General features: G+C 42.4%; 48 protein-coding genes and 7 tRNA genes. 10 read left to right on the forward strand and 45 right to left on the reverse strand.

Annotated features, from left to right (window positions below):
• Positions 1 to 24: 24 nt before the first annotated feature.
• A complete protein-coding gene (locus ACQRBN_RS12505; protein ID WP_427739335.1) occupies positions 25 to 267 on the forward strand; it encodes a TIGR03905 family TSCPD domain-containing protein in 243 nt (80 codons plus the stop codon).
• Between the two features lie 377 nt (positions 268 to 644).
• Here the strand turns inward: ACQRBN_RS12505 and ACQRBN_RS12510 are convergent, their stop codons facing one another.
• Both ACQRBN_RS12510 and ACQRBN_RS12515 read right to left on the reverse strand, forming a co-directional pair.
• Positions 645 to 1,127, reverse strand: coding sequence for a hypothetical protein (locus ACQRBN_RS12510; protein ID WP_427739336.1), 483 nt, complete (start codon positions 1,125 to 1,127; stop codon positions 645 to 647).
• Positions 1,128 to 1,202: 75 nt separating this feature from the next.
• The gene (locus ACQRBN_RS12515) at positions 1,203 to 2,063 is read right to left on the reverse strand and encodes a DUF4367 domain-containing protein (protein WP_427739337.1); all 861 of its coding nucleotides are present in this window, start codon (positions 2,061 to 2,063) and stop codon (positions 1,203 to 1,205) included.
• Between the two features lie 435 nt (positions 2,064 to 2,498).
• Between ACQRBN_RS12515 and ACQRBN_RS12520 the strand changes: the two genes are divergently transcribed.
• Positions 2,499 to 3,566, forward strand: a complete 1,068-nt coding sequence (locus ACQRBN_RS12520; RefSeq protein ID WP_427739338.1) for an undecaprenyldiphospho-muramoylpentapeptide beta-N-acetylglucosaminyltransferase — start codon at positions 2,499 to 2,501, stop codon at positions 3,564 to 3,566.
• Positions 3,567 to 3,636: 70 nt separating this feature from the next.
• Here ACQRBN_RS12520 and ACQRBN_RS12525 read toward each other — a convergent pair whose 3' ends face one another.
• Together ACQRBN_RS12525 and ACQRBN_RS12530 are read right to left on the reverse strand one after the other, a co-directional pair.
• Positions 3,637 to 4,197: an RNA polymerase sigma factor gene (locus tag ACQRBN_RS12525; RefSeq protein WP_427739339.1), complete on the reverse strand. Its 561-nt coding sequence runs from the start codon at positions 4,195 to 4,197 to the stop codon at positions 3,637 to 3,639.
• 23 nt (positions 4,198 to 4,220) lie between these two features.
• Positions 4,221 to 4,628, reverse strand: a complete 408-nt coding sequence (locus ACQRBN_RS12530; RefSeq protein ID WP_427739340.1) for an HIT family protein — start codon at positions 4,626 to 4,628, stop codon at positions 4,221 to 4,223.
• An 88-nt stretch (positions 4,629 to 4,716) separates the two neighbouring features.
• Here ACQRBN_RS12530 and ACQRBN_RS12535 point away from each other — a divergent pair, with 88 nt between their 5' ends.
• Positions 4,717 to 5,475: a sensor histidine kinase gene (locus tag ACQRBN_RS12535; protein ID WP_427739341.1), complete on the forward strand. Its 759-nt coding sequence runs from the start codon at positions 4,717 to 4,719 to the stop codon at positions 5,473 to 5,475.
• On the opposite strand, the gene ACQRBN_RS12540 is transcribed toward ACQRBN_RS12535, so the two are convergent.
• From ACQRBN_RS12540 to ACQRBN_RS12600, 13 genes are all read right to left on the reverse strand, one after another.
• On the reverse strand, positions 5,416 to 6,030 hold the full coding sequence (locus ACQRBN_RS12540; RefSeq protein WP_427739342.1) for a rhomboid family intramembrane serine protease: 615 nt from the start codon (positions 6,028 to 6,030) through the stop codon (positions 5,416 to 5,418). The two genes, ACQRBN_RS12535 and ACQRBN_RS12540, sit on opposite strands and share 60 nt — an antisense overlap.
• A 77-nt stretch (positions 6,031 to 6,107) precedes the next feature.
• The gene (locus ACQRBN_RS12545; RefSeq protein ID WP_427739343.1) at positions 6,108 to 6,296 is read right to left on the reverse strand and encodes a hypothetical protein; all 189 of its coding nucleotides are present in this window, start codon (positions 6,294 to 6,296) and stop codon (positions 6,108 to 6,110) included.
• Between the two features lie 164 nt (positions 6,297 to 6,460).
• Positions 6,461 to 7,195, reverse strand: coding sequence for a DUF6382 domain-containing protein (locus tag ACQRBN_RS12550; protein WP_427739344.1), 735 nt, complete (start codon positions 7,193 to 7,195; stop codon positions 6,461 to 6,463).
• 33 nt (positions 7,196 to 7,228) lie between these two features.
• Complete coding sequence (locus ACQRBN_RS12555) at positions 7,229 to 7,639, reverse strand: TadE family protein (RefSeq protein ID WP_427739345.1); 411 nt, start codon at positions 7,637 to 7,639, stop codon at positions 7,229 to 7,231.
• The gene (locus tag ACQRBN_RS12560) at positions 7,636 to 8,073 is read right to left on the reverse strand and encodes a prepilin peptidase (protein ID WP_427739346.1); all 438 of its coding nucleotides are present in this window, start codon (positions 8,071 to 8,073) and stop codon (positions 7,636 to 7,638) included. The genes ACQRBN_RS12555 and ACQRBN_RS12560 overlap by 4 nt, the downstream gene beginning before the upstream one ends.
• Positions 8,061 to 8,867: a pilus assembly protein gene (locus ACQRBN_RS12565; RefSeq protein ID WP_427739347.1), complete on the reverse strand. Its 807-nt coding sequence runs from the start codon at positions 8,865 to 8,867 to the stop codon at positions 8,061 to 8,063. The genes ACQRBN_RS12560 and ACQRBN_RS12565 overlap by 13 nt, the downstream gene beginning before the upstream one ends.
• A gap of 106 nt (positions 8,868 to 8,973) precedes the next feature.
• Positions 8,974 to 10,347: a DUF5702 domain-containing protein gene (locus ACQRBN_RS12570; protein ID WP_427739348.1), complete on the reverse strand. Its 1,374-nt coding sequence runs from the start codon at positions 10,345 to 10,347 to the stop codon at positions 8,974 to 8,976.
• 5 nt (positions 10,348 to 10,352) lie between these two features.
• Positions 10,353 to 10,529 carry a Flp1 family type IVb pilin gene (locus ACQRBN_RS12575; protein WP_427739349.1) on the reverse strand — a complete coding sequence of 59 codons (177 nt, stop codon included), beginning with the start codon at positions 10,527 to 10,529 and terminating at the stop codon, positions 10,353 to 10,355.
• A 76-nt stretch (positions 10,530 to 10,605) separates the two neighbouring features.
• On the reverse strand, positions 10,606 to 11,877 hold the full coding sequence (locus tag ACQRBN_RS12580; RefSeq protein WP_427739350.1) for a type II secretion system F family protein: 1,272 nt from the start codon (positions 11,875 to 11,877) through the stop codon (positions 10,606 to 10,608).
• A complete protein-coding gene (locus ACQRBN_RS12585; protein ID WP_427739351.1) occupies positions 11,814 to 12,569 on the reverse strand; it encodes a type II secretion system F family protein in 756 nt (251 codons plus the stop codon). The genes ACQRBN_RS12580 and ACQRBN_RS12585 overlap by 64 nt, the downstream gene beginning before the upstream one ends.
• On the reverse strand, positions 12,496 to 13,728 hold the full coding sequence (locus tag ACQRBN_RS12590) for a CpaF family protein (RefSeq protein ID WP_427739352.1): 1,233 nt from the start codon (positions 13,726 to 13,728) through the stop codon (positions 12,496 to 12,498). Before ACQRBN_RS12590 ends, ACQRBN_RS12585 begins: the two co-directional genes overlap by 74 nt.
• Positions 13,725 to 14,642, reverse strand: coding sequence for a hypothetical protein (locus tag ACQRBN_RS12595; protein WP_427739353.1), 918 nt, complete (start codon positions 14,640 to 14,642; stop codon positions 13,725 to 13,727). The genes ACQRBN_RS12590 and ACQRBN_RS12595 overlap by 4 nt, the downstream gene beginning before the upstream one ends.
• A gap of 234 nt (positions 14,643 to 14,876) precedes the next feature.
• Positions 14,877 to 15,122 (reverse strand): pro-sigmaK processing inhibitor BofA family protein, encoded by a 246-nt coding sequence (locus tag ACQRBN_RS12600; protein ID WP_427739354.1) that lies wholly within the window; start codon positions 15,120 to 15,122, stop codon positions 14,877 to 14,879.
• Between the two features lie 84 nt (positions 15,123 to 15,206).
• Here ACQRBN_RS12600 and ACQRBN_RS12605 point away from each other — a divergent pair, with 84 nt between their 5' ends.
• On the forward strand, positions 15,207 to 15,446 hold the full coding sequence (locus tag ACQRBN_RS12605) for a YaaL family protein (RefSeq protein ID WP_427739355.1): 240 nt from the start codon (positions 15,207 to 15,209) through the stop codon (positions 15,444 to 15,446).
• Positions 15,447 to 15,578: 132 nt separating this feature from the next.
• Here the strand turns inward: ACQRBN_RS12605 and ACQRBN_RS12610 are convergent, their stop codons facing one another.
• The 6 genes from ACQRBN_RS12610 to ACQRBN_RS12635 all read right to left on the reverse strand — a co-directional run bounded on the left by ACQRBN_RS12610 (position 15,579) and on the right by ACQRBN_RS12635 (position 21,388).
• Positions 15,579 to 16,067, reverse strand: coding sequence for a deoxycytidylate deaminase (locus ACQRBN_RS12610; RefSeq protein ID WP_427739356.1), 489 nt, complete (start codon positions 16,065 to 16,067; stop codon positions 15,579 to 15,581).
• 30 nt (positions 16,068 to 16,097) lie between these two features.
• Complete coding sequence (gene upp / locus ACQRBN_RS12615) at positions 16,098 to 16,727, reverse strand: uracil phosphoribosyltransferase (RefSeq protein ID WP_427739357.1); 630 nt, start codon at positions 16,725 to 16,727, stop codon at positions 16,098 to 16,100.
• A 32-nt stretch (positions 16,728 to 16,759) separates the two neighbouring features.
• The gene (locus ACQRBN_RS12620; RefSeq protein ID WP_427739358.1) at positions 16,760 to 17,818 is read right to left on the reverse strand and encodes an L-threonylcarbamoyladenylate synthase; all 1,059 of its coding nucleotides are present in this window, start codon (positions 17,816 to 17,818) and stop codon (positions 16,760 to 16,762) included.
• Positions 17,819 to 18,150: 332 nt separating this feature from the next.
• Positions 18,151 to 18,831: an N-acetylmuramoyl-L-alanine amidase family protein gene (locus ACQRBN_RS12625; RefSeq protein WP_427739359.1), complete on the reverse strand. Its 681-nt coding sequence runs from the start codon at positions 18,829 to 18,831 to the stop codon at positions 18,151 to 18,153.
• Between the two features lie 64 nt (positions 18,832 to 18,895).
• On the reverse strand, positions 18,896 to 21,070 hold the full coding sequence (locus tag ACQRBN_RS12630; protein WP_427739360.1) for a glycosyl hydrolase family 18 protein: 2,175 nt from the start codon (positions 21,068 to 21,070) through the stop codon (positions 18,896 to 18,898).
• Positions 21,071 to 21,172: 102 nt separating this feature from the next.
• The gene (locus tag ACQRBN_RS12635; RefSeq protein ID WP_427739361.1) at positions 21,173 to 21,388 is read right to left on the reverse strand and encodes a hypothetical protein; all 216 of its coding nucleotides are present in this window, start codon (positions 21,386 to 21,388) and stop codon (positions 21,173 to 21,175) included.
• Between the two features lie 477 nt (positions 21,389 to 21,865).
• Between ACQRBN_RS12635 and ACQRBN_RS12640 the strand changes: the two genes are divergently transcribed.
• Positions 21,866 to 22,603, forward strand: coding sequence for an adaptor protein MecA (locus ACQRBN_RS12640; protein ID WP_427739362.1), 738 nt, complete (start codon positions 21,866 to 21,868; stop codon positions 22,601 to 22,603).
• Positions 22,604 to 22,670: 67 nt separating this feature from the next.
• Here ACQRBN_RS12640 and ACQRBN_RS12645 read toward each other — a convergent pair whose 3' ends face one another.
• On the reverse strand, positions 22,671 to 22,895 hold the full coding sequence (locus ACQRBN_RS12645; RefSeq protein WP_427739384.1) for a DUF1858 domain-containing protein: 225 nt from the start codon (positions 22,893 to 22,895) through the stop codon (positions 22,671 to 22,673).
• Positions 22,896 to 23,321: 426 nt separating this feature from the next.
• Positions 23,322 to 24,224, reverse strand: coding sequence for an NlpC/P60 family protein (locus ACQRBN_RS12650; RefSeq protein WP_427739363.1), 903 nt, complete (start codon positions 24,222 to 24,224; stop codon positions 23,322 to 23,324).
• Between the two features lie 271 nt (positions 24,225 to 24,495).
• On the opposite strand from ACQRBN_RS12650, the gene ACQRBN_RS12655 reads away from it, so the two are divergent.
• From ACQRBN_RS12655 to rbr, 3 genes are all read left to right on the forward strand, one after another.
• Positions 24,496 to 24,909 carry a Fur family transcriptional regulator gene (locus ACQRBN_RS12655; RefSeq protein WP_427739364.1) on the forward strand — a complete coding sequence of 138 codons (414 nt, stop codon included), beginning with the start codon at positions 24,496 to 24,498 and terminating at the stop codon, positions 24,907 to 24,909.
• 97 nt (positions 24,910 to 25,006) lie between these two features.
• Complete coding sequence (locus ACQRBN_RS12660; protein WP_427739365.1) at positions 25,007 to 25,549, forward strand: NADH peroxidase; 543 nt, start codon at positions 25,007 to 25,009, stop codon at positions 25,547 to 25,549.
• Between the two features lie 108 nt (positions 25,550 to 25,657).
• A complete protein-coding gene (gene rbr / locus ACQRBN_RS12665; RefSeq protein WP_427739366.1) occupies positions 25,658 to 26,194 on the forward strand; it encodes a rubrerythrin in 537 nt (178 codons plus the stop codon).
• Positions 26,195 to 26,349: 155 nt separating this feature from the next.
• Here rbr and ACQRBN_RS12670 read toward each other — a convergent pair whose 3' ends face one another.
• From ACQRBN_RS12670 to ACQRBN_RS12685, 4 genes are all read right to left on the reverse strand, one after another.
• Positions 26,350 to 27,510 (reverse strand): AI-2E family transporter, encoded by a 1,161-nt coding sequence (locus ACQRBN_RS12670; RefSeq protein WP_427739367.1) that lies wholly within the window; start codon positions 27,508 to 27,510, stop codon positions 26,350 to 26,352.
• A gap of 118 nt (positions 27,511 to 27,628) precedes the next feature.
• Positions 27,629 to 30,205, reverse strand: coding sequence for a cation-translocating P-type ATPase (locus ACQRBN_RS12675; protein WP_427739368.1), 2,577 nt, complete (start codon positions 30,203 to 30,205; stop codon positions 27,629 to 27,631).
• A gap of 245 nt (positions 30,206 to 30,450) precedes the next feature.
• Positions 30,451 to 31,287 (reverse strand): hypothetical protein, encoded by an 837-nt coding sequence (locus ACQRBN_RS12680; RefSeq protein WP_427739369.1) that lies wholly within the window; start codon positions 31,285 to 31,287, stop codon positions 30,451 to 30,453.
• A gap of 301 nt (positions 31,288 to 31,588) precedes the next feature.
• Positions 31,589 to 32,527 carry a LysR family transcriptional regulator gene (locus tag ACQRBN_RS12685; RefSeq protein WP_427739370.1) on the reverse strand — a complete coding sequence of 313 codons (939 nt, stop codon included), beginning with the start codon at positions 32,525 to 32,527 and terminating at the stop codon, positions 31,589 to 31,591.
• A 191-nt stretch (positions 32,528 to 32,718) separates the two neighbouring features.
• Here ACQRBN_RS12685 and ACQRBN_RS12690 point away from each other — a divergent pair, with 191 nt between their 5' ends.
• Positions 32,719 to 33,936 carry an aminotransferase class I/II-fold pyridoxal phosphate-dependent enzyme gene (locus ACQRBN_RS12690; RefSeq protein WP_427739371.1) on the forward strand — a complete coding sequence of 406 codons (1,218 nt, stop codon included), beginning with the start codon at positions 32,719 to 32,721 and terminating at the stop codon, positions 33,934 to 33,936.
• A gap of 147 nt (positions 33,937 to 34,083) precedes the next feature.
• Here ACQRBN_RS12690 and ACQRBN_RS12695 read toward each other — a convergent pair whose 3' ends face one another.
• The 7 genes from ACQRBN_RS12695 to ACQRBN_RS12725 all read right to left on the reverse strand — a co-directional run bounded on the left by ACQRBN_RS12695 (position 34,084) and on the right by ACQRBN_RS12725 (position 42,313).
• Positions 34,084 to 34,941 (reverse strand): YitT family protein, encoded by an 858-nt coding sequence (locus tag ACQRBN_RS12695; RefSeq protein ID WP_427739372.1) that lies wholly within the window; start codon positions 34,939 to 34,941, stop codon positions 34,084 to 34,086.
• Positions 34,942 to 34,972: 31 nt separating this feature from the next.
• Complete coding sequence (locus ACQRBN_RS12700) at positions 34,973 to 35,833, reverse strand: YitT family protein (protein WP_427739373.1); 861 nt, start codon at positions 35,831 to 35,833, stop codon at positions 34,973 to 34,975.
• Between the two features lie 162 nt (positions 35,834 to 35,995).
• Complete coding sequence (locus ACQRBN_RS12705; protein ID WP_427739374.1) at positions 35,996 to 37,783, reverse strand: aminopeptidase P family N-terminal domain-containing protein; 1,788 nt, start codon at positions 37,781 to 37,783, stop codon at positions 35,996 to 35,998.
• A gap of 38 nt (positions 37,784 to 37,821) precedes the next feature.
• Positions 37,822 to 39,171, reverse strand: a complete 1,350-nt coding sequence (locus ACQRBN_RS12710) for a peptide MFS transporter (RefSeq protein ID WP_427739375.1) — start codon at positions 39,169 to 39,171, stop codon at positions 37,822 to 37,824.
• Positions 39,172 to 39,204: 33 nt separating this feature from the next.
• Positions 39,205 to 40,605: an aminopeptidase gene (locus ACQRBN_RS12715; protein WP_427739376.1), complete on the reverse strand. Its 1,401-nt coding sequence runs from the start codon at positions 40,603 to 40,605 to the stop codon at positions 39,205 to 39,207.
• Between the two features lie 186 nt (positions 40,606 to 40,791).
• Positions 40,792 to 41,661: a LysR family transcriptional regulator gene (locus tag ACQRBN_RS12720; protein ID WP_427739377.1), complete on the reverse strand. Its 870-nt coding sequence runs from the start codon at positions 41,659 to 41,661 to the stop codon at positions 40,792 to 40,794.
• Positions 41,642 to 42,313, reverse strand: a complete 672-nt coding sequence (locus ACQRBN_RS12725) for a GntR family transcriptional regulator (RefSeq protein WP_427739379.1) — start codon at positions 42,311 to 42,313, stop codon at positions 41,642 to 41,644. Before ACQRBN_RS12725 ends, ACQRBN_RS12720 begins: the two co-directional genes overlap by 20 nt.
• Positions 42,314 to 42,613: 300 nt before the next feature.
• On the opposite strand from ACQRBN_RS12725, the gene ACQRBN_RS12730 reads away from it, so the two are divergent.
• On the forward strand, positions 42,614 to 43,657 hold the full coding sequence (locus ACQRBN_RS12730; protein ID WP_427739380.1) for a M42 family metallopeptidase: 1,044 nt from the start codon (positions 42,614 to 42,616) through the stop codon (positions 43,655 to 43,657).
• Between the two features lie 126 nt (positions 43,658 to 43,783).
• Here ACQRBN_RS12730 and ACQRBN_RS12735 read toward each other — a convergent pair whose 3' ends face one another.
• From ACQRBN_RS12735 to ACQRBN_RS12775, 9 genes are all read right to left on the reverse strand, one after another.
• A complete protein-coding gene (locus ACQRBN_RS12735) occupies positions 43,784 to 44,914 on the reverse strand; it encodes a hypothetical protein (RefSeq protein ID WP_427739381.1) in 1,131 nt (376 codons plus the stop codon).
• Positions 44,914 to 45,369, reverse strand: a complete 456-nt coding sequence (locus ACQRBN_RS12740; RefSeq protein ID WP_427739383.1) for an RNA polymerase sigma factor — start codon at positions 45,367 to 45,369, stop codon at positions 44,914 to 44,916. The genes ACQRBN_RS12735 and ACQRBN_RS12740 overlap by 1 nt, the downstream gene beginning before the upstream one ends.
• Positions 45,370 to 45,529: 160 nt before the next feature.
• A tRNA-Lys gene (locus tag ACQRBN_RS12745) sits at positions 45,530 to 45,602 on the reverse strand.
• Positions 45,603 to 45,626: 24 nt separating this feature from the next.
• A tRNA-Phe gene (locus tag ACQRBN_RS12750) sits at positions 45,627 to 45,699 on the reverse strand.
• A 45-nt stretch (positions 45,700 to 45,744) separates the two neighbouring features.
• Positions 45,745 to 45,818, reverse strand: a tRNA-Met gene (locus tag ACQRBN_RS12755).
• Positions 45,819 to 45,848: 30 nt separating this feature from the next.
• Positions 45,849 to 45,921, reverse strand: a tRNA-Thr gene (locus ACQRBN_RS12760).
• A gap of 78 nt (positions 45,922 to 45,999) precedes the next feature.
• Positions 46,000 to 46,081, reverse strand: a tRNA-Tyr gene (locus ACQRBN_RS12765).
• A gap of 8 nt (positions 46,082 to 46,089) precedes the next feature.
• Positions 46,090 to 46,162 (reverse strand) — tRNA-Val (locus tag ACQRBN_RS12770).
• A gap of 6 nt (positions 46,163 to 46,168) precedes the next feature.
• Positions 46,169 to 46,242 (reverse strand) — tRNA-Asp (locus ACQRBN_RS12775).
• Positions 46,243 to 46,308 lie beyond the last annotated feature (66 nt).

The following is a 46,308-nucleotide window of genomic DNA, read 5'->3' on the forward strand; positions in this document are numbered from 1 at the left end:
TTATGTACAAAGGAGGCTATACACATGGATTATAAACCATCTGGTGTCTGTTCACAACTGATCAGAGTTGATGTGGACGGAGATATAATAAAAAATGTAGAATTCGTTGGCGGATGCGCCGGAAACACTCAGGGAATCGCAAGCCTGGTGAAAGGAATGAATGTACATGATGCCATCTCCCGCATAGAGGGCATCACCTGTGGCTTTAAATCAACATCCTGCCCGGATCAGTTAGCACAGGCATTGAAAAAAGCCATTGCAGAGTAATCGATTCTTGAACCTTGAAAACGAAAAGGATACGAAGCGTAGCATGTGCCTCGTATCCTTCTCTGTTCTCTTTTACGTTCTCTTTTGTGGCTGGAGAGATTGTGGGAAGTGCCGTCTACGACGACTTTAACCCGTTTCGTGGGTCTACGGTTTCTCAATGTAAGGTCGAAATTAAATTAATAGTTTCTACTTATGCACCGCGGACGGCACCTCCCACAATCTCCCCAACCGGTTTTTACTTTTTCTCTTTGAATTACGGTTTTTTGTTTTGTTTTTTAATAAAATTTACTCTGATTGCTTTTTGTTTTTAATTTTTTGTTATGTTTTTGTTATTTTAATTATTTTCTTCTTTTTCTCTTATACTTTGGACTTTGATTTTATGGTTCTTCTATATAGACTCCATCAGTAAATGAACTACTCATATCAGAATTCGCTGAATGTGTGCAACGAACTCGATAATAATAACCGCCTTCCACAGCTAAAGCTCGATTTGATCCTACTCTATCGGTATCAGAATTTTCCGCATGCCAATTATCATAACCCGACCATGAGTCATCACCTTTTTGTGCTCTCTCAACAATAACAGATATTTGCACATTTTCTACGGTGTGTGCAGCAATTGTGGTTCCACCTGCATAAAGTCTCCCGGGTCCTAAACGAACACACTTTGAATAGCCAGTAAGCAGATCTTCTCCTCTTGTTATTTTTGTATCATAACCAATAGACTCCTCATCATACGTTAAATATGAACCGTCTAAAATCGGATCATCTGATGCCGCCTGTACATCTTTTGCTGATATAAGTAGCATGCTCATTAACAGCATTAATGTGCAACATACAGATGTCATTTTTATTCTCACTCTACTTTAACACCTCCTATCCTTCCTTTTACCCTCATATATATAAACACATAATTCTTCAAAAACTGACGCAATTTACCTAACAAAATGCAAACTATTTATAATATTATAAAATTCTTCTTTTTTCATAGTTCCCATTAAAAAATATTCCAATCCTTGATATTCAAAACTTGCTGAATATCTCTCTGTTGATGAATCTTTTATTTTATACTCCTTAACCGTTATCATGCATTTCCCATTTTTAATTTCATGTTGAGCGACTTTTTCATCTTCAACATCTATTCCCCATGATGAATTTAAATACGATGCATTAATTAAATAAACTATATTTTCCCCATCGTGTGTATAAGTCACCTCTCCAATTTGAAGTTCTTTATCTAAATTTAAACTTTGAAACTCTATATCTACGACTCCATGAATAATTTTTACAGGTTCTATTCCAAATTCTTCACTTATTGTTTGATACGCCTCTTCTTCATTTTCTTCCACAATCACCCAATTATCTTCACTAGAGTTTATTTTCTCAACTTCTCTATTTCCAACCGCCTGTTTTACCATCTTCACGATTTTCTCCGGTCCACCCACGCTAGTTATCCCCATCCCCAGCACAATCACCAACACCGCTACCAACCCAATATAAATCTTAAGCGGCTTCCTCTTCCGCACAACCTTACCCGTATTTTCTCCTTTTTCCTCTTCCGCCAGCATCTTTCTCCCCAGTTCCAACGCTCTGCGATCTTCCTCAGACAATCCAGAATATGACTTTTCTCTCTTCATTTCTCCAATCCGGTTTTCAATCCGCTCACGTATAGCATCCTGCATCCCCTCCGGCACACAGATATCCCCATCATTCTGAATCTCAACCTCTTCTTCCCGGGCCATCCTGTCATATTCACTTTTTACGATTTCTTCCAGTTGATCCTTCTTTTCCTTCATATCTATACCTCTTATTAATTAAATACTACCTAACATTCAACTAACAGCCAACACTCTCTACAACGCTTTCTCTCCTATGCTTCACACTATAGCCAGTAAGCAGTAGTTCTGAGAGGAAATGTGTTCCTAAGCAAGCAATTCAGGGGCGTTCTTAATGGCGGTGAAATCCACTGTTTACGAAGACTTAGACATGAGGGTTCTCCCGAATGTCTTATAGTCGCAGTTAACAGTTAGTTCACCGGAATGTTGCCCCGTTTGCGTGGAACATATTTCCTCTCAGAACGGCGTCCACTGGTTGAAGCGTGAACATTCACCATTAAGCCCTCTCGAAATCTTTTTCTTTCTCTTGACCAAATCCCCGCTAAACGTATAATATAGTTATAACGTATATCGTACGAACATATTTATACATATTATCACGATTGGGAGGTCATTATGAAACGCATTATCCTAACTGGTGGCGGCACCGCAGGTCATGTAACACCTAACATTGCCCTCTTGCCACGGCTCAAAGAATTACAATATGATATTCATTATATCGGCTCTTATAACGGCATTGAGAAGGAACTGATTGAACAATTCGGCATTCCTTATCACGGAATCTCTTCTGGTAAATTACGCCGTTACTTCAGTGTCCAGAACTTCACCGATCCTTTCCGAGTAATCAAAGGTCTGGGCGAAGCCAAGAAACTGGTAAAAATATTGAAACCGGATGTTATCTTTTCCAAAGGCGGTTTTGTATCTGTTCCTGTTGTACTTGCTGGAAAGAGCCGCCATGTACCAACGATTATTCATGAATCTGATATGACACCTGGTCTTGCAAACAAATTATCCCTGCCTTCAGCAACCAAAGTATGCTGTAACTTCCCAGAGACTTTGGAACACCTTCCGGATGGAAAAGCTGTTCTAACAGGTTCTCCGATTCGTCAGGAACTGTTATCCGGCGATAAATACAAGGCAAAGGAATTCCTCGGATTCACATCCGACAAGCCGGTAATCATGGTTGTCGGCGGAAGTCTTGGCTCCGTAGCAGTCAATGATGCAGTACGCGGTATTCTTCCAGAACTACTTAAGACATTCCAAGTCGTACACCTTTGCGGAAAAGGAAAGGTTGACGACTCATTAAAAGGTCTTGAAGGCTACGCTCAGTTTGAATATATTAAAGAAGAACTAAAAGATCTCTTTGCATTAACCGATATCGTAATCTCACGAGCCGGAGCAAATGCCATCTGCGAACTGCTTGCCCTGCACAAACCGAATCTCCTGATTCCACTTTCCGCTAACGCAAGCCGCGGCGACCAGATTCTGAATGCCCGTTCTTTTGAACGCCAGGGATACAGCATTGTTCTGGAAGAGGAAGAACTAACCAAAGAAGTCCTTCTTGATTCCATTACCCACCTGTATGAAAACCGCGAGACATACATAGATGCTATGAAGCAGTCTCCACAGCAGAATTCAATCGATACTATTATTGATCTGATTGAATCTGTAACATCCAAATAACTCTATTCATATACAGATATAATCCACTACATTGATTTATAGAAAACAGGTGTCAATACGGCACCTGTTTTTAGTCTTTATGCAAGTGGTCATACTCATCTTTATAATTTTCTTTTATCCACTTTCTTGCTCTATACAGCATACTATGTAACACTTCCAGAGTTACACCCATGTTTTCGGCAACTTCCTTCTGCGGCTTTTCCAAAACATACGAAATCGTAATCGCATCATACCATCTCGGATTCTTCTCATACAATGCTGCAAATATATCTTCTTTCAACTCCACGAATTCCCGCTGTTTTATCTTTCTGACGAAGACCTCTTCAGGGCTTTCACCCGAATCAGCAAGAATCGTTTCTTCTTCCATGCTCAGATCTTCTACCAGATACTCACGCGCTCTGTCTCTTTTCAGATTCAACGCCATATATTTCGCCGTCAGAATTAACCAAGATCTTGCAGCATCTACGTTGATATGATCAATATTCAGATATAATTTTATAAATACATTCTGTGCAATCTCTTCTGCCGCATGATGATTTCTGGAGTATTTCAAGGCTACCTTGTATACAATCTCAAAATTGCTATTATAGATTGTATCGAAGATAGAATTTTCTTTTGACTCGATTCCCACTGACTCATCCTTCGCTTCCAACACTATTTTATCTTACTTAAGATATCCTCTTTATCCTCTTCTGTTAATTCTCCCATCTTCCATCCAAGTCCTACGCTGTCATCCTTATATCTTGGAATCATATGCAGATGGAAATGGAATACCGTCTGTCCCGCAGCCTCTCCGTTATTCTGAACGATATTGTAACCATCACATCCAAGAACATCTGTGAGTTTTGTAATCATCTTCTTAGCAAGAACCAGTACTTTTGCTGCTACTTCATCGTCTAATTCATAGAGATTTGCATAATGCTCCTTTGGAAGAATTAGTGCATGCCCCTTAGATGCCGGGCTTGCATCTAGAATTACACGAAAATCATCGTCCTCATATAAAGTAGATGTCGGTATCTCTCCATTAGCAAGTTTACAAAATATGCAATTTTCATCCTTCATATTATCAGCCTTCTTTCCTCAAAAATAATAATTGATTATTTTAACCGCCGATGCTAAACTGATACATCAGAAAGGGGCGGTAATTACTATGTTTTCAACGACAGACTACGACAACTTGCAACAGATTATGGAAGAAAGTCCTGAGAAAAAAGAACTTCTCACAAGACTTCTCGAATCTCAAAGAATGGAGATCAGCACCATAAGCCATGAGATTCGTAATCCACTTACACTTGTATATAGCACTTTACAGTTAATCGAAACTCAACACCCGGAAGTCTTATCCTTCCGTCACTGGGATGCCATGCATCAGGACATCGAGTACATGAAGCAACTGTTAGAAGAACTATCTTCCTATAATAATGGAGAGCGGCTGACCCTGTCCGATATTAATGCAGATGTCTTCTTAAAAACACTGGCTCTGTCCTTCGCATCTTCAATTCTGGACACTGAGATTGAATTCACCTCCAGAATTGCACCAAACTTACCGGTAATCACAATAGACTCTATCAAAATCAGGCAGACACTGCTGAACCTCTTAAGCAATGCAAGAGATGCCGTTGTCTCCTGCCCGGATTGTAAGCATCCATCAATCACTCTGAATGCAAGCCTTACAAACAAAGACACAATACTTCAGATTAAAATAACTGATACCGGCTGCGGAATATCCGAAGAAAACCTGCCTTCTATCTTCGAGCCATTTGTTACCCACAAATCGAACGGAACCGGTCTTGGTCTTGCCATTGCCAGGCGCATTATTACCGCCCATCAAGGCTCCATCACAGTAACATCAAGCCTGGGAAAAGGCACTTCCTTCATTATTACGCTTCCAGTACAGAAGAACGCTTAATAGGAATCCTGACACCAGTCCTCCAATATGCGCCATATTATCGACACCACTGCTGGTAAATCCATAATACAAACTAAGCGCAACCATAAATACAAGTCCTCTGCCAGTAATATCTCCAATGCGCCCTTTGTTACGGATTGCTACATACAGCAAGGCACCAACAATTCCAAATATTGCACCCGATGCTCCTGCCGACACAGCATAATCACCTGTCTGCATCTCACACCATGCAGACAGAGCATTTCCGCCCAAACCACTCAAAATATATATAATGATAAACTTAATCTTCCCAATCTCAATTTCCAGGTTCCACCCGATCAGCACCAACATAACCATATTGCTCATCAGATGCTCGAATCCAAAGTGAAGAAAAATACTAGTGAGTAGCCGATAGAATTCTCCTTGCTCTGTAACCAGCGGAACATACATTGCCCCATGCGCCAATAAGAACCTTCCATCTTCTGTCATTCCCTGGAATGTAAGCACAAAAAACACTATAACATTCGCTGCTGCCAATAATATGGTACAGGGTGCTTTTCTTTTATACTCTTTCATCTATTGCCGATTCACCTCTGGTATATTTTTCCATTTATCCCGTCTAGTATAACATACTTTTCTCCAGATAGTAACCATTATTCTGCATTCTCTTCTGCATTATTACTCTGACCCAGCAGCCTGTTTATAGTATCTATATCCTCTTCTAATAAGTCAGCTATTTCTTTCACTGTCATCCCTTTTGCATATTTCTTTTCTGCTAACTCTTTTAACAGTTCTTCTCTTCCCTCTTCTCTCTCATAATACTTTTCTTCCCATGCCTGCATATATCTCACCCCGACTTCTTCGCTTGCCCTCACCTTACGCACTCGGTTATGTATACGTTTAATAATGGCACCATATTTCTACCCATAGTTTCTCCTTTATATTATCATATTATTTATGCTGTTAACAAATAGTTTTAACTTGTACGATTCCTAGTCATACCTTACTACAATTCCTCTTCTTCGATATGCAGACCATCCCAATCTCCCCATTTAGGTTTCTTATGCCTGGTGAGGAAACGTTTTACTGGTGTCCATAGGTTTTCTGTCTCTCGCATAATAGAACTTCCCAACTCCTGCTCTGTAATCCAGTCGTGTTCTGCTGTATCATATTTTATATAACTGTCTTCTTTTTCTTTCATATCTTCATACATCTCTTCCCCACTGTCTTTAGGCTTGTCCTGAAGGCATTCTGCTATTAGCTTCTCCAGACTATAATTCTCCTCCATTGTCTTCTTATGAAGCAAAAATACCATGCTGACACAATCCTGGTCCTGATAATCTGCCTGCTTCACCAGATATTCTGTCAACTTATGGAATTCTTCCCACAGATCCTGCTGCGCCAGCGGATAATAACAGAAGTAAAACTTTTCTTCTTCATAGAAGATATATTCCGGTTTCAATAAAATACAATGTATATCCAGTAGATATTTTTCTACTTCTTTAATTACTATTTTAAGATTAGAAAGAAATATTTTTATATCTTCAGAAGTAATTTTACTTCTTTCAAACATTGCTTTCATCGATATCTTTCCGCTAACATCATAATCATAATAACTGTTTCCATTCATACCTCTGCCGCCTACTTTTAACACTCCATCCAGATGATTCGCCTTTAACATACACATCTGATAATCTTCCCGATATAGGGTCTTCTCTTCGATCGTAATCTTACGTTCCATCCTGTTCCCTTTCTTTTTGACTCTCCTAATTCTTTATTTTTTTAATCGTCTTATATTCCGTATATATCTCTCCGGTTCTGTTACTGCTGCTCTTTTTACTATGGATACTTTCATCCACTTCCTTTTAGCACTTACTACAATCTCAATCTCTTTATCCTCTACAGTAACTACAACTCGCGGATATGAAAAAAGTATGCACTTATTCCTCACCCGCTGGGAAAGCAGAGACTCTAATTCCCCCGCTTCTACGCCATCCTTCTCTCTCGCTTTGGTACTTCCCACCACCACAGTCTCATATGCTGCTCCTGACAGAATATTTTTATCGTGATAATAAAATACTGCCAGGATACATCCCATAGTCAGGAAGAGAATCATGGGCATAAGAAAAGACATCTCTATCGTCATGCTGCCATGAACGCTCCGTTTTCTCACCTGCTTACTCACCCGTTTCCCCCTCCTGCCAACAAACTGAATAAGTAACCAACTGTCAGAAATGGATAAAACGGAATGACCGATTTCCTACACCTTCTTTTTCTTACCATGCAGATCATAGAAGCAATAGCAAGTGTAAAGAACGCCACTGCAAGTACTTCTATCAAATCCCAGATTCCAAGATAGATTCCAAGAATCAAAATCGCCCAACTATCTCCATATCCCATACTTTCGCGGGTCACTCTGCTAAATACGAGAAACAATACGCCAAGCCCTGCTCCGCCTGCCGCCAGCCAGATATCCGCCTTTCCTATTGCAAATTGATATATCACCACCGCCAGATTCACCAACATTAGAATATCAATCGGTATCTTACGAAAATGAACATCCACAATAGATAAACTCACCAATAGTCCCATACATATCATCTGACTTATCTTCCACATCTGGAACATGCCCCCTTTCCAATAACTTCTGACAAAGGAACTGCGTATATCGTCCTTTTTAATCCGCTACAGGATAACGAACTATGATATCGGTCTCCGGTATCCGTAAGATATACACTGCCACCTACATTCCTCATACAATGTTCACACGGGTAATATTTACCGCCACCTACATTACGCAAGGAACTTAACTCTGATGCAGCCACCATGCGAATCGACAGATCCAGATGGGTACACTGATAGTCCTTGTGATAGACCAGCCCTGTCTCTGTGATATACACTGTTGTATTATCATTCATTTCGAATCCAGCCTTCTCATACCCAGTCCATGCCTTAATTCGCATCTTCTCCTGATACTCTATCGGCTGTATCCTGAACATCGGAATCGGCAGACGCACCTTATACGTCACTACCAGTTCTCCAATCCCTGTCTTCGCAGACATTCTTGAACGATTGCAACTAATGCCTCCACTTCCGCCAATTACAATGCTCCTCTCAAGTCTTTCCGGTCCAACCGCATGAATCACATCACTTTCTATATGAGACGGTATGACAACTGTTACCACAGAAGCATCTTTTGCAGCCTGTTTTCCTGCATACTGTAATCCTGATCGGATGGATGTCTGGATTGCCATCATCTCCATTAGATATAAAAGACTTACTACTGCCAGGAAAAAGATTGGCACTGCCATTGCTGCCTCCACAGTTATGCTTCCTTTTTTAGAGGCGGATACAGATGCCCTTCCGGTAATGATAGAATAGATAGATTGTGAGGGGAGTATTTTCCTATTCATGGTACGAATCCTTCTCCTTTCTTTTTATTTTTTATATAATCTGTTTTCCTTGGATTTCGTTCGGAAGCCCGAAAGGGCATCTGTATCCGTCTCTTTTTTATTCTTCTTATTGATAACCGTAGTATGTCTTATACTGATATGTAATTCCTCTTCTTAACTTGCAAGTCGTCTTAATCTCCATCCTGTTGATACACTGATCTGCATGAAAATACGGCTGTCCATAAATCTTACGCATATTCTGCTCGATCATCCCAATTGCCCGAAGGGCAATCGTGTTCTTTTGACCCAGAAACAGTAAAATACGCAGATACTCCTGATAAGCAAGTCCGTCTGAGATGTCCTGCCCGTCATTATGATCTTCTTCTGTTCCCAGAGTAAGAAGACCGGACAACTGTAACTGCCAACTCTCCTTTGATTTCACCAACGGCACCCTGTTTCCTTTTAACAATGAACGGATATCCATAATAGACTCACCGTATGCCCATGCCAATAGAATCCCCTGTGCCGCTGCCTCCGTAATCGCCGGAACTGCCAGGAGTGCACACAAAGTCAGCGCCATAGCCTGTGCTTCTGCCCTCATCTCTCCATCCGTCTGTATATAGGCATAATTAGGGACGAATCTTAAAAGCAGCAGTCGCTTCACCACTGCCTCCAGATTCTCCTTATCACTGCTCTTGCCCGCCAGGATATATTCCAGTTCATAATCCAAAGTACCCGTCTTCTCTGTATCAGTGAATTCGGAAAAATGTTCTAGTAAATATTCTCCGAATAATAACGTTGATAGTTTTCCGTTACCCGACGCTACATCTGAGAACTCTCCATAGCCTTCATTCCGCTCTCTTGAAGATAGCAGTTCCTGCTCCTCTACCATCTTTTCTGATATCGCGATATCTTTAGGAACAACCAAACTTAGTATGGATGAACGCTTTAACTGACCTACATGGTTAATCGGATTATCCTCATCCGGCAATTCACTTTCATTCTCTCGCAGCAGATGATTCAGATTCTCCTGCTGCTCCTGCTCTTCTCTGGAATAACTCTCCACCCGCTCCTCTTGCTGTTCCCATACAGAAGACAACCCCAGCATGTCTTTCACCACATCCATCCCGTACTTCTGCTCCATGTAAATTGCCACCTGATCATAGAATCCACTACAGCCTCTATCTGTAAGAAATTGTATTCGTTCTACTTTATGCTCCATATCTCCCGCACCGTAGTAGGCTAGCCTGTCCGTTAGATTCTGTTCTGCATACTGTCCGGTCTCATAACTTACTTCCAACGCAAAGATATCATATTCCTCTAACAGTTCTTTCTGATATTCTGCGAATACACACTCCATCGCACGATTCGTATCCGCTCTTCTGTAGTTCTTCGCAATCTGTATGGATGCACTTTCCATAACGCCTCCTACAAAAGTAACCAGAAGGATAAAAATCAGACTTAGATATACCGTCACTTCTCCTTTATAGTATCTTCTCACCGATATCAGATTCCCGAACTCTCGCTGACAATCTTCTCGAAGATGCTTTGCACCAGACTGGTTAACTGCGACTTGAATATGATAACCAGGCCAATTAGCACGACTAGAATTAATATAACCTCCACTACTCCTATTCCCTCTTCTTCTCTTAGATTTGTAAGTGCTTGTCTTATTCTCCACATACTTATTCCTACCTTTCTCTTTTATCTACTTGTCTCACCTTTTTTGTATATCCCTGTTTGCTCGTTTTGCTATTTCTCATATCTGTACTGACAGAAACGCCGGTACAATTACAATCACCAATACGATCGCCAGCATCAAAAACATCGGTAACAGCAACTTCGTCCCTGCCTCTTCTCCGGCTCTTTTCGCCCTTGCTTTTCTCTCCTCAAACGCCTGAATGGATTCCAGTTTCAGTAATTGCGTCAATCCCTTCGTCCCTTTTCTTAAGTTCTGTGAAAGCAGCGCTCCGAATCTTATGTATACTTGAACGTTGCAACGCCGTCCAAAGTTCTCATAACTCTCTGCCTCGGTCACTCCACTTTCCATCTCATAGCACGCTCCTTTCATTTCCTCGTATGCATACCGAACACCCCACATCTCCTTCCAATGTTCATAGTCTTCAACAATCTTCTTCCATGCCCGCTTAACCGTCATCCCCGCCCCAAGGAATAACGTCATCTTATTAATAATCTCCGGATAATCCAGCAGCATCTGCTGCTTCTTTTGGTTCTGTTCTTTTCCCTGATTCTGCATCTTCAAAACATACAGAAGAATGCCAATCAATACCGCCATGATAATCAGCACGATTCCCCGGCTATCCATCTTCTCATAATAAGAGACTTTCTTTCCCTGAATATATTCCGGCAATTTCACGCTCTTCTGTGTTCGATCCTGCTCCTCCTGTTTTTGAATCTTCTCTCTTACCTTTTGTCTATTCTTCTCTTCCTCGCTTAGGGTCTTTGGATAAATATTCGCCACACATTGATATAATGCCTGCTCTTCTTCATCCTCTTCGTAAGTTAGAATTGCGCTTAACTTAACCAAAGTTCCCGTTTCTTTTAGCGCATTTTCCTGTAATTCCCCGCGAATGTTCATCACATCATATCGATCCAGTTCCCAAGAAATCTCCACTGGTTCATCCGGTACTTCTGCCAGAAGGTTCAGATCACTTTCTACCCTGTCAAGACTCTCGTTATCTCCGAGTATGTATTCCTCCATCCGCCGTATCACCCGGTCGAATAATTCCTGTACTTCTTCCGAAGAATATTGCTGTTCTGATATCTCCACTTCTACCGGAATCTTCTTTTTATTACCTTCTACTGCGACCTCTAATTCTTCTGTCCTGCTGCCTTCCCCATAACCATTTCGTTCAAGTTCACGCTGTATCTCCATAGATGAATGAACATAATCCATAAGGAGAATTAGTACTCCTGCCAGAAGCAATGCCGCAACTACAAGAACTTTTATACTTCGATCCTTATCAGCCTTACACCAAGATAGTAAGCGCCCATATATATGACCAGACATACCGTCATCACCCCAATTCCCAATACATTCCCATACAGGCTGTCCATGAATTCCGGGAAACTCAGAGACATATACCCGATAATGGCATAAGGCACTGCAGACATAACCCTGAATTCATATCTCTTAGATGCCAGTATTGTATCTATCTCCCGCTTTACATCAATCTTATCCCCAATCTGACTTACCGTATTCTGAATAATCCCAATCATGTTGCCGCCACTTTTCTTCGCCGCCGCAAACACGGTCACGAAATTCCTCACATCCTCCGTTTGCACTCTGAATGCGAATTCCTCTAAAATCTGTTCTATAGATATATGCATTCTCAACTGCCTTATAATTACCAATAATTCTCGTGAAATTCTTGCATCTGCAGGATAGATTAACTTCAACTCTGTCTGCGCTTCACGGAATGCATTCTCTACCGAATATCCCGTATTCAATGCGGCCGATACTGCCTGAATTGCTTCTTTGAATTGTATCTGGAATTCCAGTTCTTTCTTCCTTGCTTCTTCTTGTTCCATCATCAGAAAATTCCAGATACCAATCGGAAATAACGGAAGAACCGCCCAAAAAGAACGGTAATAAAGCCATGCCGTTATAACAGTAATCCCTGCTGCCTTAATCCATATCCATACATAGTCCTTCCTCGTTATATCCTGCTGCCAGCAGTTTCTGCTTCTGCGTAATCTCATGGACTTTCCTCCATTCCCCCTGGATCTTTCCTTCCCGTTCTCCCGTTTCCTCATATTTGTACAAAGTCTGAAGAATAATCTCGCCTTTCTGATATCCCAGAACCTCTGTGATTTCCAGTACCTTTCTGCTCTTATCCCTTAATCTTCCCAGATGTACAATGATATCAATTCCGGAAGCGATCTGCCTCTGTATCGCCGAAAGCGGCAGATCCATTCCCATAAGCACCATCGTTTCCAGCCTGCTTAACATATCTCTGGGGCTATTGGCATGACCCGTGCTAAGGCTCCCGTCATGCCCGGTGTTAAGTGCTTGCAGCATATCAATCGCCTCCGCCGAACGCACTTCTCCCACTACAATTCTATCCGGCCTCATCCGCAGGGCCGACTTAATCAGATCCCGGATCGTGACTTCTCCCGTCCCTTCCACATTGGCATTCCTTGCTTCCAGCCTCACCAGATTCGGAACATCCTGTATCTTCAGTTCTGCGTTGTCTTCTATCGTTATAATTCTCTCTGTCTTTGGTATATATTGCGATAATGCATTTAAGAAAGTGGTCTTGCCTGAACCGGTTCCTCCACTTATGAATATGTTGTATCCGGCTGCTACCAGGGTAGCAAGAAATGCCGATACTTCATTGTTAATTGACTGCCACAAGATCAACTGTCTCATGGTAATTGCCTCTTTTGAAAATTTACGAATCGTTACAATCGGACCGTCAAGTGCGATTGGGTAGAGTACCACATTCACCCTGGAACCATCCGCAAGCCTTGCATCTACAATCGGGGATGCTTCATTCACCAGCCTGTTCGACCCTGCTACGATCTGTTGGATCACATCCTCTAATTTCTCCTTTGATACAAACCGTTTATCCGACTGGTATATCTGACCGCCACGTTCATAGAATATATGCTGGGTTCCGTTGATCATCACTTCCGTAATCTCATCATCCTCCAGGAATTCCTGCAGAAGATCCAATTTACGGAATGCATTAAAAAGTTCCTTTCCAAGAGCAGTCTTCTCTGCAAGAGACATATATTCTCTGGTCGATGCTTCCTGAAGCACGCGATAGATCAACTGTGTAAGTTCTTCATCTTCTATGTCCCTGGTCATATCCAATTCTTCCAGTATTCTGGCATGGAGCTGCTCGGAATGTATCATATCTTCAACTCCTTTTTTACCATTTTCCGTCTGACATCATCGTATCCCAGAAGATGCAGTTCTTCTTCAAATTGCAACAGTTTCGCCTTCGCCGACGCATCTTCTGCCACCGGAACATGAATCTCTGTACATATTCTAAGAAGCCCGTACACATCTCTTAATCCTTCATCGATATCCAGAATCAGAACATCATAGATACTCTGCTCCGCAATCTGATGAATCATATCAAGCCAGTCCGCAAGTTCTACTGATTTTATATCTTCTGATACCCTGACTGGCAACAGATAATCCAATTGCCCCATATGACCGACTAACGTGGTAAGTATCATCCCCAGATTCTTACTTTCCTGCCTCGAATAATAGAGTGCATCCTCCAACGTATGCCCACCTTCTGGAAAATGTCCTCCGATACCGCCATAGATCTCCATATTCAGATACAGTGCATTATTAGATGCTGCCATCTGTTGTCCTAGTTCCAACCCATAACTTGTCTTCCCGCTCCTGTGCATAGGAGAAAATATCCCGATAATTTGCATATCCCCGGACTTTACCGTTCGGAAGAATAATTCTTCATTTTCCCCTTTCTCACTGTATTTGCAGACAATCTCTGACAGAATCGCTTCTGCCGACTGATACCGGTATACGGTGTTCCCATCTAAACCCTCCGTCTTCTTTCCCGATTCTGTAAGAATAAATACATGCCCCGCCTGAATCCGTCTCCATTCTTCTTCCGGATAACTGCTTCCAACTAATAGAATATCTATGGGATTCTCCTGCCGGATTGCCTCCACCTGTGCCAGTCTGCTGCATACCTGTACTTGAAAAGCAAGTTCTGTTTTCTTCATCAGGAATGATGCAAACGCCGCAGCATATCTTTCTTCCCGGTCACATATTACCAGATTCCTACTGCTCACATAATATCCCTCCTACTTCTTACTAACTGTCAATTACTCTGTGGACTCCCTGCCGAAACAGCCTAGAATAAATTGAAATAAAACTGAAATTACTTGAAACACTTTGAATAACATGAATCTAACAATCGAATCAATCAGATACAAGTCACTATCTGTAACTTGTAGGACGATTATAACCTTCCCCTCTCTGATTGTCCATCCCTTTTTTAAAAAAAGCCAATCTTTGTGCAACCCTTACAAAAATTGATAAAAACTAATTCCATAAAGAAGCGCAACCCCAGGAGTACCAAGGATCCCGGATGTCAATACAGTCACCGGATTCATTCCCACCTGCACAGAAATTCCTTGAGAAGACAGAAATTCGTTTACAAAAAATATCATGGCAACTCCCACAATCGCCCGGACAATAAAGTTAACTAACAGATGAGGCTTCTGCTCTGTCATATCTATCTCCTCCTCAATTTCTATTTCTAATTCCATATATATCCACCCGAAAGGTATTTTATTCTCAAAATTTGCCTATACTAGAAAAAAGGGGACTTAAGTTTCTAATTACGGAGGTGAATGATGCGATTATTTGAACGTAGAGATGCAGCAGAAGAAGATATCTACAAACGGCTGTCCTATGACCCTTGCGCCGACACCCTGTTAGACGAGATTGCCCAGGCACGCCAGGATCTTGAAGATGCCTATATGAATTTCCAGAATGCATCGGATCCTGATCTTATAGACTCCTACATCTACAGCGGCAATGCAGCATGGATGAGATATCGTTTTCTTCTGCGGCAGGCGAAAATCATCTAATATGAGGATGTCTTGTACAAGAATTCTCTTGTAGAAAAAGAGTGGGAAAGATAACTCATTTCTAATATCTTCTCCACTCTTTCATCCTGTTAGTTTAGCACTTATAATCTCGCAGTCTATATAGTTTTCATACTACAGACGGATCGTAATCTCCCGGTTCGACCTGTGATACTGATGATAATTCACTCCCGCAGCATCAAACATTCGCATAGATGCCCGAACCGCCGTACTGTCTTCGTATTTATTACTATCGTAGATGACCTCCTTGATCCCACTCTGTATAATCGCTTTCGCACACTCATTACAAGGGAACAGGGACACATATAATTTGGCTCCCTCCAGACTTCCTCCCCGGTAATTCAGAATCGCGTTCAATTCGCTGTGTACTGTATATACATACTTTGTATCCAGCGGATCTTCTCCTTCTCTGTCCCATGGAAATTCATCATCAGAACATCCCATTGGCAATCCATTATATCCCATTGACAGGATCTTATTGTCCTGGCTTACGATACAACATCCCACCTGAGTGTTAGGATCTTTGGAACGCATGCCGGAGAGCATTGCAACTCCCATAAAATATTCGTCCCAGTTAATATAATCCTTTCTTTTATTCCCCATATGATACGCCTCCCTGGCATATGTCTCTTCTTATTTTGTTCCAAAGATACGGTCTCCGGCATCACCAAGGCCCGGAACAATGTATTTGTGATCATTCAAATGGTCATCCAATGCCCCAATATACAGATCAACATCCGGATGCTCCTCTGTCATTAACTTCACACCTTCCGGTGCTGCAATGATACATAAGAAACGAATAGATTTCACACCTTTATCTTTCAGCATCTGAATCGCAGCCACACTGGATCCACCAGTTGCCAGCATCGGATCTACGACAAATACCTCTCTCTCATCACAGTCTGAAGGCAGTTTGCAGTAATATTCTACCGGCTCAAAAGTCTCAGGATCACGGTATAATCCGATATGCCCTACTTTCGCTGCCGGAATCATATTCAGAATTCCATCCACCATTCCAAGACCTGCCCTTAAGATCGGCACAACAGCCAGTTTCTTACCGCTCAACTCTTTCCCCACCATCTCGCAGATTGGTGTTTTAATCTTTACGTCCTTTAATTTCAGATCTCTTGTCGCCTCATAGCACATCAGTGCAGCAATCTCACTAACAATCTCCCTGAATTCTTTTGACCCCACTTCTTCCTTACGGATATGGCTAATCTTGTGCTGAATCAGCGGATGATCCATAACTTGTACTTTAGACATATTATATTCCTCCTCGTCTGGTTTTATATATTTTATTTATTACCTAACCTGATTATATGCTGCCCGGCAGCTTTCAAAAGCCGGTTCATGATAGCACTTCCTATACCTTCTGAATCAAATGACTCACTGTATATGTACTCCACCCCGTCGTTGTCGAATTCTCTCAGAATCCCGAACAGATGGCTGGCAATCGTTGCTTCATCCTCTCTGGTGCCGATACATTTGACATCTCCGAAAGGATACTTGCCCACCGTCTCCTCCGTTCCGATAATACCGACTTTATATCCTTCGCTTAGTTTTTCCTGTGCCAGACGATTGATTTCATCTGCCACACGGTCAAGTTCTCCTTCAATAACGGTAAGATCTGCCTTCGGCGCATAATGCCGGTATTTCATGCCCGGCGCTTTTGGCGCTTTCTTGCTGTTCGGATTCATCAGGGTCTTATCCACAGCCACCTCCCCGATCACTTCGTTAAGCATCTCTCTGGTAATTGCACCCGGGCGAAGGATCATGGGCGGCGTCACCGTCATATCAAGGATGGTGGACTCCACGCCTATCTCCACGGCGCCTCCGTCTACAATCATATCAATCCGCCCTGACAGATCTTCCTGTACATGCTCTGCTGCTGTTGGGCTTGGACGTCCGGATGTATTCGCACTTGGCGCAGCAATGTAGCCACCTCCCGCATCAATGACCTCTCTTGCAATCTCATGACTTGGCATACGGACAGCCACCGTATTAAGTCCGCCGGTCGTGCCCATCGGTACGATCTCGCTTTTCCGAAATATCATAGTCAGAGGTCCTGGCCAGTATGCATCTGCTACGATTCTTGCCTCTTGTGGAATGTATTCTGTAATCTTATCCAAAGCCTCCATATTCGTGATGTGTACGATCAGGGGGTTGTCCGATGGCCTTCCTTTGGCGGCATAGATCTTCTTAGCTGCCTGCTCATTCAAGGCATCAGCACCAAGACCGTATACGGTTTCGGTGGGGAATGCTACTAAGCCGCCGGATTTTAGGATGTCGCCGGCCTGTTTTATAATATCTGTATTATTTTGGTTTTTAGTTATCTTTTTTATTATTGTTTTCATGAATTCGCCTTATAAAAATGTATTCTAATAAAAATAACTGCAAGCAACTATTTCGACTAGATTCACTCCGCAGTGCCAACCTTGAGAACCCTTCGGCTTCTCAAGGTCACGGGCTTTCGCCCTATGAAAACATAATCTAATGAGAATATTTGCAAGCAACTATTTCGACTAGATTCACTCCGCAGTGCTAACCTTGAGAACCCTTCGGCTTCTCAAGGTCACGGGCTTTCGCCCTATGAAAACATAATCTAATGAGAATATTTGCAAGCAACTATTCTCATTATCTTATGTTTTCGCACTGCTCATTGCTTTCTTGAACATTATACTACACTCTACTTCGGGAGACAAGTTGTGATTCCTTGAACAATTGCTTCTGCTATTTGTTGTTGGTAATCCTCGGTTACTAGTTTATCGGCTTCTTCCGGATTGCTTAAAAAGCCGCATTCTACGATAATTGTTGGGACTTCGGTTCGTTTGAGTAGATAGTAGGTATTGTCTTCTTTTGCCTGGCGGTGGTTATCTTTATCTACGGCGAGGAGGGCTTTCTGCATAATTGTTGCTGCTTTCTCTCCTTCCTCTGAATGTGTATAGTAGAAGACCTGTGCGCCGTGGACGCTCGCATCCTGATAACTGTTTTGGTGGATGCTGACGGCAATATCGGGTGCGGTGTTGTTGATTAGTTCAACTCTTGCTTTCATGTCCTGTACTTTTTTATTGGTATCCGTTTCTTTGGCTAATGTAGAATCATCTTCTCTGGTCATAACGACCTTGATTCCTTTTTCTTCCAGAAGCGTCTTCACCTTCTGTGCGATCTGCAAGTTTATATCTTTTTCCTTAGCATCATTGATACCGATCTTACCGGGATCATTTCCGCCGTGACCAGAATCGATGACCACCGTATTCTTGCCTTTTTTCACTTGATTCCCTGATACCTGTTTCTCCAGGTTCCTGCTCACGGTTACCAATCCTGCCAGTAACAGAAGCAGAATCACCAATTCAATTTTTCTATGCACAAAAATACCTCCCGACAGTCTATATATCTAACTATATGACTGCAAGAGGTATTTTATATGTGATTTAATTCACGTATTTTAAGATTAGATTCCAGATTTCTGCATTCTCCTGTCCTAATGCCCATGCTGCCGTACCTGCAAGTTTATTCTCTTTCATCAACTGCAGTTTTGGTTCTATGGACTGCTCATCTTCAAGCCAAATCTCATAAGTCGTATTCTCCACGGTCCAGGTTGCATAGTTCTGCTTTATCGTCTCATCCCATGTAGTCTGCACGCCTGCCTCTGCCAGTTTCGCCTGTGCACTTGCCATATCAAGCGCCTGGCTGTTCACATTCATCGTGTATTCTGCTTCTTCAGTTCCAGCCTGACTTGCTAATTCCTCTTCAGTCTTCGGAGTCTCTTCCCACAACCTTGTAAAGAACGGAATTCCGCTAATTACCTTCTCAGCAGGAACCTCTTTTAACGTTTCTTCAATGCCTTCTTTTACATAATTATATGACGAAACAGGACCTGCCTGCGGTGAACCTGCATAGTATTCATCATATCCCATAATCACTACGTAGTCCGCTACGATTCCCTGCTCCTTGCGGTCATACTGCATATTATAGCCCTTCGGAACATAATTATCCACTGACAGGACGATTCCATTCTGCCGGCATCTTACAGACAATTCACGGATGAACTGTATATAATGCTCGCCGCATTCATCTGATACCTTTTCAAAATCCACATTAATACCGTCGATTCCGACACGCAATACTTCGGATATCAACTGATTAATAAGATTCTCTCTCTTAGATGTATAACGGAGCATCTCATAAGTCTCCTCATAAGAATTAATGCCTCCGTCAAAATCCCGCACCGCAGCCCATACTTCTATATTAGACTGATGTGCATAGTTAACATAATCCGCTGAAGCAATCGACTGAAGATTGCCGTCCGTATCCTGTACATGGAACCATGTTGGCGCAATCGTCGTAAGACCCTTGCTCTCTGCAATTCTCTGCAGCACGCCGCTATTGGCATCATTGTTGGTCACGTTGTGCCATGCCATGTTGATCGTATAGTCTTTGGATATATTGGTAAACTGCTGTTCTTCGAAGTCTCTGGATATGTTCTTTGTCTCTTCTTTCTTCAGCGCGCTATTCTTAACATATCCAATGAATCCATCTTTTGTACGAACCTTCTTCCAGTTCTCCTCACTCTCTACGATCGTAACTTCATCTTTCTTACTGATCTCCGTGAGTACCGGACTCTTTACACCGCCCTGATAACGTACCTGGGTATCTCTCTTCACTGTTGCTACAGTCGTCTCTCCCCAATCGGTCACAATCATCACACGGCTTGGGTCATCATACAGTTCATACTCGATATTCGTATACTGCTGAATAAAATCTAATGCGATATATGCTGTACTTCCTTCCGTTTTTAATATGACGTAGTCTTCACTCTTCTTTTCCTTCGACACATTATAATCCTTGCTTCCTACTCCAACGGATACCGTATCGTTTGGAAGCGTATATAAAAGGATGTTCTCATTCGGATCCCAGTAGAACCGGCTGTTAATATAATTCCTTACGATGTCATACTGGATATATGCCTTTCCATCTGCAATCATACCATGCGGCTCTACCACCTGATTATCCACGGTAATCGCAAGCTGTCCTTCCTGTTCAATCCCATAATATTTATTCAAATCATATTTTTCTTCGGAAGGACTGTATCTTTTCCACAAAAATGCTGCTACAACTGCTGCTATTGCCAATATAATCACAAGGAATATCTTAATTCCAAGATTTCTCTTTCTTCTTCTCCTGGACTGCTTCTTTCTCACCGGCTGTTTCCTGCTGCCACTTGGACGCGCCTGCTGCCTGCCGGACTCCATATCCTGTGTCAACTGCGATCTTCTGGACACTGAATTCTGAGACCGCTGCCTCTTCGCTTCCGGTCCCTGTGCCTGCTGTCTTATGAACTCCTGACTCTGAGAGCGCTGTCTCATGGAATCCCGTCCCTTAGAACGCTGCCTTACAGAATCCCGGCTCTGAGAACGCTGTCTCATAGAGTCTTGTCCCTGAGAACGCCGCCTTTCGGAATCTTGTCCCTGAGAGCGCTGCTTTATAGATCTTTGTCCTTGAGGACGCTGTTTTACAGATCCCTGCCCTTGAGAATACTGTCTTACGGACTCCGTCCCATCCAAACGGTCCGAAGTTGTGCGGCTTTTCTTTTCTTTATCTTCCATGCTGCACCTCCTATTAGACCATTATACCAAAAGCCTTAAGACACGTCATTATTTATTTCGACATTTTATTGATTTTTGCGGGGTATTCGCAGTCTCTGGTTGTTAGTTTCCTTCTATACTGTTGAACCACAGTTCTTTTATATCGCCTTTATCATTCAGTACATAATCCCTCATATATCCTGTACCTTCCCGCACAATGTGCGCCTGGACAATCTGCATGGGGCTTGCCGGGAGACCATCCATCTTCAGGTCTACCCGCTGTTTCTCATATGTTGTCAGTTCTTTGAACATTTTCTTTAAATCAATATCATCCCCCACGTCTCATCCTCCTTCTCATACCGGATGATAACTACGGCTGTGATTGCATATAATGATATAAGGAGATGCTGTGATACATGTAATCATATATGCCACAACTGAAAAAATATAGAAGATAGTCCCGGTATTACCATGTTTTTATACTTTTCTTTTTCATAAATACCTGTGAAATATGCGCCGGAAACGACGACTTCTTGATTACTGTTGATTGTTACTGATTCATGATTGATTCGTTATTAATTGTTCTCTGATAGATTGCTCTACCCTTTATCTTAGAAATGAATTAGAAAATGAATATAATATTAAGAAATTCTCCCTCCTTTGTTCTAAGAACGTAGTTATCAGGGAAAACTATCTTCCAGTAACGTCATTATATCCGATAGCATTTCCGAACGCAAGCACTTTTTGAATTTATACTAATTTTATTGAACATCCGCCGTTTTCTATGCTATACTACACTAGAAGGAAGTGATAGATATGAAGATTGAAAAACTTAACGACAATCAGATCCGCTGCACCTTAACACGCGCCGATCTCGCTGCCCGCCATCTTCAACTAAGCGAACTAGCTTATGGAACCGAAAAAGCCAAATCACTTTTCCGCGATATGATGCAACAAGCAGCCTTTGAATTCGGATTCGAAGCAGATGATATACCTCTGATGATAGAAGCAATCCCTGCCTCTGCCGATTCCATCGTGCTGATAATTACTAAAGTCGAGGACCCGGAAGAACTCGACACCCGTTTTTCAAAATTTGCGCCATCCACAGGCACGGAATGGGATTCCATAGCGAAAGATATTCCGAACAAATTGGACGGTGCAGATACATTACTGGACTTACTGGGTAAGATGAAAGAAAAGTTAGGCAATACGGCCGTATCAGAACGCAGTAAAGAAGAGCCCCCGGCGGAGGCACCAAAAGCAGCATTACGCCTGTTTTCATTTGCAACCATGAACAGCGTCCTTAAAGCAGCACGTCTGCTTGGCACGATGTACAATGGTTCCAACACCCTGTACAAAGACACTGGCGAGGACATCTATATACTGGCATTAACACAGTCAGACCACACGACCAATGATTTTAACCGCATCTGCAATATGCTGTCAGAATACGGTTCTTTGGAAGTGTCTTCCGGCGCTACGCTGGCATTCTTAGAAGAGCACTGCGAGACGCTTGTATCTTCTAATGCAGTACAGGAATTAGCAGCAATCTAACATGTATTATGAAAAGAAGCTTTGAGGCGCTTGTCCGTCAAAGCTTCTTTTTACATGCTTATTCTTTTTATGCATTCAATGCTGCATTAATTGTTGCATTGAGTTTCTCAACTAATAAGTCCGGGTCAATACCATGTCCCATAGCACCCTGCTCGATAGATTCCATCTGAGAATGTGGACATCCAATACAACCCATTCCTGCTTCCATAAGAACTTCAACGATCTTCGGGCATTTCTCATAATATGTTCCCAACAGTTCGCCAAATGTCATATCTTTAGAAACCTGTGCCATCATGACACCTCCTTTTCTCTTCAGTGTTTCCATTATAGTCGCTTTTTATCATTGTGTAAACATTTTCAGCAAATTTATTCTTAATATTTGACTACTTAAAAGTCAACCTCTTTTTCGTTTTTTTTCGACAAAACTTCATTTTTATGATAACTTCACAAAACATTCGTTCTTTTATTTACCCCGAGTAATCCCCCAAATTCACCCGTTTTGATGTGGATAATGTGGATAAATTTTTGAAAACTTCGATTTTTCCACCTTTTTCGCCTATTTTAATGTGGATAACTTGGATAATTCAAATTTCCAAAATTTTACATATTTTTACATTTTTGTACAATTTGTATATCGAGTCTACATTTTCTGCAGACGTACAGAAGTCCCAGGATGTTTTTCCCGGGACTTTTGATTTATCACAATATTCTGTATATTTTAGATTAATCTTCTAACTGTAATAATATTCGTGTAAGTGGCTGGCAGAATCCCGATTCCTTTCGCACTGTTGATTGCATTGACAATCTGACCATCTCCCATATAGATTCCTACGTGTCCATCGTACAGGATAATGTCTCCCGCGATCGCCTGATCGTAACTGACCGGAGTTCCCACATTCTCCATATCCCATGTCGTACGTGGAAGACTGATGCCAAAATGTGCGAATACTGACTGAACGAATCCCGAACAATCCGCACCATTCGTCAGGCTTGTCCCACCCCACACATAGGGGTTGCCGATGAACTGGCACGCATAATCTACAATGGCCTGTCCTGTTCCTGCCTTTGCAGCGGCTTCTTCCTGAGCCCTTGCTTCCGCTTCCTTCGCTTCCTTTGCAAGCCTTGCTTCTTCCTCTTCTTTGGATTCGGCATAGGTAAATACCTCTTCAGAATCAGCAGCCTCGGAATTCCGCACCATATCCTGCGCCTTCTGCTCTGCGTTATTTCCTATAATAATGTAATCGGAATAAACATAGCCTGTTACCTCTCCGGACTGAATCTTCGTCCACTCTCCCACCGGACCGATAATCTTCGCGGCATAATCAGGATATAGTTTTCCAACCCACTCACTGTCCGTTGTCGGTTCACTTCTTATATAAAGAAACGACTGGACATTGGCAAACGCCATATCTAAATACTCACCCTTCTGCGTCGGTACAAGATAATCTTCTACCTCAATCTCCTTATCTGACAGGTAGCAGTCATTCAGCACTTCTTCGATTCCCACCTGTGGCATATCGTTAACAGTTGCTGTATCCGAAGCATATGCCGTATCAGGAAATGCTGTAATGGCACCTGTAATAGTAACCAGGAACAATCCTTTTTTAAGAATAGAATCCATAAACTCCCTCCTTTATGTTTTCTTATCTTTTGTAAATGTTACAGAATTGTTACATATGTTACGTTGTAATTATATCACGTATACACCTCATGTCAAGGCTATTTAATAACATTTCTTTCGTCATATTATATGGGGATACGAGAAAATAATACATTTTATTCAAATTAATTTATTACAAATTGTTACATTTTAAAATTATTCGTTGACAGATGGATTTCTCTATTTTATACTAATTATAATAATCATTATTATTATCGAGAGGAGGATACAAATGGCAAATTTAAAATACAGCAGACAGCGCGCTTCTATTAAAGAATACCTGTCTAGCACCATGGAACATCCTACTGCCGATACTGTATACCTGCATGTTAAGGAAGAATTTCCCAATATCAGCCTTGGCACGGTATACCGCAATCTGAATCTACTAGCAGATATGGGAGAGGCTGTCAAGATCTCCACTCCAGACGGGGGCGACCGATTCGATGGGCGGACCGAGCCGCATTACCATGTTGTATGCAGATCCTGTGGTAAGATCTTTGATCTGGAACTGGACGAAGAACATATTAAGTCCATCAATGAACTTGCCAATCGGCACTTTGGTGGGACGATCGAATCCCATACTACATTATTCTATGGAACCTGTGAAGAATGTGCTGGTAAAAAATCAGAAAAAGGGTTAAAATAACGATTGACAATTATCAATAACTATGGTAAATTAATATCAGTAACAATTACTAATATTAAAAACAATAAAATTTAAATAAGAAAAGGAGAAAATGACTATGAAAAAATTCGTATGTACAGTATGTGGTTATGTTTATGAAGGAGAAGCAGCACCTGAGAAATGTCCAGTTTGCGGCGTTGGCGCTGATAAGTTCAAAGAGCAGACAGGCGAGAGAGAATGGGCTGCAGAGCACGTTGTTGGTGTAGCTAAGGGAGTAAGCGAGGACATCCTTGCAGACTTAAGAGCTAACTTCGAAGGAGAATGTTCAGAAGTTGGTATGTACCTTGCAATGGCTAGAGTTGCTCACAGAGAAGGATATCCGGAGATTGGATTATACTGGGAGAAAGCTGCTTACGAAGAAGCTGAGCATGCTGCTAAATTCGCAGAGTTACTTGGTGAAGTTGTAACAGACAGCACAAAGAAGAACCTTGAGATGAGAGTTGACGCTGAGAACGGCGCAACAGCAGGCAAGTTCGATCTTGCAAAACGTGCTAAAGCTGCTAACCTTGATGCTATCCATGATACAGTACACGAGATGGCTAGAGACGAGGCTCGTCACGGAAAAGCATTCGAAGGTCTGTTAAAGAGATACTTTGGCTAAGATTCAGAATTATTGGGTGTAGCAAAAGTTGCACCCTATTTTTTACCTTTCACATATTACAAATATCATAAAACAAACCCTACACTTATATATTAGGAGGAATTTGGTATGTCAAAATACGCAGGAACAAAAACAGAAAAGAACCTTATGGACGCATTCGCAGGGGAATCTGAAGCACGCAACAAGTATACTTTCTATGCTTCTGCTGCTAAAAAAGCCGGATTCGTTCAGATGGCTAACATCTTTGAAGAGACCGCTAATCAGGAGAAAGAACACGCTAAGATGTGGTTCAAGGAATTCCACGGAATCGGTGATGTTGCTGAGAATTTAACTGACGCTGCCGAGGGCGAGAACTACGAATGGACAGACATGTATAAACGCATGGCCAAAGAAGCAAGAGAAGAAGGATTCGAAGATCTTGCCAAGAAGTTCGAAGGTGTTGCTGAAGTAGAAGCTGCACACGAAAGACGTTACCGCAAGTTACTGGAGAGTTTCCAGGCTGGAACCACTTTTAAGGGGGAAGCCCCTCTGGGATGGAAATGCGGAAACTGCGGATATATCTATATGGGAGAAGAGGCTCCGGAGGTGTGTCCGGTTTGTGCGCATCCGAAGGCTTATTTTGAAAGGAAAGTGGAGAATTATTAAGGAAATTTAGGTAGTGATGACTGAAGTCAGGATAGTAGGTAAGATGCTCCAAAGCTTCACTCTCACTCAACTAGTTCATCAAAATGTAAGGGTCTGAACCAGTCGGCAAACGTGCCTCCTGGCTCAGACCCTTACATTTTGGGAACAGATCTTCGTTATGTTATATCTTCTGGATTTATCTTACGTTGTTTTAATTTTAAGTATACCACTTCGCGGAAGAGGGCATATATTACGGATACGATTGGTATGAAGATCAGCATTCCTACTACGCCCATCAGGCTGCCGCCAACGCTGACGGCTGCGAGGACCCAGATCGAGGGGAGACCGACGGAGTTGCCGACTACATGAGGATAGATCATATTTCCCTCAATCTGCTGCAGGATCAGAAACAGGATAACGAAGACTAGCGCCTTGACCGGATCTACCATGAATATAAGGAATGTTCCTACAGCGCAGCCAATGAAAGCTCCGAAGATTGGAATCAAGGCTGTGAAGGCAATTACGATTCCCACCAACAACGCATATGGCAGTCTTAGGATCGTCATTGTCACAACGAACATACTTCCAAGTATAATCGCTTCTACGCACTGTCCCGTCAGAAAACTTGAGAAGGTGTTATATGTCAGGGAGAATACTTCCAGAGCTGCCTCCGCTCTTCCCTTTCTCACGAATGCGAATAATACCTTCTTTGCCTGAATATTTAATTTCTCCTTCTGCATCAGAATATAGATGGAGAACGCGAATGCGATAAAGAAGGTAGTAAGTCCGCTTACAATATTCTTAGCCGCAGTAATCGTAGAATCCAACACACTGCCAGCGCCATTTTTAAAGAAATTAATGCCGGCGTCCATAATCTTATTCCAGTCGAATTCCAGACTATTCACCCACTTCATAACCTCTTTATTATCATGGAACATCGTTCTTGCCCACTCCTGAACCTTCGGAAGGAAAGCCTGGATACTGTTCCCTAGATTAGCGAATGTATTTCCCAACTGCGGAATCAGCCCGAACATAACCAACGCTACAACACCGATCACACCAAAAAGTACAATCAGCATACTCACTGGTCTGGCGAGTTTCTTCATAACCTTACTCTTCTCCACTCTCTCCTCTTTAAAAAGATGCCGCTGTACGAAATTCATCGGCACATTAAGTATGAACGCAATCGCTCCACCCAAGATAAATGGGAATATCACATGCAGCACGAATCCCAATACGCGAATCACCACATCATATTTCCACAGACACGCCATGACAAGCGCTGCGAATAGGATCAGCCCCCTGATTCGTTTAACAGTTTCCTGACTTAATTCCATCTAAAAACCTCCTTCTTTCAATTGGGGACGGGGGAAATTGAAAAAACCCCCGTCCCCAATTGAATTTGCCCTGTCCCTTATTACAATTTTCTAAACAATCATAACAATTATATACAACTTACATCCACCGACTCCTCATCCACTTCATTACCTGTACCACCGGAAGATTCAAAAGCGCCAACCCATACACAGTAAACAACTGCCCCATATCCAGACTAACCACCTTAAAGATTCCCTGAAGCCCCGGCAATATCAGTACACATGTAATCAGAACCAACCCCACAAGGAATGCTCCGATCAGATACACATTATTGAAGAATCTCTTCGTAAATATAACCGGCTTGTTGGACTTACAGTTGAATCCATGTACCAGACGGCTGGTACACAAGGTGCCAAATGCAAGGGTACTTGCCAATACCGCATTCCCGCTCCGTAAGCCAATCAAGAACGCAGCTACCGTCATAATTCCAATGCTCAATCCTTCGGTTCCGATACTGAGCAGATACTCCTTCGTCAGAATCGACTCATTCATCGGTCTAGGCTTTTGCTTCATAACTTCCGCAGTATGCGGCTCCAGCCCTAACGCAATTGCCGGAAGGCTATCCGTCAGAAGATTGATGAACAACAGATGCACCGGCTCGAATGGCACAGGAAGCCCTGCCAGAGATGCAAATAATACTGTCAGAATACCAGCAAAATTACCAGATAACAAGAACTGTATTGCATTCTTAATATTCTGATAGATATTCCGTCCATTTTCCACAGCCTTAATAATCGTAGCAAAGTTATCATCCGTCAGCACCATAGCCGCAGCATCCTTGGATACCTCGCTTCCGGTAATTCCCATCGCTACTCCAATATTCGCCTGCTTAAGCGCCGGTGCATCATTCACTCCGTCTCCCGTCATTGCCACGATGTTGCCCTTCTCCTGCCATGCACGCACAATTCTTATCTTATGCTCCGGAGACACCCTCGCATAGACGGATATCCCTTCTACGAAGTCCTGAAGTTCAAGGTCCGACATGTCTTCAATCACAGCACCTTCACAGGCCTCCGACTCATCCTTCAGAATGCCAATCCTCTTCGCAATCGCTGCCGCCGTCACTTTATGGTCTCCGGTAATCATAATCGGCTTAATTCCTGCCTTGATACACTCCGCAACCGCCGCTTTGGATTCCTCCCTCGGCGGGTCCATCATCGCGATCAAACCTAAGAATGTAAGTTCCTTCTCATCTTCCAGCGTCAGTTCCCGCTCCTCTTCCATCACCTTATAGGCAAATGCAAGGACACGCAGTCCATCTCTTGAGAACTCCAAATTCTGCCGCTCAATCTGCATCCGGTCCTCTTCACGAATCTCCCTTACAGTATCGCCAATTCTGATATGAGTCATACGATGCAGCAGCACATCCACGGCTCCTTTTACGACCACAACATACTGCTCTTCCTGCCCTTCAACCTGACTACACGATACATCCCCCATCATATGTGCAGTAGACATCAACTTTCTGTCACTGTCAAAAGGAATCTCAGACAGACGCGGATACCGATTCCTTACATCTTCTGCCGCAATCCCAAACTTCTGCCCCAGATTAATCAGCGCCGTCTCCGTCGGATCACCAATCTCCTGTCCATCTGCATTCGTAGAATCATTACAAAGCACGCTGTATCTTAGAAGCAACTGCTGATTCTTATCCTCAAGACAGACCTCATCTGCAGCAATCCTTCTCCCATCCACATAATAATCTTCCACCGTCATCTTATTCTGCGTCAGGGTTCCCGTCTTATCCGAGCAAATAACAGACACACTTCCAAGCCCTTCTACTGCCTGTAATTTACGAATAATCGCATGTTCTTTCGCCATCTTCTGGGTGCCAAACGACAACACGATCGTCACGATAGAACTAAGCGCTTCCGGAATCGCAGCCACTGCAAGCGCTACAGCGAATAAAAATGCATCGATAGCCGAACCGCCCCGCAAAATATTGATTGCAAATAAGATTCCACAGAACACCAGTATAATCATCGACAGTTTTTTCCCGAACTCATCCAGATTGATCTGAAGCGGTGTTCTCTTCTCCAAAGTTGTCTTAAGAAGCCTTGCAATCTTACCAACTTCCGTGTCCATCCCAATCGTAGTCACCTCATAAGTTCCTCTGCCATAAGTAACAAAACTTCCGGAAAACACCCGATTTGTCTGATCTCCAAGAGCCGCTCCTTTCATCACCTCATCCAGCGATTTCTCCACCGACAGGCTCTCACCGGTCAATGCACTCTCATCCACTTTAAGGCTCGCACAATCCAGAAGTTTCCCATCTGCCGGAACACAATCTCCTGCTTCAACGATCACTTCGTCCCCGATCGTAACCTCACGGGACGGTATCTGCATCATCTTGCCATCCCGGATCACCTTCGCCTCCGGCGCCGATAACTGCTTCAGACTATTCAGCGACTGCTCCGCCTTCACCGTCTGAACCGTTCCAAGAATCGCATTCATCGTAATCACCACGAAGATGACGATTGCACTCTCCGCATCCCCTAAGAATCCAGAGATAATTGCCGCAATAATCAGGATAATAACGAGAAAATCCTTGAATTGCTCCAGGAATATCTGCAAGGTACTCTTCTTCTTTCCTTCTACCAACTCATTGAATCCATACTTTTCCTGATTGATCCTAGCCTGTTTGCTTGTTAACATCTTATTCTCCTCTCTTTTCACGCAATAGAGATTAAAAAAGAGACCCCTATTGCATAATATTATTTATGCAATAAAAGTCTCACCATTTCATTACGATACGGATGATCGCTCATCGTACTGACGACATCGCAAACGCCCGTATAACCATCCTCAGGCGCAAGTTACTCCCTCTTATTGTTACCCAATATACATGAAAATATATCCGTTGTCAACAAAAAAATCTTTGAATCCACCCATTCACAACCTTATCTATTTTCCCCCAATATCTCTTTATATACCTTTTCTTCATCATAATCTGGAGCATATTTCTGAGCCACCTGATAAATACGTTCAATATAAGAAACCTCTTCTTCCAAAGCCTCTGCAATCTGCTCCACATTCTTACCTTTCTTCAATTTTTTACAAACCTGCATGATAATGGTCTGCTGTCTTCCTTCTGCTCTTCCCTCTGCTCTTCCCTCCATCAACGCATCCTCTCGAAGCATCTCTCCTAATATCGTCATCTTCAATACCTCCTTCACCTCTCTTAATTCCACTTTTGTCAGAAACTTTACTGCAAGCGCATACATGACTGCCTGCAGTTTTTCCATCTCATCTCTGGATACACTATCCTCTTCATTCTTGAGAAGTCTGCTAATATTGAGAATCCTCTCTTTTTCCGAAGACTTTCCTGACATTAATGGCGTTAATACAGCTTCCATTAAATCAGCCTTATCTAAAGTAATTTTTCTTTTTTGCTTCTGAAACAGTCGTTCAAAAATCTGATCTGCATTTTTATCTTTTAAGCGAATAACACGAATTCTATAAGTGCTGATTCCTGTTTTCAATTCCGTAAGCGGATTTTTCACTGTAGACGAGCATATAACATAAGTAGTTATATCTACTTTATATGTTCTGCTCGTTGTAGCCTCATACTCCCGGAACCGCCGCATATCTTCTGTCTTAATGCTATCACTTTCAAATTCCAAATGCAGCCACAGACCATCTTCCAGTACATAATTAAAATCCTGATACATTCTCCTGACTTCTAAATGTACGCTTTCCGTTGGCGCAATATATCTTAGTTTTTCTTTTACCCCCAAATATGGCAGGAACTCCTCTCCAAAATACTGAGCCGCTATCTTTAGTGCTGCATCCTCATAAGGATACTTCTGTTCTGATTCAACACGCTGTTCTATTGCTTCTATGTTCTACTTTTATATCTTCTGCCAATATATGGGAATTCATCCCGACTCAGGCAGTTTATCTGAAGTAAATGAGGATAAGGGTTAAATAATATATTTCCCAAAACGCAGATAGTTTCTTATATTATCCAAGCAGTTATCTGTTAACTATAACTCTATCAAACATTCCTTCAAAGCGCAATCCAGGCTGTACCTTGCATCATAGTTCATGCATCATACCAATGAATTCCTCCATAACCCGCGTCTTATACTTATGATTCTTATAATAGAAAAATACCTCTCTCTTCGCATCTTCCCCATCCAGCTTATAATACACAAGACTCTCAAAAGATGGCAGCTGGCTCACCAGTATATCACTGATAAATGTTGCCCCCAACTGAGTTGAAGATGCCATATATGCCGTAGACTGCTGATTGAATTCCAGAATAATATTCGGATGGAATCCCGCCTCCTTGCATAACCGATCCCCACGAATACGCGTATCATTCCCCGGAGTCAGCATAATGAACGGAATCTCAGCGAATTCACTCAGCGGAACCGCCGGATATAATTTATTCAGATAACTTCGATTCTTAATATTGTGATAGGACAACTGATACACCTTCAGATGCTCATGGACTTCAAAATGCTTCGGCACCGCAAGAAGAATATTCTCTTTACAATACAATTCTTTATTATACATGATACTATCATAGTGATAATTATCGATGACAAAATCCAGCGAGTTATTACTGAGCATCTCCTCCAACTGCGTCGTATTCCCCTCAATCAGCTGGATATGTACATCCGGGAACTTCTGATTGAACCGGGTAATCAAAGACGGGAGGACATACGCCGCGAAAAGGGTACTCGCACCGACCGCCAGATGCCCTGTCTTAAGCGTCGTCAAGTTATTAATATAATTCTCCACCCGCTGCTCGATCTGGAATATCTCCTCCGCCGCTTCGATATAGGCTTTCCCCACCTCCGTAAGTTGAAGCGGGCTTGTGCTTCTGTCGAACAGCGGCACCCCGATGCGCTCCTCTACCTTCTTAATCCGCGCGCTTAAAGATGGCTGGCTGATGTAGAGATTCTGTGCGGCTTTTGAAAAACTCTTCTCCCGATACACTTCATAAACATATTTCTTCCAGGTAAACATACGCGACTCCTCAGGTTAACACCTTGTAATTTAATATTATAGTCAAATCAATATAACTAATATACTATTATAGATATTTGAATATATTATATCACCAGAGTATGATTAAGGCAAATAAGGAAATACATTCCAGTTCACAAATTTGGGGATTGAATTGGAATGAACTACTACGACAAAGCGGGGAAAAAGATATGGAAAAGATAATGAGAGCAGACAGAATGCAAAACGTACACTCTGATATCAGAGGACCATTATTCATGGAGGCAATGAAGATGCAGGAGCAGGGCATCAATGTGCTGAAACTTAACACAGGCAATCCTGCGTCATTCGGCTTCGGTCTTCCGAAGAGTATCGAAAATGCTTTGAACCAACATATCCAAGATGGAGTAGGATACTGTGATTTCAAAGGCATGCCGAAAGCAAGAACAGCCATCTGTGAATATGAGAAGACCAAAGGAATCAAAGAGATTACCCCGGATGATGTATTCATCGGTAACGGCGTCAGCGAAGTAGTATCATTTGCACTAATGCCATTATTAAATGATGGAGACGAGGTGCTTGTACCTTCTCCAAGTTATTCACTCTGGGGCAACTCCGTATATCTTGCCGGAGGAAAGCCAGTATTCTACACCTGTGATGAGAAAGCAGGCTGGTACCCGGATATTCAGGATATCCGCTCCAAGATCACACCAAGAACCAAAGCCATGGTAATCATCAATCCGAACAATCCAACAGGTGTACTATATTCCAAAGAGATACTGATGGAACTAACTAAGGTTGCAAGAGAAGCCGGACTTTTGATCTTCGCAGATGAGATCTACGACCGCCTGGTCATGGACGGGCTTATCCACACTTCTCTCGCATCTCTTGCTGAAGATCTGCCGATCATCACACTGAACGGATTGTCCAAATCCCACTGCCTCTGCGGCTACCGCTGCGGATGGATGGTGATCAGCGGTCCAAGACATCTGACAGAAGATTACAGACAGGGAATTATCCAGTTGACCTCTATGCGGCTTTGTGCCAACACGCTCGCACAGATCGTAATTCCGGCAGCACTTGAGGATATGGAGACACCTGCATCTATGGTACGTCCGGGAGGAAGGATCTACGAACAGCGAGAAGCAACCGTTCGGAAACTGGAGAAGATTAACGGAATCTCATTCGTGAAGAACAACAGCGCCTTTTATATTTTCCCAAAACTGGATGTAAAAAAATTCAACATCACGAATGACAAGCAATTCGCCCACGACCTGCTATATGCTACGAATATCCTACTTGTGCCAGGAAGCGGATTCGACTGGAGCGAGCCGGATCACTTCCGAATCGTAATGCTTCCGGAAGCACATATGCTGGGAGATGCAGTCAGACGCATGGGAGAATTCCTTGACGGATACAAACAAAAGTAACTCTTAATCACAAACATAAACAATCTAATAGCATTCCAAAGACATACGCCCCTTGCCACAGTCAGTACATAATCACTGCCTGCGGCAAGGGGCGCACATCTAGGTATCGTTAAACAAAAAATGTGATAACATCTCTTTCTATATAAATCAAATTACACCTTTTCTACTATTCCATTCCCCTATCACTTCATTCACCGTACTAACCGTCACGAATGCAGTCGGATCAACCTGATGAATGAAAGACAATAATTTCCCATATTCACTCTTCTCAAGAATCGTCTCTATCTCCATGTGCTCCGCATGATCAAGCCCTCCATATGCCAGATACAGAGTCGCTCCCCTGTGCAGTTCTCTTACAATGTATTCCTGAATCTCCTTATGTTTCTTAGAAAGTATACAGACTCTCTTACGAATCCGGAATCCATCACAGAACTGATCCAATACAATTCCATAGATGAATGTTCCCACCAGGCTGATCACCATCGTCTGCCTGTCATAGACCAGAATCGACATGAAAGAGATCAGGAACCCCACAACCGTGATACTCTTTCCCATCTTAAGCCCCAGATATTTATTCAGAAGTTTCGCAACAATATCAATCCCGCCGGAAGATGCATTCATGTTAAATAAGACCGCCTGCCCGGCACTGATCACCACCATAAAACAAACCAGATCAATCACCAGATTTCCTGACAGAGATTCTACATTCGGCGTTAAGATCTCGAAGATTCTAAGATACATTGGAAGCATCAGAGATGCCAGCACCGTCTTCACACCGAATTCCTTCCCGATGAACACATATCCGACAACCAGAAGCAACAGATTCAAGATGAATGTCAACGTCGATATCTTAAGCGGAATAAAATTCGCCAGAACCATCACAAGCCCCGACAGACTCCCAAGCACCAGATCATTGGGCATCATCTCATAATACACAGCAGCAGACATCAGGAACATACCTGCCAGCATTAAGAAAAATTCTCTCATAGTTATCTTTGCTTTCATGAATCATACTCCTTTAAAAACCAATCTCCTGCTAATTGCCACCCCGGAATCCATTTCCTATAATCTCGCTGCTGTTCGTAATCATCATAAACGCCTGCCCGTCTATTCCATGAACGAAATTCCGAAGTTTCACAGCCTGTCCTCTGTTCACCACCGTCAGTATCACCGTCTTATCCTTGTGGGAATAAGATCCTTCAGCATGATATACCGTCGCACTGTGATTCAGTTCCTTATGGATAAAATCACAGATCGGCTGCGGATTCTCCGATACGATTGTAAAATATTTGCACAGATTCAGACTCTCAATCACCGTATCAACGAAGAATGATTTCGCCAGGAAACCTGTCATAGAGAACAATCCGATCGTCGCTCCATATACCCAGAATGAAAGAATCACCACGCAAAAATCTGTGATCAAGAGAGCCTTTCCGATCTGAATACTCGTATATTTCTTCAGAATCAAAGCAATAATGTCCGTTCCGCCGCTAGACGCATCCATATTGAAGAATACTGCTGAGCAAGCTGCCGCAAGTAAGAATGCAAATACAAGTTCCAGAAGCGGCTGATCTGTAAGCGGTCCCTCGAACGGGAAGAGGTATTGTACTGCCTCCAGTTCCGCACTGCAAAGAAGACTTACATACACCGACTTTACACCGAATTCTTTCCCCAGTACGATGAAACCAACAATCAATAGAACAATATTAATAACGAATGCATATGTATTCGCTGTTCCCCCGAACATACCGCTTAAAAGAACAGAAAAACCTGATACACCGCCAAACGTAAAATGATTCGGGAATTTGAACACATAGTCAGCGAATACCAGCACAGTCGTTATCAGCGTCAATATTGTGTATTCCTTGAGTATCCTCCCCTTATTCTTCTTATTCATCCGTCTATTACCTCCATATCTAATGTATTGACACACCTTACTCTAATCTTCCTTACAAGAACAAAGACATACTCCTCCTGCAGCACTCAGCAGATTGTCATATCCACTGCCTGCCACAGGAGGAGCACATCTCACTGAAGGGTAGAATTCAAACGTGAGAAATTAAATTTCTCTGGTATATTGTCTTAGCCAATTCTGTTCTTCCTCATTCAGATGAGGAGCAACCTTCTCATAAACCAATTTGTGATAATCATTCAACAATTTTTTGTCTTCCGCGGACATCATATCCGGATTCAATGCATCCAGATCCATCGGGATATAGGTAATCGGTTCGAAATACATGAATTGTCCATATTCATTCTTCTCCCCTTTACATACCAGCAGTTCATTCTCCAGACGCACACCATGGGAACCTTCAATATAGATACCCGGCTCATCTGTAATTACCATACCCTCTTCAAACTGGTGGGTCTCGCCCGCTCTGTATCTCCACCGGAATCCTGTCGGGCTTTCGTGGATATTCAGCAGATATCCCACGCCATGACCGGTTCCATGATTAAAGTTGATTCCCCGATCCCAGAATGGTTTTCTTGCCAGAATATCCAGATTCATACCGTTACAGCCCTCTAAAAACTTCGCACTTGCAAGCTGAAGATTACTGATTGCTACCAGTGTAAAATGGTCCTTCATGATCTGCGGAACTTCCCCCAAGGCATAAGTTCTGGTCACATCAGTAGACCCTTCATAGAATCCGGCACCTGTATCCGTAAGGAAGAGATTACCCTCCTTTAACTCTACATCCGTCTCAGGTGAAGACGTGTAATGGCAGAGCGCACAATGTTCCCCGAAAGATGAGATTGGCTCGAAACTTGGACGGATGAAATTCCCCAGCTCTTCACGGAATTCATCTAACTTATCAGATGCACTCATCTCCGTAATCTTCATCTTTCCAACATTTTCTTTCAGCCACTTCATGAATCTAACATGTGCCACACTGTCCTTAATCTGCGCTTTACGGATATTCTCAATCTCCACCGGATTCTTCATCGCTTTAAACAGTATCTCCGGATTCTGCTTCTCTACTTTCTTCACATGTTCCGGAATATTGCTGTAAAGAGCATAATTTAATTTTGATGGATCAATCAGCAGTACTTCTTCATCTCCTAAGTTCTTAATATCTTCATAAATATCATTATAAGGATGAAGAAGAACACCGTCTGCTGCAAATGCCTGTTTCATTTCTGTGCTTAATTTTGCTTCATTGATATACAGATGTACCCCATCCATCGTAATCAACGCATAAGAAAGCACCAGTGGGAAGAATTCAATATCATTTCCACGCATATTCAATGTCCAGCAGATATCATCCAGCGTTGTAACTACATGTGCTGTTGCGCCGCATTCCTTCATGAATTCGCGGATTCTCTTTAACTTGCTCTCTGTTGCTTCCCCTGTATACTGGATATCCAGAGCAAATGCCGGTTCTTCTGATAATACCGGGCGATCTTCCCACACTTGATCAATTAAGTCATAACCATATTTAACGCCTGCATTCTTCCCAGTTGCTATCTTCTCGTATTCCTGGCCTTCTCCCATAGCCACGACACGTCCATCGAATCCCAGCACACCGTTCTCCGGAATAACATCCTTAAGATATGCCGTCAGTTCAGGTACTCCCGGTTCACCCATCTTCATCAGTTCTACCGTTGACCCTTCCAACTGTGCTGCCGCCTGGATAAAGTATCTTCCGTCCGTCCACAGGCGTGCTTCCGTCATTGTGATCACTGCCGTCCCTGCAGAGCCCGAAAAGCCTGTAATAAACTTTCTTGCTTTAAAATGTTCTCCAACATATTCGCTCTGATGGAAGTCAGCAGTCGGAACCACATAGACATCTATCTCATGTTCTTTCATTAATTCACGTAATCTTACGATCCTCTCACATACCTTCATATATAGCCTCCCAAAGTCAGATACTTATTATTCTCTTCTTAATCTACCAATGCCGCTAATCTCTTATCCAAAGCAATCATGATTACTGCTGCCACGAAGGACACAATTGCTACTCCGATACAAGCAACTTTGAATTCGATATTTCCGCCGAATAAGATTCCATATACAGGACCATAACTCTTTGCAGCGATGAATGTCGCAAATCCCCACATAGACATCATCAATGCCAGATAACGGCTTGGTGAATACTTACTGATGAAGGAGTGACCAAGTGGAGAGAAGAACATCTCGCCAAGTGTCAGAAGGAATGCAAATATGATCAGCCACAACACGCTTGCCTTCTCGCCGCCACGCACAATATCGATTACAGCGTAGAAGAGATATCCAACACCAATGATTGCGATGCCAAGACCTGTCTTGCGGAACAGGCTCATGTCTCCCTGCGGTCTTGCCGCCAGTTTCTTCCACAATGCAGCGGTAATCGGTCCCAATACAACACAGAAGAAGGAGTTCGCAGCATCAAACCATGTAGATGGTACTTCATAACCTGCAACTACCCAGTTCATATTCTCTGCCCAATAGAAGTATACCGGCATATATCCCAGATACCAGAAGATCCAGAATACGATTGAGAACAGAGATGCAATCAGAATCGCTCCGATACGTTTCTTCTCAATAGTTGTCATAGGCTGTTTCTTGCCTTTTTCTTCTTTCTTCTTCGCTTCCGCCTCAAGTTCTTCCTTCGTCAGAGTCTTCTTAAATGGAAGTTTTCCAACCTCACCAAGACGCGGCCAGCACACGAAGACATACCAGAGAGCGCCAAGCACCATCACCAGACCAGCCAACTTAAAGCATGGTGCGAATCCAAGTACTTCACCTTTGGCAAATACATCCTTATACAGAATACCTACTAAGAATGTTCCGATGAACGCACCCACATTAACCAGGGTATAACGCATAGAGAATGCCGGGTCCATCTGAGCCTTATCCGTAATAACACGTCCGATAATCGCTCCATTCTTGAATAGCGCAAGTCCAAGGCTGACGAAGAAAATCATAAGATAAACACCCGTAGCGCTGGTTGCAATTCCACCCATAAAATATCCAACACCTGCAATTACCATACCAAGCGGAGTTGTGTATTTTGCTCCAACATATCTGTCAACAATTACTGCACCAAAAAGTGGCAATAAATAAGAGAATGCTGTCAGATTGGACTGCATGTTCGCCGCCACCGTATCTGAGAGTCCAAGTCCTCCTGTTGCAACTGTTGCAGTTACAAATATCAAAATCAATGAACGTCCCAAATAGTATGACAGACGTTCGAATATCTCTGTGCCTGCGCACAGCCAAAATGCTATTGGAAATCCTTTTTTCTTTGTTTCCATCGTTTTTTCCTCTCTTCTTCTATCTCATTTCCTTTATTTCATATCTTTTAAGAATGCCTTGTATCCCTTATATGCTTCATAGATATCTGCCTTGCTCGTCACCTCATACGGCGCATGCATAGACAATACAGCCACACCACTATCAATCACATTCATTCCATAATTCGCCATGATGTAAGCAATGGTTCCGCCGCCGCCAAGGTCAACCCTTCCCATCTCAGCAGTCTGGAATCCGACTCCACTCTCATCCATTACCTGACGGATCTTCGCAATATACTCAGCATTCGCATCATTACTGTTATTCTTTCCTCTGCTTCCGGTGAATTTATTAAATACCAGTCCTTTTCCAAAATATGCCGTATTTTTCTTCTCGAATGCGTCTGCATATAACGGATCAAAAGCAGCGCTTACATCAGAAGACAGCATATAAGAATTACGCAGCGTACGTCTTACTTTCAGAGAATCTCCATCCATCGTAAGTGCCATAACTTCTGCTACTGCATCTTCGAAGAATCTGGAATGCATACCGGTCGCTCCCACGCTTCCGATCTCTTCTTTGTCGACCAGGATACAGCAGCTTGTACGCTCCGGAACTTCTGTCTCTAACATGGCAAATAAAGAAGTAAATGCACATACTCTGTCATCCTGTCCGTAACCAAGGATCATGCTTCTGTCTAATCCACAGTCTCTTGCCTTTCCAGCCGGTACAATCTCCAGTTCCGCAGATAAGAAATCTTCCTCATCCATGTCATAATTTTCTTTCAGAAATTGAAGAACGGCTGCTTTCACCAGTTCTTTCTCTTCTTTCTGAAGTTCTTCCTCACCAGTAAGAGGCTTGGTACCAACAAGAAGATCCAGACCTTCGCCTTCAACGACTACGCTGGCTTTCTTCTCCATCTGCTCCTGCGCAATATGTATCAGAAGATCTGAGATTACCAATACCGGATCTTCTTCCTTCTCGCCAATCACAATATTCTGTACGGTTCCGTCCTTCTTCACTACAGTTCCATGAATTGCAAGCGGAATTGTAACCCACTGATATTTCTTGATACCGCCATAGTAATGAGTATCCAGATATGCCATCTCGCTCTCCTCATACAATGGATTCTGCTTCACATCCATTCTTGGAGAATCCACATGCGCTCCAAGGATATTCATTCCCTTGTCCAATGGCTGTGTACCAATCTGGAACATCACAAGCGCTTTCCCCATACAGTCAGCATAGACTTTATCCCCTGCTTCCAGTCTTGTGCCTTCTGCAATGCAATCCTCTAATCTCTTGTAGCCCCATGCTTTTGCCATCTCGATTCCAAGGCTTACACATTCACGCTCTGTCTTTGCAAGATTCAGACATTCTTTATACCTTTCACTTAACTGCTCTAACTCTTCGCTCTGAGTTTCTGTGTACTGCTTCCACATATTCTTTCTCTTCATCTTCTCTCCTCCTTTGTTCTCAAGCAGTTCCTACCTCGGATTGTATCTCTATATCTCCACAATTACAAACGAGAAAAACGAATAGGTATATGAGAAAAACTTATGTTTCAAGAAAACACTTGACATGCTAATCTTTGATTTTTCAACACAAAAAAATCGGTCACAAGAGTGACCGATAAGATATTCTTATACTGTTAAAATATGCTGAAGTTCTTCCAACACCTGTTTTACTTTCCTTTTATTCCTTTTCTTCTTATAGAATGCCTTAATAACACAAGTGGCATCATATTCCGGCAGCGTGCGGATTTCTCCATCACAATACGAAAAATAGTAACTGTCTGCCAAAGCATATCCGTCATTGAATTCCACTTTAAGTTTCATCGTATCTACATTATCAATACGCTCAATACCATGACTGATTAGTCTAAATTCCTCTGATTCGCCATCCTGCATACTGCACAGATATGACTGTGTCCCATAACGGGTATAACGTTCCAGATCCTTTACAGTGAAATCTGATATCTTTCGAAGTGAAGAATTTATACCATAATATATGCCTATCCTGTTCCTGCTGACTTCTAATTCTTCTATCTCTTCATTCTTATCCGGATGATCCATTCCATACCCTACATAAATATCCAGCGAATTTTCCTTCAGCATCTTACTGCCTATATAAGAATCCACTTTACTGAACCGTAACTCATTCTCCGAATAATGCTGATCCATAAGTTCCTGCATCTTCAGCCAGAACAGTTTGTTAATGGAACTATCGATTCCAATACGAATCTCATATTTTTCCTTCAGTTCTTCAATCTCCTGAAACATCTGATCATTCAATTCCAGCATTTCACGCGCTCTGTCATAGACAACCTGCCCTAATTCGGTCAGATAGATCTTACCATTCCCACGTTCAATTAACTTACCTCCTACACTCTTCTCAAGTGAAGAGATCTGCTGGCTGATAGCCGTCTGCGTTACGTAATTCTTAATTCCTGCTTTTGTAAAACTCTTGCTGTCAACCACATCAACAAAATACTTATATTTCCAAAGACTCATTATCTGCATGACCTTCTTTCAAAAGTCTTCTGATGGTCAACATATAATGATCTGTAATCGCCTGCTTAATTGTCTCCACATCGCGTGTACGACAAGCATCCACTACTTTCTTATGAATCGGATATTGACGATCTGTAACTGCCTTCCTATCACCAAGACCAGCATAGCAACTCATATAATTCCCATAACTCAAATCCTGCCAGACTTTCGTCAATCGTCCAAATCCTGCCTTCTCGACAATGATCTGGTGCAGCATGTCGTCATAATAAACCACCTTCTCATAGTCTTCCTCTTCCAATGTCTTCATTGCTTCCAGAACAGCATCCATCTTCGCAATCTCTTCATCCGTAAACTGCCCTTCATAGGACTCCACTGCAAGAATCTCATAACTCGAGCGGATAAGATAGATCTCATATATGTCTTCCAGTGTAACTTCTTTTACCGAGCAGCCCACATTCCTGGTATATTCAATCATACCCTCCTGCTCCAGCTGCCTCAACGCTTCTCTGATCGGCCCACGGCTGACTCCCAGTTCATCTGACAAATCCTGTTCAATAATACGCATCCCCGGTGTCAGTTCCTGATTCAATATCTTAAGCCGAATCTCCTCTACTACATTCTCACGTAATGTTTTATATGATAATTTTCCCATAATGTTTCCTTTTCCTTATTATTATAAATTAGTCATAGCCAGTACTATTATTCTATCACAGTCGGTGTAAGTTCGGAAACACTTCTATGAAAAATTACAATTTACATATTGCCTTTACAGAATAGACAACATATATACTTATATATTCTATTTTCATCCCCTATCAAATTATATTTTTTTGATATAAGACTTGATTTTTCATACTGTTTATTGTAGATTGTTAACAATAAGTGTTTTCTATAATATACCATATCATTTCACCAATTGCAACAATAAAATTATAATTTAGGAGGTTTTATTATGTATTTTAAACAATACGAAGATTACTTCGTCCGGACTGCGACTTCTATTCTCTCAATCGACAGTCCAACCGGTTTCACCACCAAAGTTACGGAATACATTTGCAAAATTGCGGAAGACCTTGGATATCCGGTCTATCAGAATAATATCGGAAATGTAATCGTAACTGTAGATGGAAAAAATAACGAAGAAGCAGTGGCTCTTTCAGCACACGTTGATACGCTTGGCCTTATGGTTCGCTCCATCACTAGCGAAGGATATCTTAAGATCACCCAGGTTGGCGCTCCTGTTCTCCCTTCACTGGACAGCGAATACTGCAGGATACATACCAGAGATGGGCGAATATACACGGGAACCATCCTATCTACATCCCCTTCTATCCATGTATTCTCTGATGCCAATAAGAAAGAGCATGATGAGAAAAACTTAATCGTACGCATTGACGAAATGGTACATAGCAAAGAAGATGTCCTTAACCTCGGTATCCGTCCCGGTGATTTCGTATGCTACGATCCAAAGACAACTTATACGGAAAGTGGATTCTTCAAATCCAGATTCATCGACGATAAAGTATGTGCCGCTCTTTTGATCACTTTGATGAAGATAATGAAGGAACACAATATTAAGCCTGAGAAAAAGACTTATTTCTGCTTCTCAACACATGAAGAGATCGGATATGGCGGTTCTACTCTTCCATCCGAAATCAAAGAACTTCTGGTAATAGATATGGGATGTGTGGGATCTGATCTGACTTGCACAGAAGAACAGGTATCTATCTGTGCTAAAGACTCACTTGGTCCCTATGACTATGAGATGACAAGCCGGCTTCTCAAACTGGCCAATGAGAATGGAATTGACGCTGTCACTGATATCTATCCTCACTATAGTTCTGATGCGAGCGCACTGTGGAGAGCGGGATACGATACGCGTGCTGTCCTGATCGGACCTGGCGTACAGGCTTCGCATGGAATGGAACGTACACATATTACGGGGATGATGAATACATTACAACTGGCTGCTGCATACCTGGAAATTGATTGTTAACCTTTCTCTTTTTTATATAAAGAAACTGTGACCGTATTATAGTCACAGTTTCTTTTAGAATTTAAATATTCATTGCTATCTCATATGCTTTCCGGATTGCAGTCAAGACTATCTTCGAAAGAAAAGTCATTGTTTTAATTTCCATAAAGACATTCCTGTCCCACTAAATGTGCATACATAATACTCGCCATCCCGAGTCTTGCAGAATGGTAATAAACCATTGAAAACACGACCATAATTTACAGTATCGGAAACCTGTCTGATCTGGTTGATCTTTCCAGCCTTATGCTCATAAATACCTGCTTTTGTTATACAGACTACTGTATCTTTCCATACAGCCATAGGCGGTAAAACTTCATTATTATTCTTCTCATACATCATTTGCACAAATTCCTGCAGCCCTTCCTCTGGTTCCTGCTCTTCCAGTGTTTCAGCATCTAAGCATGTATAAATCTCTTTTCCATATAGCAAAAATTGATTCTGGGTTTTCAAACATCCCATGGTCAGATCGTACGGAAGATTTCTTACCACTTTCTGTGTATTGACATCATACAGCAGACATTCTTCTACCCCTGCCAGAGCAATTATGTGATCATTCACATATTTGACACTCCATAAATGTTCCTGTCCCCCTAACTGCGCATATACTTCATCCATATCATACTCTACATAAGAATCTGCTGTGATCCGATATACACGGTTAACATAACCCTCCTCTGCTTCGTCATTTTCTTCCTCCATAATCACAATTGCCTCAATCCCAGTTTTTCCCTCCCGGAGATCACCGGCAAACAGATAGCCTTCTATATTCATCCCATTTGGTTGAGACAGGACCTCTTCCCAGGTATTACCCTGATCTGTACTTTTCCATGCAATCGCATGATGATCTGTCAATGCTCCATCATAATCATTATCTGTTAGAACATATATCCCACCTGCATCGCCTGCCAGTAAACCATAATAATAAGATTCTCCCACATTTGCAGTCACTCCGAATCCCTCTACCCGTGACTCCACTTTAGTCGACTTAATGATTGCTCTGTGAATAGCAACACCTGCAAATACTGTAACAGAAGATGCTATTATAATAGTTACAGCAATCATGGCTGCACTTATATTTCTTTTCATACGCTTCATACATAACACTCCTTTCTTGGCATCAGATTTTAGGAGATCATCCAAAATTGCCTGATCAGCAGCATCAGATAATGTTACCTTATCCAACTGCTCACGATACTTTTTCATATATTCATCCATTATGATAATTCTCCTTCCAACTTGATTTTCAAATGTTTTCGGGCTCGTTCCATCCGGGATCTTACCGCAGATGCAGTGATTTTCAAAATCCCAGCAATTTCTTCCGTAGTATATCCCTCATAATAGTAAAGGTAGATTACCGTTCGTTCTTTTACCGACAATGACATAACTGTTTCTAATATATCCGGTGATTGTGTACCCTCCACAGAAAATCCATCAGATAATTCTTCGTTTTCATGGCGTCTCCAAAATTTCAGGCGATTCTTACATTCATTGGCCGTCACAGTCAAAAGCCATGCCCTCTCCTTTCCCGTGAAAATAGACGTCTTATGTTCTATCATTTTTATAAATACATCATGACAAACATCTTCCGCTTCAGCTGGTGAATGCAGATATGTCAACGCTAGTCGATAGACCGAATTCTTATTGTCGTTGTAAATTTGCGTAATATCCAACTCAATAACCCCCCTTTTTTTGAGTACTCATATATATAACAACTCAAAAAGCATTTTTGTCCCATTTTATCAAAATTTTTATTAAATATTTCTTTTGTCCCAAATCTTTGAATTTGGACAAAAAAAACGCCAGGAATTATCTTATTTCCTAGCGTTACAATGAGCGTGCGGGGATTCGAACCCCGGACAACTTGATTAAAAGTCAAGTGCTCTACCACCTGAGCTACACGCCCATATCTAATTATTGGTAAATAAAATGCCCAGAGCCGGAATCGAACCAGCGACACGAGGATTTTCAGTCCTCTGCTCTACCAACTGAGCTATCTGGGCTAATACAAAAAATGTATTCAATTGTTGCACATATGTATGTGCGAGTTGCGGGGGCAGGATTTGAACCTACGACCTTCGGGTTATGAGCCCGACGAGCTTCCAGACTGCTCCACCCCGCGATATTTTATTAGTTGTCTTTTTCAAGACTAAGCCGATGATCGGACTCGAACCGATAACCTGCTGATTACAAATCAGCTGCTCTGCCAATTGAGCCACATCGGCGCAAGCCATTGGCTAATGGATGGAGAAGGATTCGAACCGTTTAGGTTTTAGCAAACAGTTGACTCTTTCAACATCTAGTGGATGGAGAAGGATTCGAACCTTCGAAGGCGTCGCCAACAGATTTACAGTCTGCCCCCTTTGGCCACTCGGGAATCCATCCAGATTCTATGGGACCAATAGGGCTCGAACCTATGACCCCCTGCTTGTAAGGCAGGTGCTCTCCCAGCTGAGCTATGATCCCATATAACGACCCAGAAGAGACTCGAACTCTCGACCTCCGCCGTGACAGGGCGGCGCTCTAACCAACTGAGCCACTGGGCCTTATTGAAGATATATACCTTCAAAACTGCATATAAGAAATACTCTTCATCCATTTACCTATCACCA

It is taken from the genome of Bariatricus sp. SGI.154 (assembly GCF_050313795.1).
GTDB lineage: Bacteria > Bacillota > Clostridia > Lachnospirales > Lachnospiraceae > CAMBRQ01.

Excerpts from the sequence above, each read along its gene's own strand:
- ACQRBN_RS12505 (WP_427739335.1), top strand. The coding sequence starts at position 25 with ATGGATTATAAACCATCTGGTGTCTGTTCACAACTGATCAGAGTTGAT.
- ACQRBN_RS12515 (WP_427739337.1), bottom strand. The coding sequence starts at position 2,063 with ATGAAGGAAAAGAAGGATCAACTGGAAGAAATCGTAAAAAGTGAATAT.
- ACQRBN_RS12520 (WP_427739338.1), top strand. The coding sequence starts at position 2,499 with ATGAAACGCATTATCCTAACTGGTGGCGGCACCGCAGGTCATGTAACA.
- ACQRBN_RS12530 (WP_427739340.1), bottom strand. The coding sequence starts at position 4,628 with ATGAAGGATGAAAATTGCATATTTTGTAAACTTGCTAATGGAGAGATA.
- ACQRBN_RS12535 (WP_427739341.1), top strand. The coding sequence starts at position 4,717 with ATGTTTTCAACGACAGACTACGACAACTTGCAACAGATTATGGAAGAA.
- ACQRBN_RS12540 (WP_427739342.1), bottom strand. The coding sequence starts at position 6,030 with ATGAAAGAGTATAAAAGAAAAGCACCCTGTACCATATTATTGGCAGCA.
- ACQRBN_RS12545 (WP_427739343.1), bottom strand. The coding sequence starts at position 6,296 with ATGCAGGCATGGGAAGAAAAGTATTATGAGAGAGAAGAGGGAAGAGAA.
- ACQRBN_RS12550 (WP_427739344.1), bottom strand. The coding sequence starts at position 7,195 with ATGGAACGTAAGATTACGATCGAAGAGAAGACCCTATATCGGGAAGAT.
- ACQRBN_RS12560 (WP_427739346.1), bottom strand. The coding sequence starts at position 8,073 with ATGTGGAAGATAAGTCAGATGATATGTATGGGACTATTGGTGAGTTTA.
- ACQRBN_RS12565 (WP_427739347.1), bottom strand. The coding sequence starts at position 8,867 with ATGAATAGGAAAATACTCCCCTCACAATCTATCTATTCTATCATTACC.
- ACQRBN_RS12575 (WP_427739349.1), bottom strand. The coding sequence starts at position 10,529 with ATGTGGAGAATAAGACAAGCACTTACAAATCTAAGAGAAGAAGAGGGA.
- ACQRBN_RS12580 (WP_427739350.1), bottom strand. The coding sequence starts at position 11,877 with ATGTCTGGTCATATATATGGGCGCTTACTATCTTGGTGTAAGGCTGAT.
- ACQRBN_RS12585 (WP_427739351.1), bottom strand. The coding sequence starts at position 12,569 with ATGAGATTACGCAGAAGCAGAAACTGCTGGCAGCAGGATATAACGAGG.
- ACQRBN_RS12590 (WP_427739352.1), bottom strand. The coding sequence starts at position 13,728 with ATGATACATTCCGAGCAGCTCCATGCCAGAATACTGGAAGAATTGGAT.
- ACQRBN_RS12600 (WP_427739354.1), bottom strand. The coding sequence starts at position 15,122 with ATGGAATTAGAAATAGAAATTGAGGAGGAGATAGATATGACAGAGCAG.
- ACQRBN_RS12605 (WP_427739355.1), top strand. The coding sequence starts at position 15,207 with ATGATGCGATTATTTGAACGTAGAGATGCAGCAGAAGAAGATATCTAC.
- ACQRBN_RS12610 (WP_427739356.1), bottom strand. The coding sequence starts at position 16,067 with ATGGGGAATAAAAGAAAGGATTATATTAACTGGGACGAATATTTTATG.
- upp (WP_427739357.1), bottom strand. The coding sequence starts at position 16,727 with ATGTCTAAAGTACAAGTTATGGATCATCCGCTGATTCAGCACAAGATT.
- ACQRBN_RS12620 (WP_427739358.1), bottom strand. The coding sequence starts at position 17,818 with ATGAAAACAATAATAAAAAAGATAACTAAAAACCAAAATAATACAGAT.
- ACQRBN_RS12630 (WP_427739360.1), bottom strand. The coding sequence starts at position 21,070 with ATGGAAGATAAAGAAAAGAAAAGCCGCACAACTTCGGACCGTTTGGAT.
- ACQRBN_RS12640 (WP_427739362.1), top strand. The coding sequence starts at position 21,866 with ATGAAGATTGAAAAACTTAACGACAATCAGATCCGCTGCACCTTAACA.
- ACQRBN_RS12645 (WP_427739384.1), bottom strand. The coding sequence starts at position 22,895 with ATGGCACAGGTTTCTAAAGATATGACATTTGGCGAACTGTTGGGAACA.
- ACQRBN_RS12650 (WP_427739363.1), bottom strand. The coding sequence starts at position 24,224 with ATGGATTCTATTCTTAAAAAAGGATTGTTCCTGGTTACTATTACAGGT.
- ACQRBN_RS12655 (WP_427739364.1), top strand. The coding sequence starts at position 24,496 with ATGGCAAATTTAAAATACAGCAGACAGCGCGCTTCTATTAAAGAATAC.
- ACQRBN_RS12660 (WP_427739365.1), top strand. The coding sequence starts at position 25,007 with ATGAAAAAATTCGTATGTACAGTATGTGGTTATGTTTATGAAGGAGAA.
- rbr (WP_427739366.1), top strand. The coding sequence starts at position 25,658 with ATGTCAAAATACGCAGGAACAAAAACAGAAAAGAACCTTATGGACGCA.
- ACQRBN_RS12670 (WP_427739367.1), bottom strand. The coding sequence starts at position 27,510 with ATGGAATTAAGTCAGGAAACTGTTAAACGAATCAGGGGGCTGATCCTA.
- ACQRBN_RS12675 (WP_427739368.1), bottom strand. The coding sequence starts at position 30,205 with ATGTTAACAAGCAAACAGGCTAGGATCAATCAGGAAAAGTATGGATTC.
- ACQRBN_RS12685 (WP_427739370.1), bottom strand. The coding sequence starts at position 32,527 with ATGTTTACCTGGAAGAAATATGTTTATGAAGTGTATCGGGAGAAGAGT.
- ACQRBN_RS12690 (WP_427739371.1), top strand. The coding sequence starts at position 32,719 with ATGGAAAAGATAATGAGAGCAGACAGAATGCAAAACGTACACTCTGAT.
- ACQRBN_RS12695 (WP_427739372.1), bottom strand. The coding sequence starts at position 34,941 with ATGAAAGCAAAGATAACTATGAGAGAATTTTTCTTAATGCTGGCAGGT.
- ACQRBN_RS12700 (WP_427739373.1), bottom strand. The coding sequence starts at position 35,833 with ATGAATAAGAAGAATAAGGGGAGGATACTCAAGGAATACACAATATTG.
- ACQRBN_RS12705 (WP_427739374.1), bottom strand. The coding sequence starts at position 37,783 with ATGAAGGTATGTGAGAGGATCGTAAGATTACGTGAATTAATGAAAGAA.
- ACQRBN_RS12710 (WP_427739375.1), bottom strand. The coding sequence starts at position 39,171 with ATGGAAACAAAGAAAAAAGGATTTCCAATAGCATTTTGGCTGTGCGCA.
- ACQRBN_RS12715 (WP_427739376.1), bottom strand. The coding sequence starts at position 40,605 with ATGAAGAGAAAGAATATGTGGAAGCAGTACACAGAAACTCAGAGCGAA.
- ACQRBN_RS12720 (WP_427739377.1), bottom strand. The coding sequence starts at position 41,661 with ATGAGTCTTTGGAAATATAAGTATTTTGTTGATGTGGTTGACAGCAAG.
- ACQRBN_RS12725 (WP_427739379.1), bottom strand. The coding sequence starts at position 42,313 with ATGGGAAAATTATCATATAAAACATTACGTGAGAATGTAGTAGAGGAG.
- ACQRBN_RS12730 (WP_427739380.1), top strand. The coding sequence starts at position 42,614 with ATGTATTTTAAACAATACGAAGATTACTTCGTCCGGACTGCGACTTCT.
- ACQRBN_RS12735 (WP_427739381.1), bottom strand. The coding sequence starts at position 44,914 with ATGGATGAATATATGAAAAAGTATCGTGAGCAGTTGGATAAGGTAACA.